Source organism: Fulvimarina uroteuthidis (assembly GCF_034321785.1).
Lineage (GTDB): Bacteria > Pseudomonadota > Alphaproteobacteria > Rhizobiales > Rhizobiaceae > Fulvimarina > Fulvimarina uroteuthidis.
Window position 1 is genome coordinate 1022158 of sequence record NZ_JAXLPB010000001.1, and the last position, 56552, is coordinate 1078709.

The window sequence follows — 56552 nt, forward strand, 5'->3', positions numbered from 1 at the left end:
TGCACGTTCGCGCACGCGCCGAGCGCGGCGGACAGGGCCAGCAGCGAAGCGGCGATGGGGACCCGTGCGAACAGAAATCTCATGGCTCTCGATCTCCCGGCCTATTTGTAGATGTAGCCGACGACGCCGTGATATCGGCCGGGCGGCAGCTTGGTTTCGGAATGTCCGTAGATGCGGTTGACGCGGCCGAGGAAATTGGCGGCGCCGTCGCTTGAGAAGGCCAGGCCGTCGTCGGGCCGGGCCAGCGCCTCGCGCGAGACGGGGCGCACGAGATAGGGCGTCACGATGACGACGAGTTCGGTCTCGTAGCGCTGGAAGTCACGGCTGCGGAACAGGCTTCCGAGGATCGGCAGCTTGGAAAGACCTGGAAAACCCGAAACGACCTGACGGACCTCGTCGCGCACGAGACCGGCGATCACGAGGGAGCCGCCCGAGGGCAGTTCGACGGTGGTGTCGGCGAGGCGCTTGCGCAGACCGATGGTACCGACGCCGGCGCCATACTTGTCGCCTGGATAGCTGAACGGCGATTCGAACGAAGGCTCGGAAACACTCGTGCGGATCTTCAGGCTGATACGGCCCGGCGAAAGCACGACAGGCGTGAAGTCGAGACCGATGCCGTACTCGATCTGTCGACTGTCGATCGTGACGACACCCTCCGTGACCTCCTGATCGACGATATTGCCATTGTCGTCCCGAATGTTCGTGATCTTTTCCGGCGTCACGTCGCGACCTGTCGGGACGGAGAACTCGCCACCCACCTTGAAGCTGGCGCTCTCGCCGGAAATGGCGGTCAGGCTCGGCTCAGCGAGCGTGCGCATGACGCCCGCTTGCTCGAGTGCGGAGAGTTGGGCACTGATGCCGGTATCGCCGATCGTACCGTTCAGCAGCGCTCCCGAGTTCGACAAGGCCTTGCCGAGACCGAAGGGACTGTCCGAGATTGCCCCGAAGGTCATCCCGTCGATGACGGTCCCGACGGTCCCGTTCAAACCCAACTGCTTGACGACCGAACGCTGGACTTCGGCGACCGTGACCTTCAGCGTGACCTGATCCTCGCCCTCGATCTGCAGGAGATTGATGACCTTGCTCGAGCGCCGGGGTTCGCTGGCGAACGCGACATCCCCGCCGCCCTCGGCCTCGCCGCCGGCCGATGCGGACCGGATGTAGGCGCCCGTGGTCGCCTCGCCGCCGCTGAGATAGGCGTCGGCGATCTGGCTGACACGTTTGGAATCGAGCGGTGTGCGCACGCGCCCGGTCAGAACGACGTTGTCGTTCATGATCTCGGCCACGACTTCCGAATCCGGGACGTATTTCTCGATCGCCGCGGTCAGGCCCTTGATGTCGCGCTCGATCCGGATGTCGATCGAGGCGATCTGCCGGTTGGCCTCGTCGAAGACGATCAGGTTGGTCTGGCCGACCTGCTTGCCGAACAGATAGATGTGGCGTTTGTCGCGGGTCAGCGCATCGGCGATCGCCGGATTTGCGACGAGGATGTCGTGGGCGTCGGCGGACAGGACCAGCACCTTGGACTTGTCGAGCCCGAGATCGATCCGCGTCTGGCCGAAACCGACATTGACGATGCTCTCCTGGCCCGGCGACTGGGCGTTGGCGGGCGCAACGCCCGCGAACGGCGTGACCACGAGCGTCGCGGACAGGCTGACGGCGCGCAAGATTGCAATGATCGACATCGCTCGCTCCTTGATGAGTGTGGGGGACGTCCGGATCGTGGTCATTCGGGAACCTTCACGTCCTGCACGCGGCCGTAGCGAACGATGCGGACCGGGCCGCGCCGCGCCTTTTCCTCGGCCAGCAGAAACGCCGCATAGCCCGGCGAGCCCGGAACGGAATCGGCAAGCGAGCGAAGCGAGAGGACGAAGCGATCGGCAATCTGCTGGGCCGCCGTCAGGGCTTCGGCCTGCTCGCCGTCGACCTCCAGCGTCGCCACCGAACCGATGACGTTGCGCTGGCCTTCGGTGTCCTCGATCGTCTGGTCGATCGCCAGGACCTTGAGGTTCCGAAGCACCGTTTCGGTCTGGATCTGGGCTTCGCCGCCATTGGCCGATTCCTTGCGGCGCGTCATGATCACGTCGACATGGTCGTTGGGCAGGATGAAGCCGCCGGCCGCGGTCGCCGCGGCGATCTGGACGGACACGGCGCGCTTGCCGGCCGGCAGAAGGGCGGACAGGAAGCCGGAATCGGACTTGATGAGCTTGGCTTCCCGGACGGGTTCGCCGGCGAAGAACGCCTGGCGTGCGATCGTGCCGTTGAGTTCGCTCTGGGCGTCGGGTCTGGCAGTCCTCAGAATGAAGCCGTCGCCGATGCCGTCGACGGGCCATTTCTGCCATTCGAAGCCGCCGTCGATCCGCATGCCCATGGGCACCGCGTTCGCGGAGACGAGAACGTCCTCGAGCTTCACGGGCGGTTCCGCGGGGCTTGCGGTGATGATGACGGGTTCCTGGGGAGCGGGTGCCGCGAAGTTCAGGGCGACGAAGCCGGCGCCCAGCGCCGCGAACGCTGCGACCGCCACCACGATGATCTGGCTTCGGTTCATCGATAACTCCCCGCACGGTCCCCGCGATCGTCGCAGGTCTTCGCGCTGGTTATCGCCCGGAATTCCTCAATGTATGGTTAACCGAATCTGAAAAAGTGAGACGACGCCGTCAGGAGGCCCGCAGGGCCGCTTCCATGAAGGGTCCGTCCGCATAGACGAGGAGGCCCGCAATGGCGAGCGCGACGCCGTAGGGAACGCCGGTCTCGCGCGAGAGGAGACGATCGGCGAAGGCGAAGCCGGTCACGGGGGCGATCATCGTTCGGGAATAAAGAAGGAACAGGGCAAGCGCTCCACCGAGCGCGGTCGCGTAGACGAGGTACAGGCCGGCATCGAATGGACCGATCCAGAAGGCGGTCGCGGCCAGCATCTTCGCGTCGCCCCCGCCGATCAGGCCGCCGGCGAACAGGGCAAACCCGATGAAGAACGTCCCGACGCCGAACGCCGCGAAGATGGCGGCCTGCTCAAGCGGCATTCCGCCAGCGAGAACCGCGACCGGAAAACCCGCGGCGAGAAGAAGACAAAGCCGGTTCGGGATCGTCATCGTCATGACGTCCGAGACAGCGGCAAAGATCATGCAGAACGGGAAGACCGTGATCAGGAAAATGTAGGCCATCTGTGCGCTTTCCGCTTTCAGATCGAACCGGGTCTCAACCAGCGTGAATGTTTCCCGCTGATATTTCGTAAATGATCCCGGGGCCGTCTAACGACATACCTCGGCGGAATTGCGAATGCCGCCCCGGGTTATTCAACACATTAATCAGGTCAGCGCTCCAGCACGATGGGCACACCATGAAAAACGGGACCGATTGGCTCGGCCCCGTTTTTTTTACCGGACACATACTTAAAAACCGAAGTGTCCGGGCACCTCTGTTACTTAGCGGGAGCGGCGCTGATCTGCGAACCGATGTTCGTGAAACCGGTCGTCAGCTTCGGGGTAAAGGCGCCGAACGCGGCTACGAGAGCCACTGCCATGATACCTGCAATGAGAGCGTACTCGATCGCGGTGGCGCCGGACTCGTTCTTCAGAAAACGCTGGAATGTCTTGGACATGGGTGTCCCTTTCGTTTGTTTCGACAGCACGACCGTCGACTTGTTGGCATCGATCGGTTGACACCCAAAATAGAAGCCGCTTCTTTCGATCGCCTTAACGCGGGTTATCCTTGGTCCGGACGCACCGTTGTTGGCGGATAGGCTTAATCGATCCCTAAAAGAGCTTTTACCTCGGATTCATCATGGGCGGTCATAGTGGCCCTCCTGGATGCGCAATCGAACGGACCCGCCATGACTTCACGCCTTTTCAGAACAGCCCTTGCGGCGGCCGTCGCAATCGTCTGCTGGCTCGCGGTCTTCCATGCACCGGCGCGGGCCGAGGCGGTGATCGCCGTCGCCGTCGACCATGCGCGCATCCTGGAAATCGATCGCGGCGCGGGCACCGTCATCATCGGCAATCCGGCCATCGTCGACGTCGAGGTCCTGAGCGAAACCCGGCTCGTCCTGACGGGAAAGAGCTACGGCATCACCAATGTTGTCGTGCTCGGCCGCGACAATGCGGTGCTGATGGACGAGCAGGTCGCGGTCCAGACATTCGAAGCCAATACGGTTCGCATCTATCGCCAGGCACTGCGCCAGACCTACGCCTGCGCACCCAAATGCGAGCCGACGGTGACGATCGGCGATACGATGGAGGTGTTCTCGACCGCCTCGAACCAATACGAGACGCGGCGCGGCATCGCCGAGACCGCCGCATCCAAATAATCCGGCGCGCGCGTCCGGCGAGGGCGCTTGCGATTGTCCCTTGCCAGCGCCCTGCGAGCCTTATCTTTGAAGCGATCGTCCTTCGAAGAGGCACGCAATGCCCAGAGCCATCATCATCGTCCTCGATTCCGTCGGCATCGGCCACGCGCCCGATGCGGCCGATTACGGCGACGCGGGCGCGAACACGCTCGGCTCGGTCTTCGCGGCGTGCCGGACCGGCCGCGGCGACCGCGAGGGCCTTCGCTCGGGGGCCCTGCAGCTTCCCCATCTCACCCGCCTCGGCCTGATGCGCGTCGCCGGGCTTGGCGAGGCGGGACCCGCCCCGTCGACCCTTCACGGGGCAGCCGTGGAGACCTCGCACGGCAAGGATACCCCGTCCGGGCACTGGGAGATCGCCGGCGCGCCGGTTCATTTCGCCTGGGGCACATTTCCCGACACGCAGCCCGCGCTGCCCGCCTCCCTCGTGCGCCAGATCATGGACGATAGCCGCATCCCCGGCATTCTCGGCGACAGGCGCGCCTCGGGCACCGAGATCCTGCGCGCGTTCGGCGAGGAGAGCATCGCGAGCGGCAAGCCGATCCTCTACACCTCCGCCGACAGCGTGCTGCAGATCGCGGCGCACGAAACCCATTTCGGCCTCGACCGCCTGATGGCGCTCTGCGCGGCGGCACGCACCCATTGCGACCCGCTGAACATCGCGCGCGTCATCGCCAGACCCTTCACCGGCGAGACGGCGGACAGTTTCGAAAGGACCGCCGGCCGGCGCGATTTCTCGGTCGCTCCGCCGAGCGAGACGCTGCTCGACCGGGTGCAGGCGAACGGCGGAACCACCTGGGCGGTCGGGAAGATCGCCGATATCTTCTCCCATCGCGGCATCGGCAAAATCCTGAAAGGCGACGGCAACATGGCTCTCGTCGATGCGACGCTCGCGGCGATCCGGCAGGCCGGCGACGGCGATCTCGTCTTTGCCAATCTTATCGATTTCGACATGCTGTTCGGCCATCGGCGCGACGTTCCAGGTTATGCCGCCGCGCTCGAGGCCTTCGACGCGCGCATTCCGCAGATCGAGGCGGCGCTCGAACCCGGCGACCTGTGCATCCTCACCGCCGACCATGGCTGCGACCCCAGCTTCGCAGGCACCGAACACACGCGCGAACGCGTTCCCGTGCTGGGGTTCGGGCCCGGTATCGCTGGCGCCGACATCGGCGTGCGCGAGAGCTTCGCCGATATCGGCGCCAGCGCCGCGGTCCATCTCGGGCTCGATCCGGGGCGCTTCGGAACCGCGTTCGTGCAAACGGCCTGAGGATCGCCGGCAGCAATCCGGTGGCCATTCGATTCCCGACACCCCCCCCCACAAAGCAAAGGACGGTTCCGACATGGACGGCGTCACAGTCATCGATCACCCCCTCGTGCAGCACAAGCTGACGATCATGCGCAAGAAGCAGACGTCGACGGCGAGCTTCCGCCAGCTTCTGCGCGAGATCTCGACCCTGCTCTGCTACGAGGTGACGCGCAATCTGGAGATCACCACCGAGCGCATCGAGACGCCGCTGACCGAAATGGACGCTCCGGTTCTCGAAGGCAAGAAGCTCGTCTTCGCCTCGATCCTGCGCGCCGGAAACGGGCTTCTGGAAGGCATGCTCGATCTGGTGCCGGCCGCCCGCGTCGCCCATGTCGGTCTCTACCGCGACGAACGCACGCTCGAACCCGTCGAATATTACTTCAAGGCGCCCGACCACATGGCGGACCGGCTCGTCATCGTCGTCGACCCCATGCTGGCGACGGCCAATTCCGCGATCCTCGCGGTGGAACGGCTGAAGCAGCAGGGCGCCTCCAACCTGCGGTTCCTCTGCCTGCTCGCCGCGCCCGAGGGTCTCGAGCGGTTCCGGCACGCCCATCCCGACGTCCAGGTATTCACGGCCTCGATCGACAGCCATCTCAACGAGAAGGGCTATATCGTGCCGGGCCTCGGCGATGCCGGAGACCGGATGTACGGCACGAAGTAGGCCGGCCTCGCACGCGATCCGTTTGCCCTTCGTTCACCGTCTTGAAAGCAAGACCGGAAGGGCACGGGTTCCGTTGGCGATTGCGCAACCGGCCCGTGGCATGCTCGCGCTCGTCTTGAACCGGAAGCGAACCCCGTTGCCATGATCAACCGCGCGATCATCATTCTCGCCGTCTGCACCTTCGGCGGCCTTACCGTCCCGTCCGTCTTCGAGACCTATCTGAAGAAGGAACGCGGGAGCGTCGAGACCATCGATGAAGCATCGCCCGTCGTCGAGGCCGCCGCACCGCCGACCGCGTCCTTCGACCGGAGCGTGGTGCTGGAAGCCGATGCGTCCGGTCATTTCAGGACCGATGCGCGCCTCAACGGCATGCGCAACGACGTCCTCATCGACACCGGCGCGACGCAGGTCGCCATCACCGCCTCGATCGCCCGCCAGATCGGCATCCATCCAGGCCCCGGCGACTGGACGGTCGCGGTCCAGACCGCGAACGGCGCCGCCAGGGCGGCCCCGGCCAGGATCGACCGGCTCGAGATCGGACCGATCACGGTGCGCGACGTCGAGGCTTTGATCCTCGAAGACGGCAGGCTCGGCATGACGCTGCTGGGGATGAGCTTCCTGTCCGAGCTCAGTCGCTATTCCGTGGAAGACGGCCGCCTGACCCTGGTCCGTTAGCGGCGTTCCCCCGCTAACGCCTGTTCGGGCATCGGCCCCAAAAAAGGAACCCGATTGTCGGACAGCCTGGTGCGTGAAACCAGAGCGATGGTCTATGAGGCGTCGCCGAGCGAGGCGGTCTCGAAGGCGAGCGGCAGAAGTTCGCCCATCGTGACGGTCCTGCGCACGCCGTCCTGAAGATCGCAGAGATGGATCCGCGTCTCGGGAGAGGCGAACTCCGCGATACGCTGGCGGCATCCGCCGCACGGGCTGCACAGAGCAAGCTTTTCGGCGACCACCGCAAGCTCGGCGATCCGCCCTCCGCCGTCCATCACGAGATGGGCGATCGCCGTCGTCTCGGCGCACCAGCCTTCGGGAAAGCTGACCGATTCCACGTTGCAGCCGGCATAGATCCGGCCGTCCGTGGTCCGCAGCGCCGCGCCCACGGGGAACTTCGAATAGGGCGCGTGGGCGCGGCGCATGGCGGATCTGGCTTTGGCGAAGAGATCGTCGGCGATGGGTCGTCTCGCTTCTGGTGAGGGCCCGGTCGGGTGGGCGTCTTGTATCGGGCGGGTCCGGCAAGGCTCGACCGTCCCCGGTCGCGGCCATAGGACACCGATTGCCGCCGATTGTCGACCGGGCGGCGCTTGCGGACCGGACCCCTTCCGCAAACCTTCGGCCCCGCGCTCGAAGGCAGCCCGGATCGGCCCGCCGGGCGGTGGACAAACCAGCCGGTTTTGAGCAAAGCTGCCCCGCAAGGGATGATCCAAGCGGAAGCGAGAACCATGGCCGAAACCGATTCATCCGTGGAAAGCCGGCTGGAAGACCTCGAAGTCCTTTCGAGCCATCAGGCCAAGACCCTCGAAGAGCTTTCCGAGGAACTCACCAAGGCCTTTTCCACGATCCGGCACCTTCAGCTCAAGGTCGAACATCTGACGGAACGGGTGGGGTCGGTGGAAGCCGGCGGCGGAAGACCCGAAGCGACGAAGCCGCCGCATTACTGACGGCGCGCCCGCTCCCCTCTGCCGTTCAGCGTCGGCATCCTGCCGCCGCTTCGCCCGCCGTCCCGTAGAACCATCTCACGCCTCATTTCAGCGGCGGAACGGTGCCGAGCGGCAGGACGCCGGCCGACAACCGGCCCTGGTCCGCCGTGATGCGGATGACCGTCCGCCCGTTCTCGGTCTTTCCTACGAACGGAATGACCGAAGCGACCGTCTGGGCGATGGACGCAGCTTGCGGCGCGAGGCCGGCGACGATGGTCGCCAGCCGGTCCGGGGACGTCACGGCGAGCGCGAAATCGCCCGACAGGAGGCCATCGTCGGAGAACGAAAAATCACCTGAAAGATCCGCCCCCGACGGCTCGCCCGCAAAGGCGAGGGCGAGAGATCGCAGCGTTCCGCTGCGGCCCGCCAGAAGCTCTCGCGCGGACTGGCCGGTCGCGCTGCCCGACAGCCAACCGGCGGCCCCCTCAACGGTCAGATCGGCCGAGAGGTCGAAGAGCGGAAGGCCGCGCGCCTGCGGCACCTCCACCCTGGCCGAGGTCTGGGTCGCGGCGATATCGAGATCGGCCTCGCGTCGCCGCACATGGGCGGTGCTGCGCAAGGCGGAAAACACCGGCTGTCCGTCGACGGCGAGATTCGGGCTGTCGGAGACGATGGACAGGCGGTCGAGACCCTCTGTCCAGAAGCTCGTGCTGGCCTGGGCGAGCGTCCAGGTCAGATCGACCGGCGGCTGCCCCTGCGACCGGATCCGGACCGGCGAGCCGAGCTCGCTCACCACCTTGTTCGGCTGGTAGATCTGCGCCGCGCTTCGGAACGGACCGGCATCGAGGCTGAAGCCTTCGCCGGGCGCATCGACGGCGACATCGTCGCAGGACAGGCCGATCCTGAACGGATAGCCCACGACGTCCTGGCCGGGACAGGACACCGTCACCCCCCGCGCACCGGCTCGTTCGATCTCCCGCGTGACGATCCGGTCGAGCTGGTGAGCCGCGAAGAACCAGAACCCCGTCAGAATCAGGAAGAGGACGAAGGCTGTCGCCACGATCCAGCGATAGGCGCGGCGCACACGGCGCGATTCTAAGGTTGACGAAGGCACCAAAGCTCCCCTTTGAGGTACGGATCGGATCGGCGAGAAGGCATAACGGACTGGCATGAGCGAGAATAGTGACTTCTGGGTGTTCGGCTATGGCTCGCTGATCTGGAACCCGGGATTTGAATTTGTCGACCGGACCATCGCCCGTCTGTCCGGCTTCCACCGTTCGCTCTGCGTTCGCAGCCATGTGCATCGCGGAACGCCCGAGACGCCGGGGCTGGTCTTCGGCCTCGACCGCGGCGGCTCCTGCGTCGGCATGGCGTTCAAGGTGGCCGGCGCCCGGCACGAGGAGACGATGGCCTATCTGAGGGCCCGCGAGCTCGTCACCCATGTCTATCTGGAAAAGACGGTCTCGCTGCGCTTTCTGGAAGGCGGCGGCACCCACGCGGTGACCTATGTCGTCGACCGCGGGCACCAGCAATATGCCGGCAAGATATCCGTCGAGGCGGCAGCGCGGATCGTGATGAACGCCCATGGCCGGTCCGGGCCGAACGTCGATTATGTCACCAACGCGCTGACGGAGATCCATCGCATGGGGCTGCGCGACCAATGGCTGGAAAGCGTCGCCGCCCATCTGAGGCGGTAGGCCGGTGCCGCCAGGGGGAGCACCGACACGCCGGTTTCCGCGATCGGGCGGCGCAGGCGTGCCGGCCGGTCAGTTGACCTGCGCCAGGAGGCCGTTGCCCGGATCTTCCTCCGGCCACTCGACGACATGGTCCTCGAACGCCTCCACGTCCATGCCTTCCTCGCTGATCGTGCGCCCCCGCACGGAAACGCCGGCCTGATGCACCGTGTCCCGGTCGCCCGACAGGAGATGGTGCCACCAGTAGAGGTCGCGCCCCTCCTCCACCAACCGGTAGGCGCAACTGGGGGGCAACCAGCCGATCTCCCGCACGGTCTTCGGATCGAGACCGACGCAATCGGGCACGGTGGCCTGCCGGTTTTCGTAATCGGAGCAGCTGCAGGTCTGGCCGTCGAGCAGCCTGCAGGCGACGTTCGTCCAGACGATTTCGCCGGTGTCGTAGTCTTCCAGCTTGTTCAGACAGCACCGTCCGCAGCCGTCGCAGAGCGACTCCCACTCCTGCGCGGACATCTCGTCCAAGGTCTTGATCTGCCAATAGGGTTTGTTGCCGGAATCACGCATGGTCAAAATCTCTGAATCGATGTCGCAACTTTTTCCGTCCATGATTATAGAATAGGTATCCACACTGGACCATTGAAGCGGTCGCCCCTTGCGGCGCGACCCGATCGACACTTTGATCAACGGCGGCATCGACGCGTGACAGACAAGACCGAAGCCAAACGTTCGCGCAAGGGCCCATCGCGCCTGATCGAGGTCGATGCGTGGATCGACTCGTCCATGTTCGGCCTGTGGAACGGCTTTTCCCAATGGTGGGAAGCGGTGACGATCCAGTCTCGGCGGCTGCGCGCCCGCGGTTTCTCGCGAGTGGTCGTCGAGCTTGCCGGCGAGGGCTTCACGCTCGGCGTCGCCGGCTTCGTCCTGCTTCTGGTGCTCGCCCAGCCGGCGATGGAGATGACCGCGGACGGGCTTCCCGAAGAGGCCGATTTCTCCGTCACCTTCCTCGATCGCAAGGGCAACGAGATCGGTCAGCGCGGCATCATGCGCGCAGCCGCGGTTCCGATCGACGAACTGCCCGACCAGTTCATCAAGGCGGTACTCGCCACCGAGGATCGCCGGTTCTTCGAGCATTGGGGCATCGACTTCTTCGGCCTTGCCCGCGCAATGGGCGAGAACGCCCGCGCCGGCGGCGTCGTGCAGGGTGGATCGACGCTGACCCAGCAGCTTGCCAAGAACGTCTTCCTGACGCCGGAGCAGTCGCTCGAGCGCAAGGTGAACGAGGCGTTTCTCTCCCTGTGGATCGAGGCGAACCTCACCAAGCGCGAGATCCTGTCCATGTATCTCGACCGCGCCTATATGGGCGGCGGCACGTTCGGCGTCGCGGCGGCGGCTGATTTCTACTTCGACAAGTCGATCCGCGACGTCAATCTGGCGGAAGCCGCCATGCTGGCCGGCCTGTTCAAGGCCCCGGCGAAATACGCCCCGCACATCAACCTGCCGGCCGCCCGGGCCCGCGCCAACGTGGTCCTGACGAACATCGTCCAGGCCGACTTCATGACCGAGGGCCAGGTCGTCGCCGCGCGCCGCTCGCCGGCCGAAGCGGTCGACCGGTCCCAGCGCCAGTCGCCCGACTACTTCCTCGACTACGCCTTCGAGGAGGTCCAGCGCCTCGTGCGCGAGAACAAGCTCGGCACGCGCAACCTCGTCGCGAGCACCACCATCGACATGAAGCTCCAGGCGCTGGCCAACGAGTCGGTCGATTATCACATGCGCCAGTTCGGCAAGAGCTACGATGTCGAGGAGGCCGCGATGGTGGCGATGTCCGACGATGGCGGCGTGCGCGCCATGGTCGGCGGCCGCGATTATGGCGAATCCCAGTTCAACCGGGCCTCGCGGGCGATGCGGCAGCCCGGCTCGTCCTTCAAGGTCTATGTCTATGCCGCGGCCATGCAGGCGGGCATGCAGCCGGACGATACGATCGTCGACAGCCCGCTGACCATCGGCAAATGGTCGCCGCAGAACTACAATCGCAAGTTTTCCGGCCGCGTCAGCCTGCAGAACGCGCTCGCCCGCTCGCTCAACGTGCCGGCCGTGCGCCTCTATCAGAAGGTCGGCTTCGACAATACGGTGAAGCTCGCCCACGAGATGGGGATCGAATCGGAGCTGCGCGGCGACAAGACGATGGCGCTCGGCACGTCCGAGGTCACCGTCCTCGATCAGGCGACGGCCTACACCGTCTTCGCCAATGGCGGCTATTCGCCGAGGCGCCACTCGATCACCCAGTTGACCAGCGCAGACGGGCGGATCCTATGGGACGCGCGCCGCGACCTGCCGCCCCGCAAGCAGGTTCTGACGAAGGAGGCGACCCGCAACATGAACGACATGCTCGTCGGCGTGACCGAACAGGGCACGGCGCGAAGGGCCCAGCTGTCCATGACGCGCGTCGGCGGAAAGACGGGCACGACGCAGTCCTATCGCGATGGCTGGTTCGTCGGCTTCACCGGCAACTTCGTCGGCGCGGTCTGGTACGGCAATGACAGCTTCCGGCCGACGAACAAGGTCACCGGCGGCTCGCTGCCGGCCCTCACCTGGCAGCGTTTCATGGAAGCCGCTCACCAGGGCATCGAACTGAAGCCCATTCCCTACATCGAGGATCCGTTCCCCGAAGGCGAGCGCGACGTCGCCGAGCCGAGCGACAACCCGCTGATGACGTCGGGCCAGACGGGCCTGACCGTCGAGGCGGAAGGGGTTCTCGCAACGATCGCCGATCGCTTCGAGACGCTGGAACCGCTGGCCGACGAGCGCGTCGCGTCCGCCTCGCCGGTGGCCGGCACGCCCGTTGCGGCGAGCGAAGCGGCCCTGCGGACCACCGAAAACTGACGGGTCGATATGGACACCCGGCCATGATCGACTAGAACCGGTTTCCCATGCGTTTTCTTCTGGCTTCTCTCCTGGCGATCACCATCGCGCTCGGTCTCGGCGGATGGTCGGCGAAGCTTGCGATCGACGGCGGCACGAACTTCGATTCGGTCGCGCTCGGTCCCTGGCGCGCCAGCCCGCTGATCGGGACGCGCGAAGCCGACCCCTATGCCAAGGCGCGTCTCGCCAAGCTCGCCCAGCTGACGCTCGGCGGCGGCGAAGGCATCATGTTCCAGGCCGAGGCGGATGGCGAGGGCCGCCGGCTCCTGCTCGAATGCACCTACCGCCTGACAGGGCGGACCCCGGCCGCGCGGTTCTTTACCCTGTCGGCCCATTCGGACGACGGCCGGGTCGATCTTCCGCAGAGCGGCCGGCCGGGCTGGCTGACCTCCAACGCGCTGCTGCGCCGCGAGGACAACAGCTTCGAGATCACCGTCGGACCGCAGGCGCGCGCCGGCAACTGGCTCGCGACGGACCGGACCGGGCCCTACCGCCTCACCTTCGCGCTCTACGATACGCCGGCAAGCGCCATCACCGGCGCGGCGGGGCTCGAAATGCCGGCGATCGAGCGGGAAGGATGCAGCGACGATGGGTAGATTCATTCTCGCCCTCCTGACCGGGCTCGTCGGTGCCGGCCTCGTCCACATCGCGATCGTCTTCATGATCCCCCGGATCTCGGAGAACAGCGCCTGGAGCCGGCTGTCCGCGCTCGGCGACTATTTCGAGGTCGTGCGGATCGCCCCGTTGCGCGACACCGCCTTCACGCGCCAGAACGGCGCGTCCGAAACCCCGCGCGATGCGTTCGCCTTCGCCGATCCGGCCTTCGTCGTGGCAAGCTGCCGCTTCGTGCTCGACGACGGCCCGGTCGAGATCACCGCGAACGGCACGATCGATAATTTCTGGTCGGCCTCGATCTACGATTCCCGGGGCGGCAACATCTATTCGATCAACGACCGGGCGGCGATCGACGGCATCGTCAATCTCGTGGTGGGCACCGCCCAGCAGATCGAGGACGTGCGCGCGACGACACTTCTTGAGGACAGCCCAGCCCTGCCGGTCATCGTCGACGTGCTGCAGGGCTACGTCACGGTTCGCGTTCTCATCGACGAGGAGAGCAAGCGCCCGGCCGCCGACAGCTTCCTTCGCACCGTCGCCTGCTTCCCGATCGACATCCGGCCGACGGCTTCGGGCGAAGCCGGCTCCGAGCAGGGCTGAGCGTTTCCGGCCGTCCCCATGGCGGCGCATTCCACTCACCGCACGGGAGGATCGCCCGCCGGCGCCACGACTCGCGGGGCCCGTGCGCCGCGCATGGTTGACCGGACGCGGCCGCGGCGCGATGGCCCGGACCGCAGGCGGTCCGGCGCAATGCCTGCAAGTTTAATGATTGCGTTAACCCTGTCACTTAACCTCGCATCAATACCTGTTACGGCATTCTGAACCTCATCGAAACCTTCGGGAAACCATGGGAGCACCGGATGCGGAGCCAATTGCCCTCTCTCTACCGCTCCATGGAAAAGAGCGGAACGGCGAACGGTTACGATGCCATCGCCATGGCGGCGACGCTCAATTTCCTGTCGATCGCAACCCCCTCTGCGGCCCAGGCCGGTGCGCTCACCCGGCTGATCGAGCCCCTGTGGCGGCATCTCGGTGCCGACACGCGTGCCGAGATCGCCGGCCGTCTGGCCCATCATCCGTCGGTCCCGGCCGGCATATCGAGCCTGATCGCTCGCGGGATCGAAGAAGAGACTGCCACCGGTCCATCCGCCGCGGCCCACGAAGACACGGACGAGCCCGGCGCGATCTCGATGAGCGACATGGCGCTTCTGGCGAGCGCCGAGACGACGGGCGAGGCCCCGAAGCTCACCGCATCCTCGGCAGCCGAGGCGCGCCATACGCTGCGCAATCTCCTCGCAACCCCGGCAAGGCCCGCCAAAACGAAAAGCGCCGTCATCCAGATCGCCCGGAGCCGCGATCGCATCGCGCTCCGCGACTATCTGGCAAGCAATCTCGCCCTCGATATCGCCGCCGCCGAGGCGCTTCTCGATCCGGACAATCTTCCGGAACTTTCCGGCGCCCTCAAAGCCCTCGGCCTGACGACGCCCGACGCGATGACGGTTCTCATGTTCGTCGACGAGGCGATCTCGACCAATATCGCCACCTTCGCGATCGCGAAGAACCATTACGAGCAATTGGCGCCGTCCGCCGCCGCACATCGCTTCGGCAAGCCCGAAAGCCCGGCGCCGATCACGCCGCGGCTGCAACCGGCGAGCGCCGATCTTCCGAGCCCGGTGCGGTCCACAGGCCCGCGCCGCCAGGCCTTCGGTCGCCGCGGCGACAATCAGAACCGGCAGAACGGCACGCGCAGCTAGAGCATGATGCCGAAAAGTTGCATGACTTTTCGGACAACATCATGCGGAAAAACAAATACTTAGGAAAAATGTCGATTCAGACTTATCACATTTCGCTCTAGAGCACCGGCTCGCCAATCGGAACCGATTTTCCAAAAAGCCCGATACGCAGCACCAAGACAATGGCTGGCGCCTCGCCTTGCGCCGCAAGCCGGCATTGCGTTGCGACGACCCGGCGAACGCCGTCGAGGCCGCGATGGGTCGAGCGTTGCGTCTAACGCACGATCGTCAGGGTTTTCGCGGCCCGGGTGATCGCGGTATAAAGCCAGCGCTCGCGGCTTTCGCGAAAGGCCCAGCTTTCGTCGAACAGCATCACATCGTCCCACTGCGAGCCCTGCGCCTTGTGCACGGTGAGCGCGTAGCCGAAATCGAAATCGTCGAAGCGCTTGCGCGTCGCCCAGGCGATTTCGGCCTCCGGCTCTTCGAAAGCGGCCTTCAGCAGCCGGATCTTCGCCGCGCCCTTGTCGATATCGTCGTCGTCCGGCCTGACGATCAGGTTGATGCCCGGCTTCACCGATTCCTTTGCGGCCGTCATCACCTGCCACAGCGAGCCGTTCAGCAGACCCTTCGTCGGATCGTTGCGCAGGCATACCAGCTTGTCGCCCACCTGGGGCAGGACGTCGGTGAAGTCCTTCAACTCGCGAAGCCGTCGATTGTAGGCCCGGCGCGTCCGGTTGGTGCCGACGAGAACCTGGTCGGCGGCCAGCACCTTCGCCTGCTCGACATCCCGCTTGCCGATCACCTGCACGGTTCCGTAGTCGCCATGCATGATCTCCCTGCCCTCACGCACGTCGAGGGCAAGCCGCACGATCGGATTGTCCCGCGCCTGCCTGTGGATTTCGGTGAGCAGGAAATCGGGTTCGGCATCGGTGAAGAAGCCGCCGCCGGACACCGGGGGCAACTGTCCGGGATCGCCGAGGACGAGGATCGGCGTTCCGAAAGACATCAGATCCTGCCCCAGCGCTTCGTCCACCATCGAACATTCGTCGATGATGACGAGCTTGGCCTTGGCGAGCGGGCTCTGCCGGTTGATCGAGAAGGTGGGGGAGACGCGCGCCGTGCCGCCCTCCTCGTCCTCCACCGATTCCTCGCCGCGCGGGCGGTAGATCAGGGAATGAATCGTCCGGGCGGTCTTGGCGCCCTTGGAGCGCAGCACCTGCGCGGCCTTGCCGGTGAAAGCGGCGAACTGCACCGCGCCGTCGACGCCTTCGGCAAAATGTCTGGCGAGGGTCGTCTTGCCGGTGCCGGCATAGCCGAACAGGCGGAAGACCGGGCTGTCCCCGTTCTCCAGCCATTCCGCCACAGCCTTCAGCGCATCGTCCTGTTGTGGTGAAAATTGCAAGAAGCCGCCCGCAAACCCGTGTTCGATCGATCCGAAGGGAAATAGACCCCGCGCCCATGCCGCGCAACGCTTGCCGGCCAAATCGCCGCTGCGGGCGTATTTTCCCTTTTGCATTCCCGGCATCGTCAAGTAACGTTGACACCCATGGAACGGCATTTCCCCTTTACCGCCATCGTCGGTCAAAACGAGCTCACCGCGTCGCTGAAACTTGCGGCGGTGGATCCCGCGATCGGCGGTGTCCTGGCGTTCGGCGATCGGGGCACCGGAAAGTCGACGGCCGTGCGCGGCCTTGCCGCCATCCTGCCGCCGCTTCGGGCCTATGCCTGTCCCTATCGCTGCGATCCGGCCCGCCAATCGCGGCTTTGCGAGACCTGCCGAGGGGCCCTTGCCGGCGGCAAACCGCCGGCGATCATCGAGGTTCCGGTCCCCGTGGTGGATCTGCCGCTCGGCTCGTCCGAAGACAGGATCGTCGGCGGGCTCGACCTCGAACATGCGCTGCTGAGCGGCGAGCGACGCTTCGAGCCGGGGCTTCTGGCCAAGGCCAATCGGGGCTTTCTCTATATCGACGAGATCAATCTGCTCGAGGATCATCTGGTCGATCTCCTCCTCGACGTCGCCGCCTCGGGCGAGAACGTCGTCGAGCGCGAGGGCCTGTCCGTCCGCCACCCGGCGCAGTTCGTGCTGATCGGCAGCGGCAACCCCGAAGAGGGCGAGCTGCGCCCCCAGCTTCTCGACCGTTTCGGCCTGTCCGTCACGGTCACGACACCTGGCGACGTCGAGACCCGCGTCGCCGTGGTCAAGGCGCGCAACCGCTACGACCGCGACCCGGCCGCCTTCATGGCCGAGGCCGAACGCGACGAGCAGGCGCTGCGCGCGACCCTTCGGTCGGCGCGCACGCGCCTCGACGACGTCATGGTTTCGGACCGCCTCCTCGAACAGGCGACGCAACTCTGCATCACGCTTCAGACCGACGGGCTGCGCGCCGAGCTGACGCTGGTGCGCGCCGCGCGGGCGCTCGCCAGTCTCAAGGGGGAGAGCGAGGTGACCTTCGCGCACCTTGCGGAACTTGCCCCTTACGCCTTGTCCCATCGCCTGCGCCGCAATCCCCTCGAAGAATCGGGCTCCGAGGCGCGCATCGAACGGGCCCTCGCCGAACTCGCCGCCGCCTGATGGAACGCCGCTTCGCGCAACGGCTCGCCCTTTCGCCTCTGGCCCGAACGGCCATCGCGATCCTCGGCGCCGCGCCCGGAATCGGTCTCGTCCTTCGCGCCCAGCCCGGCCCCTTGCGCGACCGTTTCATGGAAGAGCTCTGCCGCCTCGCGCCGTTCGATACGGCCCGGCGGCTTGCCCAACGCGATATCCGGCAGTTTTCCGCACGCCGTTCGAGCTTTCTCGCGCTCGCGGGGCTCGAACAGGCCGGAGGCGGCAAGCAGGCGGGCACCAAGACCGCGACACCCCACGACGACGAGAACGCCGCCGACGACCGGCGCGCGCTGATCCTTCCCGGCACCGATCGATACGGCGCAACGGAGGCCGCGCTTCTCGTCGCGGAGCTCGGCGAGAGCCGGCCCGCCATCGCCTTCGACGAGGGGCTCGGCGAGGAAACCTTGCCCGAGGCCCTGTCGGACCGGCTCGGGATCGTGCTTGACCTGTCCGCGCCCGCTGGGATGGACGCCGGCTTCGGCCTCGAACGCTTCGGGACCGACCTGCCGAACGGTGCGGCGAGACCGGCCGTCGAGGTGCCCGACGCCGCGATCGCGGCGCTGTGCGAGGCCGCGAGCGGGTTCGGCATCAGAAGCCTGCGCGCGCCCCTGTCGGCCCTTCATGTCGCCCGCGTCGCCGCCTCGCTCGACGGGCGCGGCGCGGTGTCGGATGCGGACGTGATTCTGGCCTGCCGCCTCGTTCTCGCCCCCCGCGCCACGCGAGCGCCCGCGTTCGGGGAGCCGTCCGGCGACGCGGACGACGAAGCGCCCGGCGAGGACGATCCGGACGGCGCGAAGGACAATGACAACGACAACGAACCGCCCGAGACATCGCGGGAGAGCGGCGCGGCGGACGACGGGCAGACCCCGGACGACAGGACCGAAGCGGCCGGCGGCATGCCGCAAGAGGCCACCGAAGTCCGCTCGCAGGAAGTCGCGGTTCCGCTCGATCTCCTGCAGCGGCTCGTGGCCACGCTTGCCGGTCAGCGCCTTGCCGGAAAGTCCGCGCGCAAGGGGGCGAGCGCGAAAGGCGGCGGCCAGCGGGGCCGTCCCGTCGGCAGCCGGCCCGGCGATCCGCGCCATGGTTCCCTCGACCTGTCCGGCACGCTGACGGCGGCTTTGCCGTGGCAACGCTTTCGCAAGCTCCAGTTCGCCCGCCTGTCCGAGCGGTCCGTCATCCTGACCCCCGGTGACCTGCGCATTCGCCGGCTGCAGTCGAAGCGCGAGACCGCGACGATCTTCGTGGTCGACGCCTCGGGTTCGGCCGCGCTCGCACGGCTCGCCGAGGCCAAGGGCGCGGTCGAGCGGATTCTGGCCGAATGCTACAGGAGACGCGACCGGGTCGCGATGGTCGCCTTTCGCGGCACCGGGGCCGAGACGCTTCTGCCGGAAACGAAGTCGCTGACCCGCGCAAGACGCGCGCTCGCCGGGCTTGCGGCGGGCGGCGGCACGCCGATCGCCTCGGGCATCAAGCTCGCCACCGACATTGCCCGCCAGTGCGCGCGCCAGGAGCGCACGCCGCTCATCGTCTTCCTCACCGACGGCAAGGCCAATATCGGTCTCGACGGCATGGCCGGCCGACCGGGTGCCAGGGGCGACATGCTGTGCGAGGCCTCACGTCTCAGATCCGAAGGGTTCGCCAGCATGGTGATCGACTTTTCGCTGCGCCCCGGCCAGGCGGCGCGCGATCTCGCCGACGGCCTTGGAGCGCGCTATCTCGCGCTTCCCAACGGCGATGCCTCGACGCTCGCGGCGGCCGTCGCGGGCGACGCCACGAAGGCGCACCGGGCATGATGGCGGGACGCGGCCTGCCGCCGGCCGATTGGCCCCTCGTCCAGCACAGCCGTTCGGTGTCGGCCGGAGGCATCGACTGGCACGTGCAGATGCTGGGGGATGGCCCGGACATCCTGCTGATCCACGGCACCGGCGCCTCGACCCATTCCTACCGCCAGCTCGCGCCGATCCTCGCCAGAACCCACCGCGTCATCATGGCGGACTGTCCCGGCGTCGGCTTTTCCGGCAGGCCCGAACGGCGTCCGACGCTCGACGAGATGGCCCGCCTTCACGGCGCGCTCCTGAGGCGGCTGGAGGCCAGCCCGAGATTGATCGTCGGCCATTCCGCCGGCGCGGTGATCGCGGTGCAGATGGCGCTGTCGAACAATGCCCGGCCCGACGCCATCGTCTCGCTCGGCGGCGCGCTCCTGCCGTTTCCGGGTCGGCGCGGCCGCCTGTATCCGGCGCTCGCCAAACTGCTCTTCCTCAACCCCGTCACGCCGCGACTGTTCGCGTTCCGCGCCCACAGCGAGCGAGCCGTCGACCAGCTCCTGACGGCCACCGGCTCGGACCTGTCCAGCGAGGCGAGAGATTATTACGCAAGGCTGTTCCGCGATCCGCGCCACGTGGAGGGCACGCTCGCCATGATGAGCCATTGGGACCTCGCCAGCTTCGAGACGCGGCTCGCGCGGCTCGAAACGCCGCTGATCCTGGTACACGGCCTGCGCGACAAGGCGATCGCACCGCAGAATTCACGGACCGTCCACGAGCGGTTGCCGGGCTCGGCGCTTTTCATGCTGGACGGCCTCGGCCATCTGGCCCACGAGGAAGCGCCCGATGCGATCGCCGGGATCATTCTCGGTGCCACGGGACGTGCTGCGCCGGCAGTGGCGGCAGCGCCGCCATCCGGCTGAGACGGGTGCAGGGCAGGCCCCGATCGCCCGCCGGCACGGCCCTGCGGGGCGTGGATCGGGAAACAGGACCGCGCGATCAAAAGAACCGGCGCGGCATCCTGTAGGGCAGCATGGTCTGGATCACCGGATTGCGGAACCGGTCGAGATCGAGACTCTCGTGCATGGCCACGGTCTTCGCGCCGAACAGCACCGTGTCCACGAGGGAGCGGGCGTAGAAGGGCGAATCCTCGAGCGTCTTGCGCACCCCGGTCTCGAGCGGCGCTTCCGTCCGCGTCGTCCGCTTCATCCGCCAGAAGCTTGTCTTCAGGGTCTTGGCGCTCGGCGGCTCGAAATCGGTCACATCGGCCTTCGGATCGAACTTGATCGCCAGCGTGAGATTGTCCCCGTCCCGCTCCACCAGATCGTAGAGCACGGCCGTGCCGCCGGGCACGCAGGCGCGGCTCCAGTTCCAGCTCGAGAACCGGTCCTCCAGCGGCTCGGCACCGGTGTTGAAATCGAGATAGCCGTGCCCGTTCCACGATATTGCCGGATCGTCGAACCTGGCTTCCACCCGCGCGCACGGCGCGATCGGCCACCAGCAATGCCTGCCCGCCCGATCGAGCGGCATCGGCCTGTTCTGCAGGGCTTCCGGGTAAAGCTTCACGGTGCCGCGCACGCGCCTGGGGATCAGCGGAGTGATCTCGTCGATCGATACGGTCAGGCAATCGCCGTCCCATTGCATGGCGCTCGGACCGACCGAAAGCACCGAGGCGTCCCGCGCAAGGTCCTTCTCGCCGCGCTCGGTCATCGCCCAGCGGCGGGCGCCCGGTCCGTAGAGCGCGACATTGATCGAGACGTGGTTTTCCGGACGGCCGCGTCCGGCGATCTTGTAGTAGGGCGAAAAGACGCTGCCCACGAAACCGATGATCGTCAGTCCGAAGACGCCGTCGTCCGAGATCGCGTCGCAATACCACCAGGCATAGCCGCCCGGCCCGACCGTCTGGTCGAAGCGAGGTCCTTCACGATGGCCTCGACCGCCAGGGTTCCCGAAAGCGAAGCCATCGGCACGCCCGCCCCCGGATGGGCGCTCCCGCCGCACAGATAGAGCCCCGGGATCCTCGATCGCGCGTCGGGCCTCCGGAACGACGCCGTCGACCCATGAGAGACCCGCCCGTAGAGCGCTCCGCCCGTCCCCGGATAAAGAGCCGAGTACTCCGAGGGCGTCGAAAGGCTGATCCCGCCGCCCTTGAAATCGAGCGTCAAGCCCGAGGCTGCGAGTCTGGAAAAAGCCGCGTTCGTGCATCTCTCGACCTCCGTTTGTTCGAATGGTTGGGTTTCGTCGGACAGGGCCGGCGCGTTGACGATCAGGAACAGGCGTTCCGGACCGCAAGGGCCGCGAGCGTCGTCGCCGCGATCCTCGGCACAGACATAGACGTTGGGATCGCTCGGCAGGCGGCGCTCCTTGAAGATCTCGGTAAATTCGCGCATCGGATCGGGCGCGAAGAACACGGTGTGATGGGCCAGCGGCGGCCCCGAGACCCGCGCCTTGACGGCGATGCCGAGGGCCGAGAGCGACCGGTCGCGCGGCGCGGTCGGCGCCTCGCACGCGGCCCTCGCCTCGTTTCCCAGATGACCGAGCGCCAGCGCGTCCGCATCGCAGTTGGCAAGGACGAGATCGGCGGCGATCGTCTCGCCGCTGCTCAGTAAGACCCCCGCCGCCCGGTCCTGATCGACGAGAATCCGATCGACGGCCGCCTCGTAGCGAAAGATCGCGCCGCGGCGCCGTGCCAGTCCCTCAACGGCCTCGGCCAGCCGCGACATGCCGCCCGCGACGCGCCAGACGCCCCGCGCTTCCACGGCCGCGATCAGCCGCAAGGTGGCGGGGGCCTCGAACGGCGAAGACCCGACATAGGTCATGTAGCGGGCGAAGAGACACTGCAGGCGCGGATCGGAAAACTCGTCCCGCACCGCCTGCCAGAAGCTCTTCGTCGCGCCGAGCCGGGCGATCCTCATCGCGCCGCCGAAGCCGGCCCGCATGGTCAGGGCGATCGGGCTCCGCGGCTTCTGCGCGCTCATGAAGATCGGATCGAGCAGGTCCAGCACGCCGTCGGCGCGGGCCATGAAGGCCGAAAACTCGCGCGCCGAGCGCGCGCCCGAGAACGCCTTCACCGCCTCGACCGAGTGCGCCCGGTCGGCATGAAGATCGAGCCGCGCGCCGTCGGCGAACACGTGCCGCGCGATCACGTCCGAGCGCGTGATGGTCACGTGATCGTCCAGCCGCTCGCCGCAATCGGAGAACAGGGCGTCGAAGACGGCGCGCTTGGTGAAGACGGTGGGCCCGGCGTCGATCTCGTCTCCGGCGACGGCGACCCTGCGCATCTTGCCGCCCGGGCGCCGGCCGCGCTCGCAAACCGTCACGTCGAAGCCGCCGGCCGCCAATCGTGCGGCCGCCGTCAGTCCGCCGATACCAGCTCCGATGACGACGACATTCATGGACGATCCTCGATCAGCCTGGACACAAGTGTCAACTTTATTTGACACACGCGCCCGTCCCATGTCCATTCGCAGGGCGCAGCAACGCGTCGATTTGTCGGGACATCGGGTCCTCGCAAGACGCCCTTCCCCCGCACGAGGCCCCTGCCGGAGACCGATCCTTGCCAGAGAAACACCAATCCTTCGCCCTGCAGTGGCGCGCGGTGCGCAATCGCATTCTGCGGAACCCGCTATTCTACAGGCTTGCCATGGGCTCGACGATCGGACGCTTTTTCGCGCGGCGATCGGCCCGGAAACTGTTCGATCTCACCGCCGGCTTCATCTACTCACAGGTGCTGGCCGGCGGCGTGCGATCGGGGCTGTTCGAGCATCTGGCCGGCGGGCCGATGAGCGTCGCCGAGGTCGCCGCCGCGATCGATCTGCCGGATGACGCGACGCGCCGGCTGCTCGCCGCCTCCACCTCCCTCGGCCTTCTCGACAAACTGCCCGACGCCCGGTTCATGCTGGGCGCCCAGGGCGCCGCCCTGCTTGCCAATCCCGGCGTCGCGGCAATGGTCCTGCATCATGACGCGCTCTACCAGGACCTTGCGGACCCCTTGAAAGCATTGCGGAAACGCGGCGGCGGGGAACTCGCCAAGCTGTGGGACTACGCCAGCGACGATGGGAAGCCAGCGGCCGGCGACGCGACCCCCGAAACCGAACGCTATACGCGACTGATGGCCGCGAGCCAGGATCTCGTGGCGAGTGAAACCTTGCGCGTCTTCGACGTGTCGCCCTACCGCCGCATCCTCGATATCGGCGGGGGGAGCGGCCGCTTCCTCACCCATGTCGCCGCCCGCAACGGCCACGCCGAACTCCATCTGCTCGATCGCCCGTCGGTCGCTACCTTGGCGCGCGAAACCCTTGCCGGCCGGGACGACGCCTCGCGCTTCATTGTCCATGGCGGCGACTTCCTGACGAGCGAATTTCCTGTTGGCTGCGACCTGATAACGCTCGTGCGCATCCTTCACGACCATGACGACGATGTCGTCGAGGCCCTGCTGCGCAAGGTCCACGCGGCGCTTAGGCCGGTGCGCGGCAGGCTCCTCGTCACCGAGCCGATGGCCGACGAACGGGCCCGATCACGCATCGGTGACGCCTACTTCAACATCTACCTGCACGCGATGGGCTCGGGACGTCCGCGAACACCCACCGAACTCGTTGAATTGCTTCACGCTATCGGCTTTCGCCGCGTGCGCCGACTGCCCACCGGAATGCCGATCGCGACCTCGGCGCTCTGTGCGGACGCACACTAGAGACGAACGCTCCAGCCAATTGACATTTCTTTGTGTCCAGTTACCTTGACACAAACCCAAGGAGTCCCCACCGGATGCCCCGCACCGACGCCATCATGATCGAACAGCCCCACCGCATCGCATTCCATGCGACCGGGCTGAAATCGGTCGAGGCGGGCGAAGCCCTGGTCGAAATCGAGGCATCGGGCATTTCCACCGGAACCGAACGCCTGCTCTTCACCGGCGAGATGCCGCCCTTTCCCGGCATGGGCTATCCGCTGGTGCCGGGCTACGAGGCGGTCGGACGGGTCGTCTCCTGCGAAGCCGAAAACGGGCCGCCGATCGGCGGCCGCGTCTTCGTTCCCGGCTCCCACGGCTTTACCGAGGCACACGGCCTCTTCGGGGCCCAGGCCCGCCATCTCGTCGTCAAGGCCGACAGGCTGGTCGCATTGCCCGATGCGCTTGCCGGCGCGCAAGGCACGCTCCTCGCTCTCGCCGCGACCGCCCACCACGCGGTGGCGACGAGTGCGGCGCTGCCCGACCTGATCGTCGGCCACGGCGTTCTCGGCAGGCTTTGCGCACGGATCGCCACCCTCATGGGCGGCACGCCCACGGTCTGGGAGATCGCCGCCGATCGCCGCGCCGGTGCGGCCGGTTACGCCTGCATCGACCCGCAAGCCGACGCGCGCCGCGACTATGCGTCAATCCTCGACGTGAGCGGCGCCTCGGACATTCTCGACACGCTGATTTCAAGGTCGGCCCGCGGCGGCGAGATCGTTCTCGCCGGCTTCTACAAGGCGGCGCTCTCCTTCGCGTTCCCGCCCGCCTTCATGCGCGAGACGCGCATCCGCATCGCGGCCGAATGGGCCGGAAGCGACATGGGCGCCGTCACCGCGATGATCGCCGACGGCCGGCTGTCGCTCGGCGGCCTCCTGACCCACACCGCAAGGCCGCAGGACGCGGCCTCGGCCTATCGCACGGCGTTCGAAGACGCCGATTGCCTGAAAATGATGATTGAATGGGACGCAAACTCATGAGTGCACTCAGAGAAACTCCCTCGGGCACCAGCCAGACCGAGATGCATTCCGCGCTGCGGCAGGAAGCTCACGAGGCGGTCGACGCGCCCGCCACCGGGCCGGTCACCAAGGAAACCCAGATCATCGCGATCTACGGCAAGGGCGGCATCGGCAAGTCCTTCACCCTCGCCAACCTGTCCTACATGCTGGCCCAGCAGGGCAAGCGCGTTCTCCTCATCGGCTGCGATCCGAAGTCGGACACCACCTCGCTGCTGTTCGGCGGCAAGGCCTGCCCCACCATCATCGAGACCTCGTCCAGGAAGAAGGCCGCCGGCGAGGAGGTCGAGATCTCCGATGTCTGCTTCAAGCGCGACGGCGTCTTCGCCATGGAACTCGGCGGCCCCGAAGTCGGCAGGGGCTGCGGCGGCCGCGGCATCATTCACGGCTTCGAACTCCTCGAAAAGCTCGGCTTCCACGAATGGGGCTTCGACTACGTCCTCCTCGACTTCCTGGGCGACGTGGTGTGCGGCGGCTTCGGCCTGCCGATCGCCCGCGACATGTGCCAGAAGGTCATCGTCGTCGGCTCGAACGATCTCCAGTCCCTCTACGTCGCGAACAATGTGTGCTCGGCGGTGGAATATTTCCGCAAGCTCGGCGGCAATGTCGGCGTCGCCGGCATGGTCGTGAACAAGGATGACGGCACCGGCGAAGCGGCCGCATTCGCCAAGTCCGTCGGCATTCCGATCCTCGCGGCGATCCCCGCCGACGAGGACATCCGCAAGAAGAGCGCGAACTACCAGATCGTCGGCATTCCCGGCGGCCGCTGGGCCTCGCTCTTCGAGGAGCTCGCCGTGGGCCTCGACGAGGCGCCGCCCCTGCGTCCCACCCCGCTCGACCAGGACGGCCTGCTCGCCCTCTTCTCCAGCCACGACACCGGCAGGGACTATGTTCTGAAACCGGCCTCCCAGGAAGACATGCGCGGCAAGCCGGTCGCGCCCAAGCCGTCCCTCGAAGTCGTCTACGACAACGCATGAGGCCGAGCGCAATGAATTTCGACCCCCAAGACGGCAACCGAGACGACAGCGCCGATACGAGCGAAGGCTCCGCCGCGACGATCGCCCGGACGGACGCCCGCCAGGCACGCGACGGTGATGCCGGCTGTCACGGCGGCAAGGCCGAGATGCTGGCGGCGGCGCGCAAGGCCGGCCAGAGCGAAGCGCTCGACCAATATGCCAAGGACTATCCGCTCGGTCCCCACGAACAGCCCCAGTCCATGTGCCCGGCCTTCGGCTCGCTTCGCGTCGGCCTTCGCATGCGCCGCACGGCGACCGTCCTGTCCGGCTCGGCCTGCTGCGTCTACGGGCTCACCTTCACGTCGCATTTCTACGGCGCGCGACGCACCGTCGGCTACGTGCCGTTCAATTCCGAATCGCTCGTCACCGGAAAGCTGTTCGAGGACATTCGCGACGCGGTCCACGATCTGGCCGATCCCCTGCTCTACGACGCGATCGTGGTGACGAACCTTTGCGTGCCTTCGGCCTCCGGCGTTCCGCTTCGCCTCCTGCCCCAGACCATCAACGGGGTTCGCATCATCGGCATCGACGTGCCGGGCTTCGGCGTTCCCACCCATGCGGAAGCCAAGGACATCCTGGCCGGTGCGATGCTGAAGCGCGCCCGCGAGGAAGCCGAAGCCGGTCCCGTATCGCGCCCCAGCCGGGCGGCGAGCGACCGTCCGGAGATCGCCCTCATCGGGGAGATGTTCCCGGCCGACCCGATGATCATCGGCCAGCTTCTCGAGCCGATGGGCCTTGCCGCAGGGCCGGTCGTTCCGACCCGCGAATGGCGCGAGCTCTACGGCGCGCTCGATTGCGCGGCGGTCGCCGCCATCCATCCCTTCTATACGGCGAGCATTCGCGAGTTCGAGACGGCCGGCCGGCCGGTGGTGGGCTCGGCCCCCGTCGGCGTCGACGGCACCGCCGGCTGGCTCGCGCGGATCGGCGAGGCTGCCGGCGTCTCTGCGGACAGGGTCGCGGCCGCCCAGAACGCCATCCTCCCCGCGATCCGCGGCGCGCTCGCAGGCTCGCCCATCACGGGACGCATCACGCTTTCGGGCTATGAAGGCTCCGAACTTCTCGTCGCACGGCTTCTCGTCGAAAGCGGCGCGGACGTGCGCTATGTCGGCACCGCCTGCCCGAGGACGAAATGGTCCGATCACGACCGCGAATGGCTGGAGGAAAGGGGCGTCCACGTCAACTTCCGCGCCTCGCTCGAAAACGATCTCGCAGCCTTCGAGGCGTTCGAGCCGGATCTTGCCATCGGCACCACGCCGGTCGTCCAGAAGGCCAAGGAAAGCGGCACGCCGTCGCTCTACTTCACCAATCTGATTTCCGCCCGTCCCCTGATGGGACCGGCGGGCGCGGGCTCTCTCGCCGAAGTCATCAACGGCGCGATCGCGTCCAAGCCGCGCTTCGACACGATGAAGGCGTTCTTCGCGGGGGTCGGCACCGGCGACAATGCCGGCGTGTGGCCGACGGCGCCCGAAAAGCGCAAGGCCGTGTCGCGCCGCGACGACGTGCCGATCCGGGCCAAGTCGAAGTTCGACGCCGTCGAAGGCAGCGTCGCCGCGTCAGAGGGGGCTCACTAGATGCTCGTCCTCGATCACGATCGCGCCGGCGGCTATTGGGGTGCCGTCTACGTCTTCGCCGCCGTCAAGGGTCTCCAGGTCGTGATCGACGGTCCGGTCGGCTGCGAGAACCTGCCCGTGACCTCGGTGCTCCATTACACCGACGCCCTCCCTCCCCACGAGCTTCCGATCGTCGTCACCGGCCTGTCCGAGGACAATCTCGGCCAGACGGGCACCGAAGGGGCGATGAAGCAGGCCCATTCGGTGCTCGACCCCAAGCAGCCGGCCGTGGTCGTCACCGGCTCCATCGCCGAGATGATCGGCGGCGGCGTCACGCCCGAAGGCACCAATCTCAAGCGGTTCCTGCCGCGTACCATCGATGAGGACCAGTGGCAGGCCGCCGATCGCGCCCTGAACTGGCTGTACACGGAATACGGCCCGAAGAAGCGCAAGCCGGCGCCCAGGGCGGCCGACGCCAGACCCAAGGTCAATATCGTGGGCGCCGCCTACGGCATGTTCAACATGCCGTCCGACCTCGCCGAGATCCGCCGCCTGGTGGAAGGCATCGGCGCGGAGGTGAACCTTGTCTATCCGCTCGGAAGCCATCTTCGCGACACCGCAAGGCTCGACGATGCCGACGTCAACGTGTGCATGTACCGCGAGTTCGGCCGCATGCTCTGCGAGACGCTCGCAAAGCCCTATCTCCAGGCACCCGTCGGTCTCCACTCCACCACCGCATTCCTGCGCGCCCTCGGCGAATTGACCGGCCTCGATCCCGAGCCCTTCATCGAACGCGAGAAGCACACGACGATCAAGCCGCTGTGGGACCTGTGGCGCTCGGTCACCCAGGATTTCTTCGGCACGGCGAGCTTCGGCGTCGTCGCCAACGAGACCTATGCCCGCGGGATCCGTCTCTTCCTCGAGGACGAGATGGGCCTGCCCTGCAAGTTCGCGGTCTCGCGAAAGGCCGGCGGCAAGACCCTCAACGACGAGGTCCGCGCGAACATCCGGACCCTCAAGCCGCTGATCATCTTCGGCAGCTTCAACGAGCGCATGTACCTTGCGGAATCCGGCGGACGCTCGACCTTCATTCCGGCGTCCTTTCCGGGCGCCGCGATAAGGCGCGCCACCGGCACCCCCTTCATGGGCTATGCCGGCGCGACCTACCTCGTCCAGGACGTGTGCAACGCCCTGTTCGACGCGCTGTTCTTCATCCTGCCGCTCGGCACGGAGATGGACGCGATCCCGCCAACGCCGGCCCGCGAGAAATCCAGCGTCGGCTGGTCGCGAGCCGCTTCCACGGCGCTCGAGCGCGCCATGGAGAACGAACCGATCCTGACGCGCATCTCGATCGCCAAACGCTGGCGGGACGAGGCCGAGCGGCGCGCGCTCGCCGAAGATGCGCTCGCCGTCGAGATCCGTCATCTCGACCCGTCGATCCGACACGAAGCGGAGGCGGCCCGATGACGCGCCGATGCCTTTCTTCACCCCGTTCCAACATCCAAGGAGGAAATCCGATGAGCCTCGTGACCCGTCATGCGCCCTCGCTCTTTTCGTCAGAGCGTCGCGAGTACCGGCTGACCTACGCACTCAGCTTCCCGCTCTTCTTCGCGGTGGCTTTGATGTCGCGTTTCCTTCCGGCCTCCATGAGGCCGCTTCCATTCGAGCGTGGCCGCTTCTTCGCGGTCATGGCCGATGCGCGCCAGACCGCGCATTCGGTCCTGCCCTACGCATTCATGCGCTGACGCTCGTCCATCCCTTCGATCGCGCGCGGCCGGTCGGGCCGCCCGCGAAGAGAAGACACATCGAACAACGGAGAGAAAGGCATGTCCAATACAACGCCTACCGGGTCGGACGCGGGAACGCTCACCGGCCTGACCGAGAGGGAAGCGAATGAATTCAATTCGCTCTTCATGAAATCCTTCGCCGGTTTCACCGCCGTCGCGGTTCTCGCACACATCCTCGTCTGGATGTGGCGCCCGTGGCTCCAGACACCCGAAGTTGCGGCCGGCCTCGATCTGGCTCAGCCGCTTCTGTCGATGCTCAGCTAAGAAAGGCGAATTCAATGGCACAAGCTTGGTTGCTTTTCGATCCGCGTCGCGTGCTCATCGGCCTCTTCACCTTCCTTCTGGTGTTGGCGCTCCTGATCCACTTCGTCCTCCTGTCCACGGCCCGTTTCAACTGGCTGGCGAACCCCGCGGTTGAGGGCGTGCGACAGTCCAGCGCGCTGGTGATCGACCACCGGATCGTCTGAGGACGGTCCGCCCGACGTGACCGGGGGCGTCGATCATCGTCGGCCCCGGGTTTCGACCCCAACCACCCGCATGTCACCGCTCTAGGGAGGCAGACGCCATGGCGATGCTGTCATTTGAAAAGAAATACAGGGTCCGTGGCGGTACGCTCGTCGGCGGCGACCTCTTCGACTTCTGGGTCGGCGCATTTTATGTCGGGTTCTTCGGGGTCACCGCGATCTTCTTCGCGCTCCTCGGCTCCCTTCTGATTTTCTACGATATCAGCCAGGGCACCGAAACGAACGTGTTCGCGTTCTCGGTCAACCCGCCCTCGATCGAGTACGGCCTGGGTCTTGCGCCGCTCGACGAAGGCGGCATCTGGCAGATCGTCACGATCTGCGCGCTCGGCGCGTTCGGATCCTGGATTCTTCGCGAGATCGAGATCTGCCGCAAGCTGGGCATCGGCTGGCACATTCCGATCGCCTACGCCACGGCCGTGTTCGCCTACGTCTCGCTCGTCGTCATCCGCCCGCTGCTGCTGGGCGCCTGGGGCCACGGATTTCCCTACGGGATCATGAGCCACCTCGACTGGGTGTCGAATGTCGGCTACCAGTTCCTGCACTTCCACTACAATCCGGCACACATGCTGGCGGTGACGTTCTTCTTCACCACGACGATGTTCCTCGGCCTTCACGCCGGCGTCATCCTCGGAGCCGTCAACCCGCCCAAGGGCGAGCCGGTCAAGTACGGCGAAACCGAAAACGCCTATTTCCGCGATTACATCGCCTATTCGGTCGGGCCCTACGGCATCCACCGCCTGGGCCTGTTCTTCGCGCTGAACGCCGGATTCTGGAGCGCGGTCTGCATCATCATCTCCGGACCGTTCTGGGATCGCGGATGGCCGTACTTCTATGATTTCTTCCTCCAGACACCGGCCGCTATCGGCAATATCTCTTACTGAGGGGGCTCGGACATGGGTTACTATTCCTCGATTTACTTCCGCTCGCAGATCCGCGGTCCCTTCGATCCCGGCGTGCCGCTTCCCAAGCACGACCTGCCGCGCATCCAGGAAGCCAAGACGTTCAGCTACTGGCTCGGCACGATCGGCGATCCTCAGCTGGGCCCGCTCTATCTCGGATGGTCCGGCGTCCTGTCGCTGGCCTTCGGCTTCATCGCCATCGAGATCATCGGCCTCAACATGTGGGCCTCGGTCGACTGGGACCCTTACGCATTCGTGCGCAACATCGCCTTCCTGTCGCTCGATCCGCCGCCGGCCGAATACGGTCTCAACCCGTTCGTTCCGCTGGGTGACGGGGGCTGGTGGATTCTCGCCGGCTTCTTCCTGACGACATCGATCCTCCTGTGGTGGGTTCGAAGCTACAGCCGGGCCAGGGCGCTCGGGCTTGGAACGCACACCTCCTGGGCGTTCGCCTCGGCCATCTTCCTCTACCTGTCCCTCGGCCTGTTCCGGCCGATCCTGATGGGGTCATGGTCCGAAGCCGTGCCGTTCGGCCTCATCACCCACCTCAACTGGACGGCGTCGGTCTCGGTGCTCTACGGCAACTGGTACTACAACCCGTTCCACATGCTTTCGATCGTCTTCCTGTACGGCTCCACCATGCTGTTCGCGATGCACGGTGCGACCATTCTGGCGGTCTCCCGTTTCGGCGGCGAGCGGGAAGCGGAGGAAATCGTCGATCGCGGAACGGCGGCGGAACGGGCCGGTCTGTTCTGGCGCTGGACGATGGGGTTCAACGCCTCCTACGAATCGATCCACCGCTGGGCCTGGTGGTTCGCGGTTCTGACGACCTTCACCGGCGCCATCGGCGTCCTGCTGACGGGAACCGTCGTCGACAACTGGTACCTTTGGGGTGTCAAGCACGGGATCGCGCCCAGCTATCCGTCGGTCTACCCCGACTTCCCAATTCCTAACGACGCCATGCGGGGAGCTGTCGGACAATGATCGAGAAACGTGAAAAGCGAAAAGCCCCGAAATATCGGGTCGCGCCCATCATCTTCGGAGTGTTCGCACTCGCCACGGTCGTCGTCCTCCTTGCCGTCCCGCCCTGGGTCCTGCCGCCGATCAATTCGATCGAGACGGGACCTGCGGCGATCGAGATGGTCCAGTTCACGGATGGCGACCGCACGCAGACCTATATCCTCCCCGAGCCGCTGCCGGCAGCCGAGCCCTACGAGGGCGAGCTGAAGGCAAGCGAGGTCTACGAGAACGTCGAGGTTCTCGGCGAGCTCTCCGAAGGCGAATTCACCCGGCTGATGCTCGCCATCACCGAATGGGTCTCGCCGGAGCAGGGATGCGAATACTGCCACAATATCGAGGAGGGCTTCGCCTCCGACAGCCTCTACACCAAGGTGGTGGCGCGCAAGATGCTGGAAATGACGCGGCACATGAACACCAACTGGCCCGAGCATGTCGCTCCGGCCGGCGTCACCTGCTACACCTGCCATCGCGGCGAGAACGTGCCGGCCCAAAGCTGGTACGACCAGAACGAGCCGGACGGCAGCCAGTTCCTCGGCAAGCCCCGGCCCTGGTATCTCGAAGCGAAATCGATCCGACAGTTCTTCCCGTCGGTGCCATATGCGAGATATCTGCAGGGCGATCCCGCAAGCGCCCAGATCCAGTCCAGGGATCCGCTCGTCAATGCCAGCGGAGAGGCGGAAGTCGCCCTCGAACAGACGGCGGAAAACCTCTATCTGTTCATGATGCAGCAATCGAACGCGCTCGGCGTCAACTGCACCTACTGCCACAACTCGCGCGCCTTCTTCGACTGGTCGCAGTCCACGCCGTTCCGCTGGATCGGCTACTGGGGCATCCGCATGGTGCGGGATATCAACATCAACTACATCACCACGCTGCAGGAGGTGTTCCCCGCCGAACGCCTCGGACCGTTGGGCGATCCCGCCAAGGTCCACTGCGGCACCTGCCATCGCGGCGAGCCCCAGCCCCTCAACGGCTACGAGCTGATGCATTCCTACGTGGCGGGCCTGAGCGAGAACGGCGAAGTGCCCGATCCCGCACCCAAGGAAGCGGTTCTTCTCGGCACGGCGGTTCCCGTGGCCGAAACGGGTCCCGACACCGGCGCGCAGCCCGAGCCGCAGGCCGCTCCCGTCAGCGAAACGGCGATCGAACAGTCCGTCGTTCCGCAGGAGGATGGCGATGTCGAGTACGAGTCGCAGACCGAGCCGGGCGGGCCCGTCACGGCCCCTGCCATCGAGGACGCCACCCGAGCCGTTCCCCCGGAAACCGAGGGTGAGGCACAGGCGCCCGGCGGCATTCCGACCGGTGCCGACGCCCCCTCCGGAGCCCCGGCCGAACAGCTTGCTCCCGGAACGAGCGTCGACGAGGACGGCTCGACGAACAACGCACCCTCGGCCGGCGATCCCGGCACGGGAACGGGAACGGGCGGCGAGACCGATAGCGGCGAGGACGCTCTGTCGAACGCCGGCAAGGCGGGCGCCGACGTCGGACAGCCGTCGCCGACCAACGAGGGTTCGACCGAATTCGGTGCCGACGAATCGACTACGACGGAAGGCACGGAAGGCACGGAAGGCACGGAAGGCACGGAAGGCACGGAAGGGGGAAGCGAGGCGCCTGCGCAAGCGGGCCAGACAGAACCGCCGGCCGCCGGACGCAATGCGGGCCGCCCCGCGGTGACGATCGTTCCCCGGCCGTCGAACTGACCGGTCCGGATCGCCGCGGTCGCGTCCGGCCAGACCACTGAGAGTCCCCGTCGAGCCCGGCTCGGCGGGGCTTTTCGTTTGGCGATTGGTTTTCCTGCCGCCTTGATCCGGCTCGAGACGATACGGCTTCACGAAGGTCCCGCCGCCCGGCGAGGATTTTGCGCCAGGGGCGCGTGACCGGCCGGATCGCTTCGTTCGGCGGCACCATGCTTTTTCCCGCTGCGAAATAACTTGGCAATCCTGCCGTGCAAGACTGTCCGCGCGACCCGGGACGGAGCCCGGCTCGCCCCATGCAATGCGCAACAATGGCCGATCCCATCCGCAGACGAGCCGGGGCCTTCCAGAAGGACCGACGGAACCGATGTCCCCGGCCGGAACTTTAAGCATCCCGCATCGGCCCGCCGCACCCTTCAGGGATCGCGTTTCGGGCCGGGTCCTGTTTTCGAAGGGTCATCCCCGCCGTGCGTCTTCCCATGAGTTTAGAGAATGCCGTCGCGGCCCTGCAGAAGGTGGCGACGGGCCACGACAGGACGGCGGACGTCGCGCGCCGGAGAGCCGGGCCGGCAAAGCTGCTTCTCCTCGGCTATCTGGCCTACACGATCATCGGCTGGATCCTGCTCTCGCTCCCCGCCGCCCACGAGGACGTCGCGGTGTCGGCCCTCGACAATCTCTTCATCGCCGTGTCGGCCGTCTCCACCACCGGGCTTGCCACAGTGGACACGGCGACGAGCTACACCTTCTTCGGAGAGCTCGTGGTTCTCCTGCTGATCCAGTTCGGCGGCCTCGGCTACATGACGCTCGGCTCCTTCACCTTCCTCGCCATCCAGGCCAAGCTGAACCGGACGCAGGAACAGACCGCGCGCACCGCGTTCGCGCTGCCGAAGGACGTTGCGCCGGCCTTCTTCATCCGCTCCGTCGTCGTCTTCACCCTTGCGACGGAAGCGATCGGCGCGGGCTTCCTCTATCTGATCTTCCGGGCGGACGGGCTCGAGGACGCGCTCTGGAGCGCGATCTTCCATTCCGTCTCGGCCTTCTGCACGGCGGGCTTCTCGCTCTATCCGGACAGCTTCGTCCGGTTCGCGGACGATGTGGCGGTCAACGTCACCATCGCGGTGCTGAGCATTCTCGGCTCGATGGGCTTCATCATCGTCGCCGACGCCTACCGGCGGATCGTCGGCCGCAAGAGCCACTTCGGCTTCACCAGCAAGGTCATCTTCCGGATGACCGCCCTCTTGATCGGTGGCGGCACGCTGCTGATCCTCGTCGCCGAACCCTCGATCGGTGCCCTGCCGCCCTACGAGCGGCTGATGGCGGCCTTCTTCCAGGCCATGACCGCCTCGACGACCGTCGGCTTCAACACCCTCGCGATCGGCGGGATCTCCGATGCCGTCCTCATCGTCATGCTTGTCCTGATGGTGATCGGCGCGTCCCCCTCCGGCACCGGAGGCGGCATGAAGACGACCTCGTTCGCAGCCCTCATCGCCCTCGTGCGATCGACCCTCAAGGGGCGCGACAGCATCCGCTTCTTCAAGCGCGAGGTGCACGACACCCAGCTCAATCTCGCCGCGACGACGCTCTGCACCTATCTCGGCGTCCTGTGCGTCGCGCTCTATCTCCTGTTCCTCACCGAAACCGGCATCGCCTTCGACGTCATGACCTTCGAGGCCGTCTCCGCACTCGGCACGGTCGGGCTGTCCATGGGCGCGACGGGAGAGCTCTCGCCGCTCGGCAAGCTGATCATCATCGTCCTGATGCTGATCGGGCGGCTCGGCGTGTTCACCTTCGGCCTTGCCCTCGCGGTGCCCGACGAAACACGGGAGGAAGAAAGCGACGACGATCTGGCGCTTTGAGGCACCGGAACCCGGCGCCGGTCTCCGCCGGACGGCGCTGTCGCCAAAGACACGCCCCGGGCCGCTTTCGTCCCTGCAGGCGCCCGGGACAAGCCCCCCGCCGGACGCAAAAACGCCCGGACGTTTCCATCCGGGCGCTCTCGAACCTGTCGCGAAAACTTAAAGTATCAGGCGTGCCGAAGATCGGAATCGATCCCCCGCCCACCATGATGCGCGACATCACACAGGGAGCCAGCGCCTCGTTCAGCCGATCGCCCAGCCGTGCCCACGGCGCACGACACTCAGCTCGCCATGGCCGGCTCTGCGCCGAAACCGGACCGGTCGCTCTCACCGTCCACCGCCTCGCTCCTGGCTGCGGCCGGAACGTCGAACATGCGGTCGAGCACGGCAAGATCAAGCGTCTTGCCGATCGCGAGCGCGCGGGCTGTCTCGTTCTTGCCGGGAATATGAACCGCCATGGACACGCGCCCGCCTGCAATGTCGAAGCGCAGCCAGCCATCGCCGGAGCGGGCGATCCCCTTCATCCGATCGACCTTGCCGGCCGCCCCGCGGGCGACCGCGTGAAGCTTTTCGGACAGATCGTCGGTCGGGATCGGCTTCGACAGCGGACGGCTCCACGAGCGCATGCCGAGTTCCGGATCGTGGCTGTGATCGTGCGCATGGCCGTGGTGCCCACCATGCCCGTGCCCGTGCCCGTGCCCGTGTGCATGGCCGTGCCCGTCTGCATGGCCGTGGTCGTGTTCCGCGCCGCTGTCGAGCTTCTCATTGTCCGTCGGATGGACATAGATCGCCTGGCTCGGCGAAAGCTCGTCCTCGACGGCGCCGTAACGCGCCGGCAGCACCTTCGCCTTGGGGTTGAGGGCGACGAGCGTCTCGCGCACGGCGCCGAGCTGGCTCTCGGACACGAGATCGATCTTGTTGAGGATGAAGACCGGGGCGATCCGGGCCTGCACGTCGAAATAGTCCGGCATGCGGGCGTAATCGCCGAGAAAGGCGCCGGCATCGATCACGGTGTAGAGGCGCGTCGCCTTGACCAGCGATGCGATCTCGGGGGTCGCCAGAACCTGCAGCAGCGACGCGACGTCGGCGACGCCCGAGGGTTCGATCAGAACCCGGTCCGGCGCCATCTTGGAGACGACCTCGCGAAGCTGGGCGGCCAGATCCTTGCGCAGCGAACAGCAGATGCAGCCGTTCGGCAGTTCGATCACGTCCGCGCCCTGCCCCGACAGGAGCGATCCGTCGATGCCGAGTTCGCCGAAATCATTGACGAGAACGACGGTCTTCTCGGCCGGATTGGCCTCCGACAGCATGCGGCGCAGCGTCGTGGTCTTGCCCGAGCCGAGGAAGCCGACGACGATGTCGACCGCGAAGGGCTTGCGATCGCCGCGGGACTTGAGGCCGGGAGACCAGAGCGTCGCCGTCGGCATCGGCAGGACGAGCATCCAGTGCTCGAGGATCGCCAGCGCCATCAGGACACCGAGGAAGGTGTAGCCGGCCTTCTCGAACGGGGTCGCGCCGTCGGCGAACGCCCAGGTGAAGAGCAGGACGGTGATGATGGTCGAGATCGTCACCGAGAACGGGAACAACAGGTTCATCGAACGCTTGTTGAGGAAGCCTTTCAGGAACTCCAGATGCTCGGGCAGGAACTCCTCGTTGAGGTTGCGCACCCCGAAGAACACGTTGAGCTTGGCGCTCTGGTGCATCCACCACAGCACCATGAAGGTCCAGGTGCCGATCTGGTTCGGCTCGCCCCAGGTGAAGGCGACGACGAGGATCGCGGCGTAGATGATCGCCAGCTCGTGCCAGAGGCTGGTCTGGATCGCGTGGCCGAAATGGCTCCAGCCCTTGCAGTTTTCCGGACAGGGCTGTTTCCGCGGGCCGGTGACGTAGCCCATGTAGAAGCTCATCTCCTGCCAGCCCCAGGCAAGGAGGCCGAAGGTGAACGCCCAGTAGGCCCCGGCGATCGAGGTGTCGGACGCACTCCAGACGAGGCCCCAGAGCGACACGCCGAAGATGATCGTCGCGCCGATCATCGAATATTTGAAGGTCTTCTGCGGCAGACCGTCCAGATAGATGATGGCGACGGTGGAAGCCCACCAGACGCCAAGTGCGAAAAGCGCCGGATAGACGTACTCGGTCATCGCTGGAAGTCCTGTCGGGGTGGAGAATGTCGGGTCGGAAGGGGACGTCTCGCCCGGCTCAGTAAGCCGGAACGAGGGTGCCGTCTTCGGGAATGGCGTTCGGGATCGAGCGCATCGCGTAGAGGCGGGCGAAGGTGGCTGTCGCCTTGGCGCGGCCGCGCAGCACCTTGAGCTTGCCCGGCAGACCGCCGGACCTGCGGCCCGCCTCGATCTCGCGGCTTGCCGCAAGAAGCGCCTCGAGACCCGCCATGAATTTCGGGTTCTCGATGTCGAGCGAGAGCGGGAACACCTGCCTGGAGATCTCGGTGGTGATCCGGAACACCTTCATGCCGTACTCGGAGGGATCGAGTGCGAACGCCTTGTGGAATTCCGGGCGGGCATGGTCGCGCACGTACATGGTCGCGAACACCGCGAGCAGGAAGAACTTGATCCAGAGCTTGTTGTGGCCCTTCAGCACCCTGTCGTCGGCCCGCATCAGAAGCGCGAAGGCCTCGCCGTGGCGGAACTCGTCGTTGCACCACTTTTCGAACCATTTGAAGATCGGATGGAAGCGCTTGTCCGGGTGGCGCTCCAGATGGCGGTAGATCGTGATGTAGCGGGCATAGCCGATCTTCTCCGACAGATAGGTCGCGTAGAAGATGAACTTCGGCTGGAAGAAGGTGTACTTCTTCTGCTTGGTGAGAAAGCCGAGATTGACGCCGATGCCGAACTCCTTCAGCGCATCGTTGATGAAGCCGGCATGGCGGGCTTCGTCGCGGCTCATGTAGGAGAACAGCTCGCAGATGTCCGGATTGGTGCCGCGCCGCTTCATCTCCTTGTAGAGGACGCAGCCGGAGAATTCGGCCGTGAGCGAGGAGACGAGAAAGTCGACGAATTCCTTGCGCAGGCCCTCGGGCAGGTCGGACAGCTCGATCTTGTCCCAGTTCTCGTCGCGCTTGAAATGACCGCGATTGGGATCGGCCTTCAACTCGGCGATCAGCCTGTCCCATTGGGGCCGCACCGCCGAGACGTCGACCTTGTCGAGCTTGTCGAAATCGGTCGTGTAGAAGCGGGGCGACAGGAGCGTGTCTTCCTGCGCGGACTTGGTCGTCTCGTTGACGGTGCCCTGGATGCGGCGCGCACCGTCGATCTTGGCCGGAGCGTTCATAGCGTTGCCTTTTCGGAGAATGAGAACTCGCAAAGTTCCATGAATTCGAAGTCGCCGGTCAGTCGCGTCCATGTCCGTTCGAACCATCCCGCGCGACGGATCGTGGCGGTGCGCCGGAATTCGGCCTGATCGCCGTAGGGAACCGAGATCGGGCTGCCGTGAACGATCACCGCGTCGCCCGGCTCGACCGTCACGCCACCGTCGAAACGGACGTGGGCGTGCAGGCTTTCGAACGTGTTGGAGATTTCGACCGTGCAGTCGACAATGTCCTCGGCGCCGCCAAAAAGGGTTCGCAACATCAGCTCTTCGCGTTCTTCCAAGGGAGCAGATCGGCGAACACTTCCATGTTCTTGGCGCCGAACGCCCGCAACTCCACCTGCCGGCTCGTCAGCGGATCCTCGACGACAAGACGGCCATCGGCTTTCAGCGCGAGCACGAACGCGCCCTCCTGGCGCGCCCCTCGGATTGTGCGGTAACGCTGGAGATTGCGCAAGGACTCCACGGCAAATCCGCCGGCTTCCGTCGGCAGGCTCAGAAGCGTCTCGCCGGTGCGGGCATCGGCGATGATGGCCACCGCCGGATCGCTGTCGTCGAGGATCAGGTCGCGACTGGCGAGCGTCTCGATCACCGGCGTCACGAAGTTGCCGACACCGGTGCGGTTGCTGGCGAGGCCGAACGCGACGGCGGAGAACGCGAGAAGACCCGCCCCCACGAGGATCGCCAGCGGGATCGGGCGGTCGGGAGTGGGGTAGAACTTGAGCGGCTTGCCGTCGACGCTCTTCAGCTTGTCCGTGATGCCGTTCATGCCGCGACCGCCTCGTGTCGTGTCACCGCGGGTCTCGAGGGTTCGCCCGCCGCAACGCCGAAGGCCGCCGTCCCGCCGGTCTGGGCGAGAGCCCGCGACAGGGTCCGCGCGACCTCGGCCGCGTTCGGCACCGCCCGCATCATCGGCTCGGCGGCGCCAAGCTTGAACGGGCGCGCGAACGGCCAGATCTGGAAATAATAGGGCCGCGCATTCTCGGGCAGCACCAGCGGAATGTCGCCCGTCCCGTCCCTGTAGAGCCTGAGGCCGGCGGCCTCGACGTCCTTCAGCGGAATGTTCAGCTGCGAGGGCAGGGCCACGCCGTAGCGGAACACGACGCGGCGATCGGTCACGAGGAACCCGGTGGTGCGGGCGTAGAACCACGCCATCACCATCAGGATCGTGCCCGAGACGACGAACGCGGTGACGAGCGGCATCGCCTCCGCGAAGGCGAGCTCCCATGATCCGGTGTCGTTGTGCACCGAACCCAGGCGCCAGGCGATCATCACCGTGAAGTAGCCGGCGACCCATTTCATGCGGAACGCCCTGTCGGCGAAGCGCCACCAGTCGGGCTTGCCCTGCCACAGGATCGTCTCGCCGTCCGGAAGCTCCGCCTGCGCAATGTGGGCCTGGATGTCGGCGGTTTCGTCGAGTTCGAGATGTTTCATAGGAATGGTCCTTGTGCACCGTTCTTGGCGTACAGCGTGCCGCCGGCGAAATAGGCGTTGAGGCGATCTTCCTCGCGGGCGGTGATGTATTCGGACGTTGCGAGGGTCGGGACCCGCAGCAGCTGCTCGCGGGTGAGCGTGCCGAACTTCATCCGGCCGTTGTGCAGCTCGGCAAAGTAGAACGGCGCGAGCAGGGTTCCGGTCTTGCCGCCCTCGACGTTCACGTCGATCTCCACGTAGCGGATGAAATACTCCACCGCGTTGACCCACAGGTCCTTCACGGTGCCGATGGGCGCCCCATCGGCCGCGACCACGGGAATGCCGATCAGAGCGGGACCCGATTCCTCCAGATAATAGTCCGGATTGTTGCGCATCGGCGCGACGGTCAGATGGCCCTCGATCGAGCGCAGCGGCTTGTCTTCCTTGAGGGCATAGGAGGCGGGGCCGACACCATCGAGAAGCGGATCGCCGAGCGGCTGGAACGGTGCGCCGGGAAACGGATAGGCCGGCGCCATGTTGAGGTCGCGCTCCTTGTCGGCATGGGGCGCGTAGCGCAGCGTTCCGTCCTGCATGAGGAAGCTCTTCGGCTTCGGCAGGTTCGGGAAGCCGACCACGGACATCCGCTTGCCGGTGCCGCGCGTGCGGTCCGAGACGAGCGGATAGCCCTCGCGCTTGTCCTCGCCGCGCAGATAATACACCAGCGCCAGAAAGAAGAGGAAGAAGGCGATGACGAGTAGCAACGGCAGATCCAGCTGCTCGGTGAAGGCTCCTGTCGGCATGATGTTCATTCTCCTCTGTCAGTTCGGAAGGTCGGGCAGGCCGAAGCGACCGCTCTGCGGCGCGCGAGGCTCCAGGAATTGGGGACGCACGAGGGGGCCGAGCACGAGAAGACCCGTGAACAGCAGCCCGATCTCGAGATGGTAGACGACACCGTAGGCGGCGGCCGGGCCTTGCAGGGCAGGCCCCAGAAGGCCCGCCTCGGCCATCAGCGCCACCTGGTCGCGAAGCGCGCCGCCGAACAGGACCGACAGGCCGAGCGCGAGCGCCTGGACGGCGCCCCAGATGCCGAGCACCAGCCCGCTGCCGAGCCGGGCGTGCCCGATCCGCTCCATCACCGCGACGAGCATGGCGACGGAGAACAGCCCGGAGCCGAGACCGATGGCGAAGACGCCGCCGGCAAACAGCGCGATCGAGCCGAGCGCGCCGGCCAGGACGACGACCGAAAAGGCCGGAATGCCGCCCATCAGGCCGACCGCCGCCACGACGTGTGGGTTGGCGCCGTACCGGCTGTGCAGGCGGGCGGCGAGAAAGAAGCCGAGAAGGCTGCCGGCCGAGAAGATCGCGGTCAGGAACGTCGTCGACCCGACGCCCATGGCGAAGACGTCGCCGCCATAGGGCTCGAGGAGAACGTCCTGCATGCCGAAGCCGGCGGTGCCGATGGCGAGCGCCAGGAGAAGGCGCTTGAGGTCCGCCTGCCCGGACAGCAGGGTCTTCACGACGGTGAAGAAGCGGGGGCCGGCCTGCTTGAGGTCCGGGCTCGGTGCCAGGTCGCGCCGGCGCGGCTCCTGCTGCCAGATCGCGACCGTCGTCATGAGGATCGTCAGGACCGCCGAGCCCTGCAGGACGCGGATGAGGTTCATGTAGGAGAAGTCGCGCAGGAGCTGGCCGATCACGAGCGCGCCGCCGAACATGCCGACGAGCAGCATGGTGTAGAGCATGGCGACGACCCGCGGGCGCTTGTCGTCGGTCGCAAGGTCGCAGGCGAGCGCGAGGCCCGCGGTCTGGACCGCATGGACGCCGATGCCGACGAGCACGAAGGCGAGCAGCATCGCCACCTGCCCCACCATGACCGCGTCCGGATCGGCTTCGGAGACGATGAACAGGGCGAAGGGCATGATGGCGAGACCGGCGAACTGGGTCATCGCGCCCATCCAGATATAGGGCGTGCGCAGCCAGCCCATGTAGGAGCGTCGATTGTCCGACTTGAAGCCGATGAAGGCGCGCGCCGGCGCCAGAACCAGCGGCAGCGCCATCGCGACCGCGATCAGCGTGATCGGAATGCCGAGTTCGATCGCCATCACGCGGTTCAGCGTTCCGCCGAGCAGCACCATGGTGATGCCGACCGACACCTGGAACAGGGACAGGCGCAAGAGCCGCGACAGGGGAAGCGCGTTCGTGCCGATATCGGCGAACGGCATGATCGAACGCCACGCGGCCGCGCGCTCGTTCCTGATGGCGGTGGTGTCCTTCGGTGTCGCGGTCATCGGCGCTTCAGCTCCAATGCATGGCTCTTGTAGAATCCGGTATCGACCCTGACGTCGCGGCCGATGTCGAAGCCTGCGAACGCCGGATGGCGTTCGATCGCGGAGACGAGCTTTTCCTTTGCGACCGGCACGATCGCGGGCGAACGATCGGCGCGCGGAAACAGCTTGCCGGCCTTGTGCATGATCGCGAGCATCGGCGTCCTGGGCGCGAAGGTGACGGCGAGGGAGCCGTCCGTGCGCTCGGCGATCCGCCCGAGCGTCATCACGGCGTCGGCCGGTTCGTAATGGATGATCGAATCCATCATCACCACATGGTCGAAGCGGCCGAGCGCCGGATCGAGCATGTCGCCCGCGCAAAAGCGGATCTTGTGGCCGAGGCCCTCGGCATCGGCCAGTTCCTGCGCATGGCGCGTCAGGGTCGGCGACAGGTCGACCGCCACGACGTCGGCGCCGCGCCGCGCCGCTTCCATCGCCAGTGCCCCGGTTCCGCACCCGGCGTCGAGAACGCGCAGGCCGCTCATGTCGCTCGGCAGATAGGAGAGCAGCGTGGCGCGCATCGCGTCCCGGCCGCGGCGGACCGTCGCCCGCACCCGCCCGACCGGCGCGGTCGAAGTCAGCTTCTTCCACGTCTCGGCGGCGGTGCGATCGAAATAGGTCTCGATCTCGGAACGCCTGGTCTCGTATGTCACGGAGCCCGCCATATCGGTTGCTTATTCGAAGCCGAGGAAATCGAAGATCTCCCGGTCTTTCATGCTCTTGGCGTCGTTCGCAACGGTGCCCGCATAGAGCAGCGCGGCCAGACGCATATATTCGTTCTGAACGGCTTCCAGCTCCGGCGAAGGCTCCATCTCGAACAGCGTCGACTTCTTCAGCCGCGAGCGTCGGATCGCGTCGAGGTCGGGGAAGTGGGCCAAGCGGTTGAGGCCCGTCGCCGCGGCGAACCGGTCGATCTCGTCGGTGCCCGCCGAACGGTTGGCGATGACGCCGCCGAGCCGCACGTCGTAGTTCTTCGCCTTCGCCTGGATCGCCGCGATGATGCGGTTCATGGCGAAGATCGAATCGAAGTCGTTGGCGGTGACGACGAGCGCGCGGTCGGCGTGCTGGAGCGGGGCCGCGAAGCCGCCGCAGACGACGTCGCCGAGAACGTCGAAGATGACGACGTCGGTGTCTTCGAGAAGGTGGTGTTCCTTCAGCAGCTTCACCGTCTGGCCGACGACGTAGCCGCCGCAACCGGTGCCGGCGGGCGGGCCGCCGGCCTCCACGCACATGACGCCGTTATAGCCCTCGAAGACGAAGTCCTCGGGGCGCAGCTCCTCGGCGTGGAAGTCGACCGTCTCGAGAATGTCGATGACCGTCGGCTGGAGCCGCTTGGTCAGGGTGAAGGTCGAATCGTGCTTGGGATCGCAGCCGATCTGCAACACGCGCTTGCCGAGCTTGGAAAAGGCGACCGACAGGTTCGACGATGTCGTCGACTTGCCGATCCCGCCCTTGCCGTAGACCGCGAACACTTTCGCGCCCTCGATCTTGGCATCGTCCTTCATCTTCACCTGGACGGAGCCTTCCCCGTCTTCGCGGCGATAGACCGTTCCCGGCAGATTCAACGTCGTCTTCAAACCACTCATCACGCGGCCTCCATCTGTCTGGTTGCCGGGCTCGCGGGAAGGATTCCCTCCAGCCGGTCTTCAAGATCGGCGCTGGCATCGAGCAGCGCCTCCCGCTCGGCGTCGGTGGGACGCCAGTATTTTCGCTCGTCCGCCTCGATCAGCCGTTCGGCCATGCGAGCGGATGCTGTGGGATTGAGAGCGGCGAGCCGCTCGCGCATGTCGGGATCAAGGACGAAGGTTTCGGCGATCCGCTTGTAGACCCAGGGGCTGACCTGGCCGGTGGTCGCCGACCAGCCGAGGGTGTTGGCAAGCTGCAGCTCGATCTGGCGCACGCCCTCGTAGCCGTGGGAGAGCATGCCCTCGACCCATTTCGGATTGAGCGTGCGGGTGCGGGTTTCGAGCGCCACCTGCTCCTCGAGCGTGCGCACGACCCCTTTGCCCATCGTATCGTCGCCGATATAGACGGGGACCTGGCGGCCCTTGGCTTCGGACGCGGCGCGGCTGATGCCGCCCAGCGTATCGAAATAGGTGTCGATCGTGGTCACGCCGAGCTCCACCGAATCAAGGTTCTGATAGGCGAGATCGACCGTCGAGAACGCCGACTGGAGCAGCGCGCGCTGCTCGCTGGACCTGCCCTTGCGATCGATGGCGAAGCACTTGCGGCGGGTATAGGCGTTGGCGAGTTCGCCCTCTTCTTCCCAGGAGCCGCCGTCCACCATCAGGTTGACGTTGGAGCCGTAGGCCCCGTCGGCATTGGCGAAGACGCGCAAGGCCGCGGTCTCGAAATCGCAGCCATGCTCCTCGGCGTAGCTGAGGGCGTGCTTGCGAACGAAGTTCCGGTCGAGCGGCTCGTCGGCGCTCGCGGCAAGATAGGCCGCTTCCGCGATGAGCTTGGACTGGAGCGGCAGAAGATCGCGGAAGATGCCTGACAAGGTCACGAGCGCGTCGATGCGCGGGCGACCGAGGTCTTCCAGCGACATGAGGGCTGCGCCGCACAGGCGACCATAACCGTCGAAGCGCGGCACCGCACCGTAAAGGGCGAGCGCCTGGGCGAGCGAGGTGCCCTCGTTCTTCAGATTGTCGGTGCCCCAAAGGACGATCGCGACCGTTTCGGGCAGGCCGTTGCCGCTCGAAGCGTGACGCTCCAGGAGACGGTCGGCCTGGCGCCGGCCTTCGCCGACCGCGAACAGGCTCGGAATGCGGAAAGGGTCGAAGCCGTGAATGTTGCGCCCCGTCGGCGCGATGCCGGGATTGCGCAGGATATCGCCGCCGCACACCGGCTCGATATAGCGTGTGTCGAGCGCCCTCAGGATCGCGGGGAGTTCGTGGTCGATCGTCAGATCGCCGGCCAGCTTGGCAAGCGTCGCGACGGCGTCGCCCTTGTCCAGCGCCGTTTCGGCCGACACCAGCGCCGGGATCTTGCGAAGCGCCGCGCCCTGATCGCCGTCGACCAGCGCCTCTACGGCGGCGATATCGATCTCGCATCCGGCCTGCGCCTCGGCCGCGGCCTTGAGCCAGCCGATCCGGTCGCCGCGCGAGGGTGCTTCGCCGACGACGTGAAGACCGTTCGGAATGAGGGTCTTCTCGAGTTCGTCGAGCGCAAGGACGAGGCCCGCGACCTCGTCTTCAGCTTTCGGCACCGCAAGATCGAGACCTTCGGCCTGCAGGCTCAGGAGCTCCAGCAGTTCGCGGCGTTCGTCGGCCGCGTCGGGTTCGAGGCCGCGGAAGCGATCGAGCGTCGATTTCAGGTCGTTGAGGCCCTTGTAGAGACCGGCTGCAGAAAGCGGCGGGGTCAGGTGCGAGACGAGGACCGCGTTGGCGCGGCGCTTGGCGAGCGCGCCCTCGGAGGGATTGTTGGCGGCATACAGGTTGACGTTCGGCAAATCGTCGATCAGCCGGTCCGGCCAGCACGCCTCGCCCATGCCGACCTGCTTGCCGGGCATGAATTCGAGGGCGCCATGGGTGCCGAAGTGCAGCACCGCATCGGCCTTCAGGTCTTCGCGCAGCCAGCGATAATAGGCCGAGAACGCATGCGTCGGCGCAAAGCCCTTCTCGAACAGGAGCCGCATCGGGTCGCCCTCGTAGCCGAACGCCGGCTGGACGCCGACGAAGACGGCACCGAAGCGGGCGCCGAGGACGAAGATCGCCGAGCCGTTCGATTGCTGGCGGCCGGGCGCCGGCCCCCACTGGGCCTCGATATCCTTGAGGAATGGCTCGCGGCGGATATGGTCTTCGGCGGCGATCGACACGTGGACATTGCTGGTCGTGCCGTAGGTCTGCGCATTGCCCTCGACGATCGCCTCGCGCAGCGCATCGACGCTTGCCGGCATGTCGACGGCATATCCGTCGTCCTTCATCGCCTTCAGCGTGTTGAAGAGAGAGGCGAAGACCGACAGGTAGGCGGCGGTTCCGACCGCGCCGGCATTGGGCGGGAAGTTGAAGAGAGTGACGGCGACGGTGCGCTCGGCCTTGGGCTTGCGGCGCAGCGCGACGAGCTTGGCGACCCGGCGCGACAGCATGCGGGCGCGCTCGCGATCGGGGGTCATGGCGCGGTGCCCGTCGGCACGCGGCATGGCGGAGCGTCCGCCGAACACGGCCGAGCCGATCGAGCCGTCGAGCTCGGGAATTGCGACCATGATGGTGGATTCGATCGGGCTGAGGCCGGTGGACGAGGTCTGCCATTCCTCCAGCGCCTGGAACTCGACCGCCATGGCGCTGAGATAGGGCACGTCGAGCTGCATCAGCGCGAGGCGGGCGGCATCGGAATCGTTGTAGGCCGGACCGCCGACGAGCGAAAAGCCGGTGAGCGACACCATGGCGTCGATGGTCGTGCGGCCGTTCGCATCCTTGAAGAAGGCGTCGATGGCGGGCCGCGAATCGAGGCCGCTGGCGAATGCGGTGACCACCTTGAGGCCGCGCGCCTCCATCTCGGAAATCACCGCGTCGTAGTGGGCGGTGTCGCCGGACAGGACATAGGCGCGCATGACCAGCAGGCCGACGGTGCCGTTCGTCTGCCTGCGGCTGCCCGGCAGGCTCTCGATCCGCGTCGCGATCCGGTCGCGCATCTGCGGATGGTAGAGGCCGGTCTCGGGATATTCCTTCGGCTCGATGCCCTTCTCGGACAGGGCGATGTCGCCGGGTGCGTAGCGGGCGAACAGAAAGCGGATCAGATTGCCGATATTCTCGTCGGAGCCGCCGAGCCAGTATTGCAGCACCATGAAGTAGGCGCGCAGGTCCTGCGCCGTGCCGGGCAGGAACTTCAGCAGCTTGGGCAGGCGGCGGATCATCTTCATCTGGCGCGAGCCGGAGCCCTGGCCGCCTTTTTTCGGCGAGCCCTTCAGCTTCTTCAGAAGGCCGAGGACGCCGCTCGCCTCCTTGCCCATGTCGAGCTTGCCGGCCTTGGTGAGCTTGATGATCTCGCCGGCCGACATGGCGCCGATGAAGGCGCTGCAGTCCGGACGGCGCGCTGTCAGGGCGGGCAGGATGGGGGCGACGTGCGGCTCGAGGAACAGCATGTTGGCGAAGATGATGTCGGCCTTGGCGATGTCGGCGATGCAGCGCTCGAGGCTCTTGGGGTCGCGGTCCCAGTCGGTCGCGGCATGCAGGGTCACGTCGAGGCCGGGCACCTGCCGTCCGAGACTCTCGCGGGCCGCGGCCACGGCGCCGCCGAGGCGCGCGTCGAGCGTGATGATGACCATCCGCGGTCCGTCCGTCTCGCCGGCCGGGGGCATCGGGGTGAGATCAGCGTGCATAGTGTGCCTTGGCATCGTACAATGTCTCCACGGTGATCTCGGCGATGCCCTGCTCCTCGGCGAACCGCTCGGTATTCTTTCGCGCCTTTCCGCGCACGAAGAACGGGATCTTCTTCAGCTCCGCTTCTGCGTCTTTGTCCCAGAGGTTGGCGGTCTTCGCCGTGGCCGGCTCGCCCTTGTCGGGCATTGCGATCGGGTCATGATCGACCCGCGGCGCGGGCTCGGCTACCGCAAGGCGGCTGCCGTGGCCGAGATGGGACGGCATCGCCTCGTCGGAAAATTCGAAATCCTCGCGGAACATGCCGAGAAGATGCTCCTCCAGCCCCATCACCAGCGGATGGACCCAGGTGTCCCAGAGGACGTTGGCGCCCTCGAAGCCCATTTGCGGCGAATAGCGGGCCGGATAGTCCTGCACGTGCACGGGCGCGGAAATCACCGCGCAGCCGATGCCGAGGCGCTTGGAGATGTGGCGCTCCATCTGCGTGCCGAGAACGAGTTCCGGCTCGGCGTCGGAGATCGCCTGCTCGACATCGAGATAATCGTCGGTGATCAGCGCCTCGAGCCCGTAGGTGGCTGCCGCCTCGCGAACGCTGCGGGCATGCTCGCGGCTGTAGGTGCCGAGGCCCACGACCTCGAACCCGAACTCCTGGCTGGCGACACGCGCCGCCGCGACGGCGTGGGTCGCATCCCCGAAGACGAAGACGCGTTTTCCCGTGAGATAGTTGGAATCCACCGAGCGCGAGAACCAGGGAAGGCGCGTGTCGCCCTGATCGCTCTCGCCTGGAAGATCCGCCAGCTTGCGGACCTCGGCGACGAATTCGCGGGTCGCGTTGACGCCGATCGGAACCACATTCGTGTAGGCCTGACCGAAGTTCTTCTTGAGGAGCCGCGCGGCGGGCTCGGCGATCTCGGGATAAAGCACCACGTTGAAATCGGCATTCTTGAGAAGGCCGATATCGGCAGCGCTCGCATCGAGCGGAGCGACCACATTGACGTCGATGCCGTTCTCGCCGAGCAGCTTGCGGATCTCGGTGACGTCGTCCCGGTGGCGAAAGCCGAGGGCCGTGGGGCCGAGAATGTTGCAGGTGGGGCGCGCGGCGCGGATCCTTGTGCCGGCCTCGACCGGATCGCCGGAAAGATGGCGGACGATCTGGTAGAAGGTCTCTCCGGCGCCCCAGTTTTCCTTGCGCTGATAGGATGGCAGGTCGAGCGGAATGACCGGGCATGCGAGATTGGCGGCTTTCGCCAGCCCCGCCGGATCGTCCTGGATCAGCTCGCCCGTGCAGGATGCCCCGACCAGCATGGCGGCCGGCTGGAAGCGCTCATAGGCCGCGATCAGCGTCGATTTGAACAGTTCGGCGGTGTCGCTGCCCAGATCGCGGGCCTGGAAGGTGGTGTAGGTCACCGGCGGCCGCTTGTCGCGACGCTCGATCATGGTGAAGAGCAGGTCGGCATAGGTGTCGCCCTGGGGCGCGTGCAGCACGTAGTGAACGTCCCGCATCGCGGTCGCGACGCGCATCGCGCCGACATGGGGCGGGCCTTCATATGTCCAGACGGTCAGCTGCATGATGTCCGCCCTCCCCTAAACCCGAAGCCGCGTGCGGCGGTCGAAGGGCCGCGCGAAGAGATTGGCGAGATCGCTCGCTTGGTCGTAGCCCTGGATCGGCGTGAACAGGAGTTCGATCGACCATTTCGTGGTCAGCCCCTCGGCCTCCAGCGGATTGGCGAGACCGAGGCCGCAGACCGTCAGGTCGGGCCTTGCGGCCCGCACCCGGTCGAGCTGGCGATCGACGTCCTGGCCTTCGGAAATCGCGACGCCTTCGGGCAGCATCGGCATTTCCTGCATAAGGTGCGCCCGGTGGATGAAGGGCGTGCCGATTTCGATCGGCACCATGCCGAGTTCGCGGCTGAGCATGCGTGCCAGCGGAATTTCGAGCTGGGAATCGGGCATGAAGAAGATGGTCTTGCCGGACAGGGCTTCGCGGAAGGGCTCGAGCGCGCGTTCGGCGCGGGCCTTGGGCGCGGCCGTCGCAGCCCTGAAAGCCATCGGATCGACGCCGAAGGCGTTGGCGGCGGCCAGCAGCCAGGCGGTCGTGCCCTCGGCGCCAAGCGGGAACGGCGCCGGAATATGCGTCGCACCGCGCTCGGCCAGCGCCCGCGCCGTCTCCGTCAGGAAAGGCTGGGCAAGCAGGATCTTCGTGTTCGGACCGATCGCGGGCAGCGCGCTCGAGCGCCGGGGCGGAAGGAACCCGACATTCTCGAGGCCCATCGCGGCAAAGAGCCTTGCGAACTGATCCTCGACCACATCGGCGAGCGCGCCGACGACGAGAAGCGCGGGCGCGTCGTTTAACGCCTCGGGAAGCTCGGGGACGAGCGCGGCAAGGCACCGGTCCTCGCCTTCCGTGAAGGTCGTCTCGATGCCCGATCCCGAATAGCTGAGAATTCGCACGTTCGGGGCATAGGATCGGGACAGGCGCGCCGCGGCCTTGGACAGGTCGAGCTTGATGACCTCCGACGGGCAGGACCCGACGAGGAACAGCATCCTGATGTCCGGGCGGCGCTCGAGGAGACGCGAGACGACCTTGTCGAGCTCCTCGTTCGCGTCGGCCATGCCGGCGAGATCGCGCTCTTCCATCACGGCGGTGGCAAAGCGCGGCTCGGCGAAGATCATGACGCCGGCGGCCGACTGCATCAGATGGGCGCAGGTGCGCGAACCGACGACGAGGAAGAAGGCGTCCTGAATCTTGCGGTGCATCCAGACGATGCCGGTCAGCCCGCAGAAGACCTCGTGCTGGCCGCGTTCGCGCAGGACGACGGGCTCGGCGCAGCCGGCCTTGGGCAGGGCCGCCTCGGTGCGCATGCGCTCGGGAAGGATCGAGACCGAGCCGCTCATGCCGCGACGCCCCGAAGCGGCATCGAAGGGCTGCTTCGTTCGGCCTGCAACCGGGCCATGCGGAGCTTGTAGACGAACTGGGCGGCGTTGATCGCGTAAGTTCCATAGGCGACGAGCGCGACGGTCAATTGCTCGGCCTGGGTGCCGTAGCCGGCGAACACCATGACGAGGTAGGCCGTGTGAAGCGCGATCACGCCCATCGACACGACGTCCTCCCAGAAGAAGGCCGGGGCGAACAGCCACTTGCCGAACACCACCTTCTCCCAGATCGAGCCGGTGACCATGATGGCATAGAGAACGACGGTCTTCAGGACGACGGACGCCGTGGCGAGCTGATGCCCCTCGCCGGTCCACAGGGCTCGCGACACCAGCGCGAGTGAGACGAGGAAGACCAGGAACTGGACGGGGGCGAGGATGCCCTGGACCAGAGTCCAGCCCGTGGCGTCACGCCGAGCCCGCTCTTCGGACGTGTAAAGGCCTGCAGACTGCGGCCGGCCCGAACGCTGGCCGTTCAGCTGGATTTCGGCGATCTGCGCGTGGGTTTCCTGGCTCTTCATGCCGATCAGTCTGAACATCTCGGCCGAAAACTGTCAAGTAGACTTTACACATGCCGGCGGGTCGCACGCCCGCAGGCCGGGCTGCGACAGAGGGCGCGGGCGCGAAAACCAGCTGGCGCAGTTGCATGCGGAAAGGGAATGAGCGAGGATTGCGCAAATGCACCCGCATATTGAGGGTGCTGCCAATTCCGACACCCGCACCGTTTGGCAATCGTGCGCAAGACATTGAAAGCGTAGTGTCGGAAACAGTTTTCAGGCCGCGTCGCGCATCGCATCTCCAGACTGACCGAGACGCACCGGACCAGTCGAGCATGGCATGCCGCACGACCCGATCGAATTGCCAAGGGGGGAGGAGACGCTATGGCCTACAATACCGCAGGTCCGGGGCTTCGTCGTCTGGAAGACGACTCCGAAGAGAATCCATTCCCGTCAACCAAGTTTGACATCGGGCAGGGCGAGCGCTTCGTCGAGGGGCAGATCGCGCGGGACCTTCCGGCCTTCGAGCGCCCCGGCCCGAACGCCACCGCGAAGAACCTCGAAGACGCGATCAAGAATGCCGTCATTCCCCGTCTCTACGCCCGCCGCATGGTCGAGAACGACAAGGCCGCGGCCCATCTCCCACAATCGGACCTGACGACCGGGATCCTCAAGCAGGCGGCGATCGAGCACCTCCACCGCATGGTTCTGGCCGGGCAGTCGGACGCGCAGGAGGCCTGCCTGCACGAGATCCACGCCCAGGGGCTGCCGCTGCGGAGGCTGCTCGAGGACGTTGTCGTTCCGGTCGCCGACGAACTCGGTCGCGCATGGGAGGAAGATCTCATGAGCTTCGCCGAAGTTTCCCTCAAGGTCGGGCGTTTCCAGAAGGCCGTCTCGAACTTCACGAGCCGCGTCCTGCCCAACGATCTGACGCGAGACAAGCCGACATTCCTGATGTCGCCCGCGCCGGGCGAACAGCACAGCTTCGGCGCCTCGGTGTTCGGCAACCTCTTGATTGCGGAAGGATTTCCGACAGACATCGTGCTTGACGCGGATGCCGGCCAGCTGTGCGACCGGGTTCGCGAACGGTCCTATTCGGCGCTCGGACTCAGCTGCAACAGCGACAGGACGCTTCCCATCCTCAAGACGTTGATCGCGAAGCTGCGGCAGGCAAGCTGCAACCGCGCAATCCGCATCCTTGTCGGCGGGTGGGCTTTGCAGACGGGCGACAAGTCATTAAGTAAGCTTGATGCAGACTTGGTCGTGACCGATGGCCGCAGGGCCTTGGACGACGTGGTCAGGCTTTTTGAGCGTGGGGAATAAAGCTTTCCTTCCGCTGGAACTTTGGACCGGATCATGATGCCATGGGAGTAAATTACGCCGAAGGCGGCCGGGCATTCACCGATCCGGATCGTTCGTTTTCCGACATGGATCCCGGTCTGGTCGCGTCGCTCGTCACGGCGACGGCGGATTTCGCCCTGTTGATCGACGCGGACGGACGTGTCGTCGACGTCGCCATGCGCCATGATGTCTGCCCGCCGGAAGTCTATCAGGCGTGGATCGGCAAGCCCTTCATCGACATCGTCACGAGCGAATGCAAGCTGAAGGCCAAGCGGCTCCTGTCCGATGGCGGGAACCGCGCGGACATTCGCCGCGAGATCAACCATGCCATTCCCGGGGCCGGGGATCTTCCCGTCAGCTACACCATGCTGACGCTGACCAAGGACGGGAGCCGCGTGGCGCTCGGCCGGGATCTGCGCTCCGTCTCCGATCTCCAGCAGCGCCTGATCTCCGCGCAGCTTTCCTATGATCATGAGTTCGAGCGTGTCCGCAGCATCGAGGCACAATACCGCATTCTCTTCGAGACCGGCGCCGAGACCCGCCTCGTCATCGATCCGGCGACCCGCCTCGTGACGGAGGCCAACGCGGTCGCGCGCGCCAGTTGCGGCGCGAAGGACGTGGTCGGAACGAGCGCGGAAGAGCTGTTCGCGCGCGATTCCCTTACCGAGCTCGACCGGCTGATCGCCATCGCCCATTCGTCCGGCCGCACCGAGAACGGGGTGCTGCGCCTGCGCGACGACGACCGGACGCGCGTCGCGGTCGCGCTCCGCTTCTTCCGCCATCTCGGCAATGCCCGCCTGTCGCTCCAGATCCAGCCCTTGGGCGACGCCGCGTTCGGCCAACAGGGCGGGCGAGCCGACGATCTTTTGGCGAAGCTCGGCTTTCAGTTGCCCGAAGCCCTGATCGTGCTCGATTCCAAGATGCGGATCGTCGTGGCCAATCAGAGCTATCTCGATCTCGTCCAGATCCCGGAACTCACCCAGATCGTCGGGCGGGACCTTTCGGGCAGTATCGGCAATCGCGGCGTCGAATTGCGCGTCCTCAAGAACGCGGTCGACAATCAGGGCATCGTGCGCAGCCTGTCCACGCAATTGACACCGGCGCACGGCATGCCGATCACCGTCGATATCGGCGGGACATCGTTCGAATCGGGCGGCGACCGCTATTACGGCTTCGTGATCCGACGGCGCGAACGCCCGGCGATGTCGCCGGTTCAGGCCGGTGCCGAGGTAAGGCCCGCCAACGACATGATCGGCCTCGTCGGACAGATGCCGCTGCGCGACATCGTGCGCGACACGACGGACATCATCGAACGTCTCTGCATCGAAGCGGCGCTGGAGTTGACAGGCGACAACCGCGCCTCGGCAGCCGAGCTCCTCGGCATCAGCCGCCAAGCGCTCTACACCAAGCTGCGGCGTTTCGGAATCATCGGCGAGGCGGGCGACGCACGCTGACTTTTCCGCTAGCCAGCTAACTCTGTCGTACTCCTCCGACTTTAGAATGTGTCAAGTTTAGTTGACACGAGCTGCGACTTCGCCCTAGCATCGCGGGCATGAGCCGAACGGTCGCCCCCCACGCGCAGCGAACGCGCATCCAGTTCTCCGCCTTCGTCACGGTGCTCAAGCCCGTAACCTGGTTTGCGCCGGTCTGGGCGTTCGCCTGCGGCGCGATCTCGGCGATCGCGCAGATCCCGGCGGACGCCTCGACGTTCGATCTCGTCGCACAGGTCGCCCTCGGCCTCGCGCTCGCCGGCCCGATGCTGTGCGGCGCGAGCCAGGCGGTCAACGACTGGTTCGATCGCCACGTGGACGCGGTCAACGAACCGGATCGCCCCATTCCCTCCGGCCGCCTGCCCGGCCGCACGGGGCTTGCGATCGCGGTTCTGTGGACCCTCGCCTCGCTCGCCGTCGCCGCCCTTCTCGGCCCGGTGGTCTTTCTCGCCGCCTTCGTCGGCTGTCTCCTGTCCTGGGGCTACAGCGCGCCTCCGGTGCGCTTCAAGCAGGATGGCTGGCTCGGCAATGCCAGCGTCGCGATCGCCTATGAGGGCCTGGCCTGGATCACCGGTGCCGCCGTCATCGCGCAAGGGGTTCCGGCGCCGGAGATCCTCGTTCTGGCCGCGCTCTACAGCATCGGCGCCCATGGCATCATGACGCTCAACGACTTCAAGGCGATCGCGGGCGATGTCCAGTTCGGCATCCGCACCCTGCCGGTGCGCTACGGTGTCAAGCGGGCCGCACAGATCGCCTGCGTCGTGATGGCCCTGCCGCAGCTTCTCGTCATCGGCGTCATGACCGCATGGGGCCACCCGGTCGCGGCCGGCATCATCGCCCTCCTCCTCATCGGCCAGGGCCTGTGCATGCCCCGGCTGATCGCCGATCCCGAAAAGGAGGCGATCCGCTACAACGGCACCGGCATCGGCCTTTTCGTTCTCGGCATGATGGTCTCGGCCGTCGCGGTCGGAGTGTTCCCATGACGCCAGCCCTCGCCGTCAAGCCCGATCCGGCCCCGGCCGGCTTCACCTGGCCCCAGCTCATGCGCCTCGCCCTGGTCCAGACGGCGATCGGCGCGATGGTGGTGATCACCACCTCGACGCTGAACCGAGTCATGGTCATTGAACACGGGTTCGCCGCGACCGTCCCCGGCGCGCTCGTCGCGCTCCATTATGCGGTCCAGATGCTGCGCCCCCGCTTCGGTCATGGCGCCGATACGGGGCGCGGCCGCACCGGCTGGATCGTCGGCGGTCTCGCCGTCCTTGCCGTCGGGACGATCGGCGCCGCCGCCGCGACCGGGCTTGCCGCGAGCCATCCCCTCCCCGGCCTTCTCGCCTCGGCGCTCGCCTTCGTTCTGATCGGCGCCGGCGTCGGGGCGGCGGGCACCAATCTCCTCGCCCTCGTCGCGCAAGGCACCGCCGCCCATCGCCGCGGCCAGGCCGCGACCTTGATGTGGACGCTGATGATCGCCGGCTTCGCCGTCACCGCAGGCACGGCCGGGCATTTTCTCGACCCCTTCTCCGATGCGAGGCTGCTGGCCGTGACCGGTGTGGTCGCCGGGCTCGCCTTCCTTGTCAGCGCGCTCTCGATCCGGGGCATCGAACAGCCGTCCCGCGCCGTCGGCGATGCTGCCCCGCGCTTGCCGCGTCGATCGTCGGCCGCGTTTCGCGCAGCGCTAGCCTCCGTCTGGCGCGAGGACGAGACGCGCCGCTTCACCCTTTTCGTCTTCATCTCGATGTTCGCCTACAATGCGCAGGATCTCATCCTGGAGCCGTTCGCCGGGAGCCTCTTCGCCATGTCGCCGGGCGAGACGACCCAATTGTCCGGGGCCCAGCACGGCGGAACCTTCGCCGGCATGATCGCCGTCGCACTGGCCGGCTGGCTGTTCGCCAGACGCTTTCCCGGTCTCCTGCGCATTCTCTGCGTGGCTGGCTGCATCGGTTCGGCCTCGGCCTTCGGGCTGCTCTACGGATCGACCCTTCAGCCTGCCGGCGAGAGTCCCGGCGCCTTTCCGCTCTCGGCGGTGGTGACCGGTCTCGGCTTCTTCAACGGCGTCTTCGCCGTCGCCGCGATCGGCTCGATGATGGGACTTTCGGCCCGAACCGAGGACACCTGCCCGCGCCACGGCATCCGCATGGGTCTGTGGGGCGCCGCTCAGGCGATCGCCTTCGGGCTCGGCGGGTTCGCCGGAACGGCCCTCGTCGATCTCGTCCAGTTCGGCGGCGGCTCGCCCGCCACCGCCTACGGTTCGGTCTTCGCCGTCGAGGCGGTCTGCTTCCTCATCTCCGGCGCCCTCGCTTGGGTCTGCGTCGCGGACCGGTCCGCGGCCCCTCGATCCGCCGGCCCCCCATCCTACTCACTGCCCGGAGCGACGGCATGACCGAGAGCCCTCGAAAACTCGCCTATCTCGACACGTCCCGCTACGGCACCGACCGCAAGGCCGGCGGAACCGTCTACGACGCCATCGTCGTCGGCGGCGGGCCTTCGGGCTCGACGGCGGCGCGGGCCCTCGCGCGGGCCGGCTATCGCACGGCGCTCGTCGAGCGCGGCGGCCGCA

At 66.4% G+C, this 56552-nt stretch carries 54 protein-coding genes (2 of these 54 only partly in view); 30 read left to right on the top strand and 24 right to left on the bottom strand.

Going from position 1 to position 56552, the window contains the following annotated elements; all coding sequences use genetic code 11:
• The 5 genes from U0C82_RS04705 to U0C82_RS04725 all read right to left on the bottom strand — a co-directional run.
• Positions 1 to 83 carry the 5' portion of a CpaD family pilus assembly protein gene (locus tag U0C82_RS04705; RefSeq protein ID WP_322185895.1) on the bottom strand. The gene continues 610 nt to the left of window position 1, outside the view, so only the first 83 of its 693 coding nucleotides appear in the window; the start codon lies at positions 81 to 83; its stop codon lies beyond the left edge, outside the window.
• Between the two features lie 18 nt (positions 84 to 101).
• Positions 102 to 1685: a type II and III secretion system protein family protein gene (locus U0C82_RS04710; RefSeq protein ID WP_322185896.1), complete on the bottom strand. Its 1584-nt coding sequence runs from the start codon at positions 1683 to 1685 to the stop codon at positions 102 to 104.
• A gap of 41 nt (positions 1686 to 1726) precedes the next feature.
• A complete protein-coding gene (gene cpaB / locus U0C82_RS04715; protein WP_322185897.1) occupies positions 1727 to 2548 on the bottom strand; it encodes a Flp pilus assembly protein CpaB in 822 nt (273 codons plus the stop codon).
• A gap of 109 nt (positions 2549 to 2657) precedes the next feature.
• Positions 2658 to 3161: an A24 family peptidase gene (locus U0C82_RS04720; protein WP_322185898.1), complete on the bottom strand. Its 504-nt coding sequence runs from the start codon at positions 3159 to 3161 to the stop codon at positions 2658 to 2660.
• Between the two features lie 257 nt (positions 3162 to 3418).
• Positions 3419 to 3598 (bottom strand): Flp family type IVb pilin, encoded by a 180-nt coding sequence (locus U0C82_RS04725; RefSeq protein WP_322185899.1) that lies wholly within the window; start codon positions 3596 to 3598, stop codon positions 3419 to 3421.
• 231 nt (positions 3599 to 3829) lie between these two features.
• On the opposite strand from U0C82_RS04725, the gene U0C82_RS04730 reads away from it, so the two are divergent.
• The 4 genes from U0C82_RS04730 (at position 3830) to U0C82_RS04745 (ending at position 6984) form a co-directional block, all read left to right on the top strand.
• The gene (locus tag U0C82_RS04730) at positions 3830 to 4303 is read left to right on the top strand and encodes a pilus assembly protein N-terminal domain-containing protein (RefSeq protein ID WP_322185900.1); all 474 of its coding nucleotides are present in this window, start codon (positions 3830 to 3832) and stop codon (positions 4301 to 4303) included.
• A 97-nt stretch (positions 4304 to 4400) separates the two neighbouring features.
• Complete coding sequence (locus U0C82_RS04735; protein WP_322185901.1) at positions 4401 to 5606, top strand: phosphopentomutase; 1206 nt, start codon at positions 4401 to 4403, stop codon at positions 5604 to 5606.
• A gap of 73 nt (positions 5607 to 5679) precedes the next feature.
• On the top strand, positions 5680 to 6309 hold the full coding sequence (gene upp, locus U0C82_RS04740) for a uracil phosphoribosyltransferase (protein WP_322185902.1): 630 nt from the start codon (positions 5680 to 5682) through the stop codon (positions 6307 to 6309).
• 141 nt (positions 6310 to 6450) lie between these two features.
• Positions 6451 to 6984, top strand: coding sequence for a retropepsin-like aspartic protease family protein (locus U0C82_RS04745; RefSeq protein ID WP_322185903.1), 534 nt, complete (start codon positions 6451 to 6453; stop codon positions 6982 to 6984).
• 92 nt (positions 6985 to 7076) lie between these two features.
• On the opposite strand, the gene U0C82_RS04750 is transcribed toward U0C82_RS04745, so the two are convergent.
• Complete coding sequence (locus U0C82_RS04750; RefSeq protein WP_322185979.1) at positions 7077 to 7481, bottom strand: cytidine deaminase; 405 nt, start codon at positions 7479 to 7481, stop codon at positions 7077 to 7079.
• A 267-nt stretch (positions 7482 to 7748) separates the two neighbouring features.
• On the opposite strand from U0C82_RS04750, the gene U0C82_RS04755 reads away from it, so the two are divergent.
• Complete coding sequence (locus tag U0C82_RS04755; RefSeq protein ID WP_322185904.1) at positions 7749 to 7967, top strand: SlyX family protein; 219 nt, start codon at positions 7749 to 7751, stop codon at positions 7965 to 7967.
• A gap of 82 nt (positions 7968 to 8049) precedes the next feature.
• On the opposite strand, the gene U0C82_RS04760 is transcribed toward U0C82_RS04755, so the two are convergent.
• Positions 8050 to 9060 (bottom strand): DUF2125 domain-containing protein, encoded by a 1011-nt coding sequence (locus tag U0C82_RS04760; RefSeq protein WP_322185905.1) that lies wholly within the window; start codon positions 9058 to 9060, stop codon positions 8050 to 8052.
• A gap of 55 nt (positions 9061 to 9115) precedes the next feature.
• Between U0C82_RS04760 and U0C82_RS04765 the strand changes: the two genes are divergently transcribed.
• Entirely contained in the window at positions 9116 to 9643 is a 528-nt protein-coding gene (locus U0C82_RS04765; RefSeq protein ID WP_322185906.1) for a gamma-glutamylcyclotransferase, read from the top strand.
• Positions 9644 to 9712: 69 nt separating this feature from the next.
• Here the strand turns inward: U0C82_RS04765 and U0C82_RS04770 are convergent, their stop codons facing one another.
• On the bottom strand, positions 9713 to 10201 hold the full coding sequence (locus U0C82_RS04770; protein ID WP_322185907.1) for a YcgN family cysteine cluster protein: 489 nt from the start codon (positions 10199 to 10201) through the stop codon (positions 9713 to 9715).
• 135 nt (positions 10202 to 10336) lie between these two features.
• On the opposite strand from U0C82_RS04770, the gene U0C82_RS04775 reads away from it, so the two are divergent.
• The 4 genes from U0C82_RS04775 to U0C82_RS04790 all read left to right on the top strand — a co-directional run bounded on the left by U0C82_RS04775 (position 10337) and on the right by U0C82_RS04790 (position 14925).
• Entirely contained in the window at positions 10337 to 12517 is a 2181-nt protein-coding gene (locus U0C82_RS04775) for a transglycosylase domain-containing protein (RefSeq protein ID WP_322185908.1), read from the top strand.
• 47 nt (positions 12518 to 12564) lie between these two features.
• Complete coding sequence (locus U0C82_RS04780; protein WP_322185909.1) at positions 12565 to 13152, top strand: DUF1214 domain-containing protein; 588 nt, start codon at positions 12565 to 12567, stop codon at positions 13150 to 13152.
• Entirely contained in the window at positions 13145 to 13771 is a 627-nt protein-coding gene (locus U0C82_RS04785; RefSeq protein ID WP_322185910.1) for a DUF1254 domain-containing protein, read from the top strand. Before U0C82_RS04780 ends, U0C82_RS04785 begins: the two co-directional genes overlap by 8 nt.
• Before the next feature lie 260 nt (positions 13772 to 14031).
• Entirely contained in the window at positions 14032 to 14925 is an 894-nt protein-coding gene (locus U0C82_RS04790; RefSeq protein ID WP_322185911.1) for a hypothetical protein, read from the top strand.
• A gap of 253 nt (positions 14926 to 15178) precedes the next feature.
• Here U0C82_RS04790 and U0C82_RS04795 read toward each other — a convergent pair whose 3' ends face one another.
• The gene (locus U0C82_RS04795; RefSeq protein WP_322185912.1) at positions 15179 to 16306 is read right to left on the bottom strand and encodes an ATP-dependent DNA helicase; all 1128 of its coding nucleotides are present in this window, start codon (positions 16304 to 16306) and stop codon (positions 15179 to 15181) included.
• Between the two features lie 144 nt (positions 16307 to 16450).
• Between U0C82_RS04795 and bchI the strand changes: the two genes are divergently transcribed.
• Genes bchI through bchO form a run of 3 tightly spaced genes read left to right on the top strand, consistent with a single transcriptional unit; the run spans position 16451 to position 20195 of the window.
• On the top strand, positions 16451 to 17476 hold the full coding sequence (bchI, locus tag U0C82_RS04800) for a magnesium chelatase ATPase subunit I (protein ID WP_322185913.1): 1026 nt from the start codon (positions 16451 to 16453) through the stop codon (positions 17474 to 17476).
• Positions 17476 to 19302: a VWA domain-containing protein gene (locus U0C82_RS04805; RefSeq protein WP_322185914.1), complete on the top strand. Its 1827-nt coding sequence runs from the start codon at positions 17476 to 17478 to the stop codon at positions 19300 to 19302. The genes bchI and U0C82_RS04805 overlap by 1 nt, the downstream gene beginning before the upstream one ends.
• Positions 19299 to 20195, top strand: coding sequence for an alpha/beta fold hydrolase BchO (gene bchO, locus U0C82_RS04810; RefSeq protein ID WP_322185915.1), 897 nt, complete (start codon positions 19299 to 19301; stop codon positions 20193 to 20195). The genes U0C82_RS04805 and bchO overlap by 4 nt, the downstream gene beginning before the upstream one ends.
• A 76-nt stretch (positions 20196 to 20271) precedes the next feature.
• On the opposite strand, the gene U0C82_RS04815 is transcribed toward bchO, so the two are convergent.
• On the bottom strand, positions 20272 to 21090 hold the full coding sequence (locus tag U0C82_RS04815) for a carotenoid 1,2-hydratase (RefSeq protein ID WP_322185916.1): 819 nt from the start codon (positions 21088 to 21090) through the stop codon (positions 20272 to 20274).
• Between the two features lie 14 nt (positions 21091 to 21104).
• A complete protein-coding gene (gene crtD / locus U0C82_RS04820; RefSeq protein WP_322185917.1) occupies positions 21105 to 22667 on the bottom strand; it encodes a 1-hydroxycarotenoid 3,4-desaturase CrtD in 1563 nt (520 codons plus the stop codon).
• A gap of 161 nt (positions 22668 to 22828) precedes the next feature.
• Here crtD and U0C82_RS04825 point away from each other — a divergent pair, with 161 nt between their 5' ends.
• The 12 genes from U0C82_RS04825 (at position 22829) to U0C82_RS04880 (ending at position 35360) form a co-directional block, all read left to right on the top strand.
• Entirely contained in the window at positions 22829 to 23962 is a 1134-nt protein-coding gene (locus U0C82_RS04825) for a methyltransferase (protein WP_322185918.1), read from the top strand.
• A gap of 74 nt (positions 23963 to 24036) precedes the next feature.
• On the top strand, positions 24037 to 24978 hold the full coding sequence (bchC, locus tag U0C82_RS04830) for a chlorophyll synthesis pathway protein BchC (RefSeq protein WP_322185919.1): 942 nt from the start codon (positions 24037 to 24039) through the stop codon (positions 24976 to 24978).
• Entirely contained in the window at positions 24975 to 25991 is a 1017-nt protein-coding gene (locus U0C82_RS04835; RefSeq protein ID WP_416186611.1) for a chlorophyllide a reductase iron protein subunit X, read from the top strand. The genes bchC and U0C82_RS04835 overlap by 4 nt, the downstream gene beginning before the upstream one ends.
• An 11-nt stretch (positions 25992 to 26002) precedes the next feature.
• Positions 26003 to 27601: a chlorophyllide a reductase subunit Y gene (bchY, locus tag U0C82_RS04840; RefSeq protein ID WP_322185920.1), complete on the top strand. Its 1599-nt coding sequence runs from the start codon at positions 26003 to 26005 to the stop codon at positions 27599 to 27601.
• On the top strand, positions 27602 to 29047 hold the full coding sequence (gene bchZ / locus U0C82_RS04845) for a chlorophyllide a reductase subunit Z (RefSeq protein WP_322185921.1): 1446 nt from the start codon (positions 27602 to 27604) through the stop codon (positions 29045 to 29047).
• A 50-nt stretch (positions 29048 to 29097) separates the two neighbouring features.
• Entirely contained in the window at positions 29098 to 29325 is a 228-nt protein-coding gene (locus tag U0C82_RS04850; RefSeq protein WP_322185922.1) for a hypothetical protein, read from the top strand.
• Between the two features lie 81 nt (positions 29326 to 29406).
• The gene (gene pufB / locus U0C82_RS04855; protein ID WP_322185923.1) at positions 29407 to 29631 is read left to right on the top strand and encodes a light-harvesting antenna LH1, beta subunit; all 225 of its coding nucleotides are present in this window, start codon (positions 29407 to 29409) and stop codon (positions 29629 to 29631) included.
• Between the two features lie 14 nt (positions 29632 to 29645).
• A complete protein-coding gene (gene pufA / locus U0C82_RS04860) occupies positions 29646 to 29834 on the top strand; it encodes a light-harvesting antenna LH1, alpha subunit (protein WP_322185924.1) in 189 nt (62 codons plus the stop codon).
• A gap of 98 nt (positions 29835 to 29932) precedes the next feature.
• Entirely contained in the window at positions 29933 to 30772 is an 840-nt protein-coding gene (pufL, locus tag U0C82_RS04865; RefSeq protein WP_322185925.1) for a photosynthetic reaction center subunit L, read from the top strand.
• Between the two features lie 12 nt (positions 30773 to 30784).
• A complete protein-coding gene (pufM, locus tag U0C82_RS04870) occupies positions 30785 to 31774 on the top strand; it encodes a photosynthetic reaction center subunit M (protein WP_322185926.1) in 990 nt (329 codons plus the stop codon).
• Entirely contained in the window at positions 31771 to 33510 is a 1740-nt protein-coding gene (gene pufC / locus U0C82_RS04875) for a photosynthetic reaction center cytochrome PufC (RefSeq protein WP_322185927.1), read from the top strand. The genes pufM and pufC overlap by 4 nt, the downstream gene beginning before the upstream one ends.
• A 473-nt stretch (positions 33511 to 33983) precedes the next feature.
• Complete coding sequence (locus U0C82_RS04880; RefSeq protein ID WP_322185928.1) at positions 33984 to 35360, top strand: TrkH family potassium uptake protein; 1377 nt, start codon at positions 33984 to 33986, stop codon at positions 35358 to 35360.
• Positions 35361 to 35641: 281 nt separating this feature from the next.
• Here U0C82_RS04880 and puhE read toward each other — a convergent pair whose 3' ends face one another.
• The 13 genes from puhE to bchF form a co-directional block, all read right to left on the bottom strand.
• The gene (puhE, locus tag U0C82_RS04885) at positions 35642 to 37501 is read right to left on the bottom strand and encodes a putative photosynthetic complex assembly protein PuhE (RefSeq protein WP_322185929.1); all 1860 of its coding nucleotides are present in this window, start codon (positions 37499 to 37501) and stop codon (positions 35642 to 35644) included.
• A 58-nt stretch (positions 37502 to 37559) separates the two neighbouring features.
• Entirely contained in the window at positions 37560 to 38648 is a 1089-nt protein-coding gene (gene acsF, locus U0C82_RS04890) for a magnesium-protoporphyrin IX monomethyl ester (oxidative) cyclase (RefSeq protein WP_322185930.1), read from the bottom strand.
• Complete coding sequence (locus U0C82_RS04895) at positions 38645 to 38947, bottom strand: hypothetical protein (RefSeq protein ID WP_322185931.1); 303 nt, start codon at positions 38945 to 38947, stop codon at positions 38645 to 38647. The genes acsF and U0C82_RS04895 overlap by 4 nt, the downstream gene beginning before the upstream one ends.
• Positions 38947 to 39453: a photosynthetic complex assembly protein PuhC gene (gene puhC, locus U0C82_RS04900; protein WP_322185932.1), complete on the bottom strand. Its 507-nt coding sequence runs from the start codon at positions 39451 to 39453 to the stop codon at positions 38947 to 38949. The genes U0C82_RS04895 and puhC overlap by 1 nt, the downstream gene beginning before the upstream one ends.
• A complete protein-coding gene (gene puhB / locus U0C82_RS04905; protein ID WP_322185933.1) occupies positions 39450 to 40118 on the bottom strand; it encodes a photosynthetic complex putative assembly protein PuhB in 669 nt (222 codons plus the stop codon). The genes puhC and puhB overlap by 4 nt, the downstream gene beginning before the upstream one ends.
• Positions 40115 to 40897: a photosynthetic reaction center subunit H gene (gene puhA, locus U0C82_RS04910; RefSeq protein WP_322185934.1), complete on the bottom strand. Its 783-nt coding sequence runs from the start codon at positions 40895 to 40897 to the stop codon at positions 40115 to 40117. The genes puhB and puhA overlap by 4 nt, the downstream gene beginning before the upstream one ends.
• 18 nt (positions 40898 to 40915) lie before the next feature.
• The gene (locus U0C82_RS04915; RefSeq protein ID WP_416186621.1) at positions 40916 to 42316 is read right to left on the bottom strand and encodes a BCD family MFS transporter; all 1401 of its coding nucleotides are present in this window, start codon (positions 42314 to 42316) and stop codon (positions 40916 to 40918) included.
• A gap of 62 nt (positions 42317 to 42378) precedes the next feature.
• Positions 42379 to 43083: a magnesium protoporphyrin IX methyltransferase gene (gene bchM / locus U0C82_RS04920; RefSeq protein WP_322185936.1), complete on the bottom strand. Its 705-nt coding sequence runs from the start codon at positions 43081 to 43083 to the stop codon at positions 42379 to 42381.
• A 9-nt stretch (positions 43084 to 43092) separates the two neighbouring features.
• On the bottom strand, positions 43093 to 44004 hold the full coding sequence (gene bchL, locus U0C82_RS04925; protein ID WP_322185937.1) for a ferredoxin:protochlorophyllide reductase (ATP-dependent) iron-sulfur ATP-binding protein: 912 nt from the start codon (positions 44002 to 44004) through the stop codon (positions 43093 to 43095).
• On the bottom strand, positions 44004 to 47717 hold the full coding sequence (locus tag U0C82_RS04930) for a magnesium chelatase subunit H (RefSeq protein WP_322185981.1): 3714 nt from the start codon (positions 47715 to 47717) through the stop codon (positions 44004 to 44006). The genes bchL and U0C82_RS04930 overlap by 1 nt, the downstream gene beginning before the upstream one ends.
• Positions 47718 to 47727: 10 nt before the next feature.
• On the bottom strand, positions 47728 to 49305 hold the full coding sequence (gene bchB / locus U0C82_RS04935; protein ID WP_322185938.1) for a ferredoxin:protochlorophyllide reductase (ATP-dependent) subunit B: 1578 nt from the start codon (positions 49303 to 49305) through the stop codon (positions 47728 to 47730).
• Positions 49306 to 49320: 15 nt separating this feature from the next.
• Entirely contained in the window at positions 49321 to 50598 is a 1278-nt protein-coding gene (locus tag U0C82_RS04940) for a ferredoxin:protochlorophyllide reductase (ATP-dependent) subunit N (protein ID WP_322185982.1), read from the bottom strand.
• Positions 50599 to 50627: 29 nt separating this feature from the next.
• On the bottom strand, positions 50628 to 51206 hold the full coding sequence (gene bchF, locus U0C82_RS04945; protein ID WP_322185939.1) for a 2-vinyl bacteriochlorophyllide hydratase: 579 nt from the start codon (positions 51204 to 51206) through the stop codon (positions 50628 to 50630).
• A 342-nt stretch (positions 51207 to 51548) separates the two neighbouring features.
• Between bchF and U0C82_RS04950 the strand changes: the two genes are divergently transcribed.
• From U0C82_RS04950 to U0C82_RS04970, 5 genes are all read left to right on the top strand, one after another.
• On the top strand, positions 51549 to 52487 hold the full coding sequence (locus U0C82_RS04950; protein WP_322185940.1) for a cobalamin B12-binding domain-containing protein: 939 nt from the start codon (positions 51549 to 51551) through the stop codon (positions 52485 to 52487).
• Between the two features lie 41 nt (positions 52488 to 52528).
• A complete protein-coding gene (gene ppsR / locus U0C82_RS04955; protein ID WP_322185941.1) occupies positions 52529 to 53959 on the top strand; it encodes a transcriptional regulator PpsR in 1431 nt (476 codons plus the stop codon).
• 98 nt (positions 53960 to 54057) lie between these two features.
• The gene (chlG, locus tag U0C82_RS04960; RefSeq protein WP_322185942.1) at positions 54058 to 54978 is read left to right on the top strand and encodes a chlorophyll synthase ChlG; all 921 of its coding nucleotides are present in this window, start codon (positions 54058 to 54060) and stop codon (positions 54976 to 54978) included.
• Positions 54975 to 56375: a BCD family MFS transporter gene (locus U0C82_RS04965; protein ID WP_322185943.1), complete on the top strand. Its 1401-nt coding sequence runs from the start codon at positions 54975 to 54977 to the stop codon at positions 56373 to 56375. Before chlG ends, U0C82_RS04965 begins: the two co-directional genes overlap by 4 nt.
• Positions 56372 to 56552: the 5' portion of a geranylgeranyl diphosphate reductase gene (locus tag U0C82_RS04970; RefSeq protein WP_322185944.1), read on the top strand. 1079 nt of this gene lie beyond the right edge of the window; only the first 181 of its 1260 coding nucleotides appear in the window; the start codon lies at positions 56372 to 56374; its stop codon lies beyond the right edge, outside the window. The genes U0C82_RS04965 and U0C82_RS04970 overlap by 4 nt, the downstream gene beginning before the upstream one ends.

What these genes read in the sequence shown, in the direction of transcription:
- bchL (WP_322185937.1), bottom strand. Translation starts at nt 44,004, where the DNA reads ATGAGTGGTTTGAAGACGACGTTGAATCTGCCGGGAACGGTCTATCGC.
- U0C82_RS04785 (WP_322185910.1), top strand. Translation starts at nt 13,145, where the DNA reads ATGGGTAGATTCATTCTCGCCCTCCTGACCGGGCTCGTCGGTGCCGGC.
- puhB (WP_322185933.1), bottom strand. Translation starts at nt 40,118, where the DNA reads ATGAAACATCTCGAACTCGACGAAACCGCCGACATCCAGGCCCACATT.
- puhE (WP_322185929.1), bottom strand. Translation starts at nt 37,501, where the DNA reads ATGACCGAGTACGTCTATCCGGCGCTTTTCGCACTTGGCGTCTGGTGG.
- bchB (WP_322185938.1), bottom strand. Translation starts at nt 49,305, where the DNA reads ATGCAGCTGACCGTCTGGACATATGAAGGCCCGCCCCATGTCGGCGCG.
- U0C82_RS04835 (WP_416186611.1), top strand. Translation starts at nt 24,975, where the DNA reads ATGAGTGCACTCAGAGAAACTCCCTCGGGCACCAGCCAGACCGAGATG.
- U0C82_RS04895 (WP_322185931.1), bottom strand. Translation starts at nt 38,947, where the DNA reads ATGTTGCGAACCCTTTTTGGCGGCGCCGAGGACATTGTCGACTGCACG.
- U0C82_RS04950 (WP_322185940.1), top strand. Translation starts at nt 51,549, where the DNA reads ATGGCCTACAATACCGCAGGTCCGGGGCTTCGTCGTCTGGAAGACGAC.
- crtD (WP_322185917.1), bottom strand. Translation starts at nt 22,667, where the DNA reads ATGAATGTCGTCGTCATCGGAGCTGGTATCGGCGGACTGACGGCGGCC.
- pufC (WP_322185927.1), top strand. Translation starts at nt 31,771, where the DNA reads ATGATCGAGAAACGTGAAAAGCGAAAAGCCCCGAAATATCGGGTCGCG.
- U0C82_RS04850 (WP_322185922.1), top strand. Translation starts at nt 29,098, where the DNA reads ATGAGCCTCGTGACCCGTCATGCGCCCTCGCTCTTTTCGTCAGAGCGT.
- puhC (WP_322185932.1), bottom strand. Translation starts at nt 39,453, where the DNA reads ATGAACGGCATCACGGACAAGCTGAAGAGCGTCGACGGCAAGCCGCTC.
- pufL (WP_322185925.1), top strand. Translation starts at nt 29,933, where the DNA reads ATGGCGATGCTGTCATTTGAAAAGAAATACAGGGTCCGTGGCGGTACG.
- U0C82_RS04790 (WP_322185911.1), top strand. Translation starts at nt 14,032, where the DNA reads ATGCGGAGCCAATTGCCCTCTCTCTACCGCTCCATGGAAAAGAGCGGA.
- bchY (WP_322185920.1), top strand. Translation starts at nt 26,003, where the DNA reads ATGAATTTCGACCCCCAAGACGGCAACCGAGACGACAGCGCCGATACG.
- U0C82_RS04755 (WP_322185904.1), top strand. Translation starts at nt 7,749, where the DNA reads ATGGCCGAAACCGATTCATCCGTGGAAAGCCGGCTGGAAGACCTCGAA.
- U0C82_RS04730 (WP_322185900.1), top strand. Translation starts at nt 3,830, where the DNA reads ATGACTTCACGCCTTTTCAGAACAGCCCTTGCGGCGGCCGTCGCAATC.
- bchI (WP_322185913.1), top strand. Translation starts at nt 16,451, where the DNA reads ATGGAACGGCATTTCCCCTTTACCGCCATCGTCGGTCAAAACGAGCTC.
- U0C82_RS04780 (WP_322185909.1), top strand. Translation starts at nt 12,565, where the DNA reads ATGCGTTTTCTTCTGGCTTCTCTCCTGGCGATCACCATCGCGCTCGGT.
- chlG (WP_322185942.1), top strand. Translation starts at nt 54,058, where the DNA reads ATGAGCCGAACGGTCGCCCCCCACGCGCAGCGAACGCGCATCCAGTTC.
- U0C82_RS04745 (WP_322185903.1), top strand. Translation starts at nt 6,451, where the DNA reads ATGATCAACCGCGCGATCATCATTCTCGCCGTCTGCACCTTCGGCGGC.
- bchZ (WP_322185921.1), top strand. Translation starts at nt 27,602, where the DNA reads ATGCTCGTCCTCGATCACGATCGCGCCGGCGGCTATTGGGGTGCCGTC.
- bchM (WP_322185936.1), bottom strand. Translation starts at nt 43,083, where the DNA reads ATGGCGGGCTCCGTGACATACGAGACCAGGCGTTCCGAGATCGAGACC.
- bchF (WP_322185939.1), bottom strand. Translation starts at nt 51,206, where the DNA reads ATGTTCAGACTGATCGGCATGAAGAGCCAGGAAACCCACGCGCAGATC.
- acsF (WP_322185930.1), bottom strand. Translation starts at nt 38,648, where the DNA reads ATGAACGCTCCGGCCAAGATCGACGGTGCGCGCCGCATCCAGGGCACC.
- upp (WP_322185902.1), top strand. Translation starts at nt 5,680, where the DNA reads ATGGACGGCGTCACAGTCATCGATCACCCCCTCGTGCAGCACAAGCTG.
- U0C82_RS04725 (WP_322185899.1), bottom strand. Translation starts at nt 3,598, where the DNA reads ATGTCCAAGACATTCCAGCGTTTTCTGAAGAACGAGTCCGGCGCCACC.
- cpaB (WP_322185897.1), bottom strand. Translation starts at nt 2,548, where the DNA reads ATGAACCGAAGCCAGATCATCGTGGTGGCGGTCGCAGCGTTCGCGGCG.
- bchC (WP_322185919.1), top strand. Translation starts at nt 24,037, where the DNA reads ATGCCCCGCACCGACGCCATCATGATCGAACAGCCCCACCGCATCGCA.
- U0C82_RS04770 (WP_322185907.1), bottom strand. Translation starts at nt 10,201, where the DNA reads ATGCGTGATTCCGGCAACAAACCCTATTGGCAGATCAAGACCTTGGAC.
- U0C82_RS04710 (WP_322185896.1), bottom strand. Translation starts at nt 1,685, where the DNA reads ATGTCGATCATTGCAATCTTGCGCGCCGTCAGCCTGTCCGCGACGCTC.
- pufB (WP_322185923.1), top strand. Translation starts at nt 29,407, where the DNA reads ATGTCCAATACAACGCCTACCGGGTCGGACGCGGGAACGCTCACCGGC.
- U0C82_RS04765 (WP_322185906.1), top strand. Translation starts at nt 9,116, where the DNA reads ATGAGCGAGAATAGTGACTTCTGGGTGTTCGGCTATGGCTCGCTGATC.
- U0C82_RS04720 (WP_322185898.1), bottom strand. Translation starts at nt 3,161, where the DNA reads ATGGCCTACATTTTCCTGATCACGGTCTTCCCGTTCTGCATGATCTTT.
- U0C82_RS04915 (WP_416186621.1), bottom strand. Translation starts at nt 42,316, where the DNA reads ATGCCGTTCGCCGATATCGGCACGAACGCGCTTCCCCTGTCGCGGCTC.
- U0C82_RS04880 (WP_322185928.1), top strand. Translation starts at nt 33,984, where the DNA reads ATGAGTTTAGAGAATGCCGTCGCGGCCCTGCAGAAGGTGGCGACGGGC.
- ppsR (WP_322185941.1), top strand. Translation starts at nt 52,529, where the DNA reads ATGGGAGTAAATTACGCCGAAGGCGGCCGGGCATTCACCGATCCGGAT.
- U0C82_RS04940 (WP_322185982.1), bottom strand. Translation starts at nt 50,598, where the DNA reads ATGCGCACCGAGGCGGCCCTGCCCAAGGCCGGCTGCGCCGAGCCCGTC.
- U0C82_RS04735 (WP_322185901.1), top strand. Translation starts at nt 4,401, where the DNA reads ATGCCCAGAGCCATCATCATCGTCCTCGATTCCGTCGGCATCGGCCAC.
- U0C82_RS04805 (WP_322185914.1), top strand. Translation starts at nt 17,476, where the DNA reads ATGGAACGCCGCTTCGCGCAACGGCTCGCCCTTTCGCCTCTGGCCCGA.
- pufA (WP_322185924.1), top strand. Translation starts at nt 29,646, where the DNA reads ATGGCACAAGCTTGGTTGCTTTTCGATCCGCGTCGCGTGCTCATCGGC.
- U0C82_RS04965 (WP_322185943.1), top strand. Translation starts at nt 54,975, where the DNA reads ATGACGCCAGCCCTCGCCGTCAAGCCCGATCCGGCCCCGGCCGGCTTC.
- U0C82_RS04930 (WP_322185981.1), bottom strand. Translation starts at nt 47,717, where the DNA reads ATGCCCCCGGCCGGCGAGACGGACGGACCGCGGATGGTCATCATCACG.
- bchO (WP_322185915.1), top strand. Translation starts at nt 19,299, where the DNA reads ATGATGGCGGGACGCGGCCTGCCGCCGGCCGATTGGCCCCTCGTCCAG.
- puhA (WP_322185934.1), bottom strand. Translation starts at nt 40,897, where the DNA reads ATGCCGACAGGAGCCTTCACCGAGCAGCTGGATCTGCCGTTGCTACTC.
- pufM (WP_322185926.1), top strand. Translation starts at nt 30,785, where the DNA reads ATGGGTTACTATTCCTCGATTTACTTCCGCTCGCAGATCCGCGGTCCC.